Source organism: Sciscionella marina DSM 45152, assembly GCF_000379465.1.
Lineage (GTDB): Bacteria > Actinomycetota > Actinomycetes > Mycobacteriales > Pseudonocardiaceae > Sciscionella > Sciscionella marina.
Map to the genome: position 1 here is coordinate 1 of NZ_KB905397.1, position 56812 is coordinate 56812.

The 56812-nt window shown below is 65.6% G+C and carries 54 protein-coding genes, 3 pseudogenes and 2 riboswitches (1 of these 59 cut by a window edge); of the genes and pseudogenes, 33 read left to right on the forward strand and 24 right to left on the reverse strand.

The genetic code is table 11. The features are described from left to right. Positions 1-149: 149 nt before the first annotated feature. Positions 150-1370 carry an IS110 family RNA-guided transposase gene (locus A37U_RS0122645; RefSeq protein WP_026197291.1) on the forward strand — a complete coding sequence of 407 codons (1221 nt, stop codon included), beginning with the start codon at positions 150-152 and terminating at the stop codon, positions 1368-1370. A 21-nt stretch (positions 1371-1391) separates the two neighbouring features. Here the strand turns inward: A37U_RS0122645 and A37U_RS44720 are convergent. Beyond that, positions 1392-1739: pseudogene (locus A37U_RS44720) on the reverse strand (transposase); the annotation flags it as partial. Positions 1740-1795: 56 nt separating this feature from the next. Continuing rightward, positions 1796-2008 carry a hypothetical protein gene (locus tag A37U_RS51805; RefSeq protein WP_157182980.1) on the reverse strand — a complete coding sequence of 71 codons (213 nt, stop codon included), beginning with the start codon at positions 2006-2008 and terminating at the stop codon, positions 1796-1798. A gap of 384 nt (positions 2009-2392) precedes the next feature. On the opposite strand from A37U_RS51805, the gene A37U_RS0122660 reads away from it, so the two are divergent. The 6 genes from A37U_RS0122660 to A37U_RS53815 all read left to right on the forward strand — a co-directional run bounded on the left by A37U_RS0122660 (position 2393) and on the right by A37U_RS53815 (position 10175). Continuing rightward, positions 2393-3718 carry a hypothetical protein gene (locus A37U_RS0122660; protein WP_157182981.1) on the forward strand — a complete coding sequence of 442 codons (1326 nt, stop codon included), beginning with the start codon at positions 2393-2395 and terminating at the stop codon, positions 3716-3718. Next, positions 3718-4758 (forward strand): ParB N-terminal domain-containing protein, encoded by a 1041-nt coding sequence (locus A37U_RS0122665; RefSeq protein WP_020498965.1) that lies wholly within the window; start codon positions 3718-3720, stop codon positions 4756-4758. Before A37U_RS0122660 ends, A37U_RS0122665 begins: the two co-directional genes overlap by 1 nt. Positions 4759-4808: 50 nt before the next feature. Next, positions 4809-5141, forward strand: a complete 333-nt coding sequence (locus tag A37U_RS0122670; RefSeq protein WP_020498966.1) for a hypothetical protein — start codon at positions 4809-4811, stop codon at positions 5139-5141. Continuing rightward, positions 5138-7030, forward strand: a complete 1893-nt coding sequence (locus tag A37U_RS44725; RefSeq protein WP_083933747.1) for a DEAD/DEAH box helicase — start codon at positions 5138-5140, stop codon at positions 7028-7030. The genes A37U_RS0122670 and A37U_RS44725 overlap by 4 nt, the downstream gene beginning before the upstream one ends. Next, entirely contained in the window at positions 7030-7977 is a 948-nt protein-coding gene (locus tag A37U_RS0122680) for a protein NO VEIN domain-containing protein (RefSeq protein WP_020498968.1), read from the forward strand. Before A37U_RS44725 ends, A37U_RS0122680 begins: the two co-directional genes overlap by 1 nt. 404 nt (positions 7978-8381) lie before the next feature. Then, entirely contained in the window at positions 8382-10175 is a 1794-nt protein-coding gene (locus A37U_RS53815; protein WP_240437644.1) for a hypothetical protein, read from the forward strand. Positions 10176-10235: 60 nt separating this feature from the next. Here the strand turns inward: A37U_RS53815 and A37U_RS53820 are convergent, their stop codons facing one another. From A37U_RS53820 to A37U_RS55305, 8 genes and pseudogenes are all read right to left on the reverse strand, one after another. Further along, entirely contained in the window at positions 10236-10748 is a 513-nt protein-coding gene (locus A37U_RS53820; RefSeq protein WP_240437645.1) for a 5-formyltetrahydrofolate cyclo-ligase, read from the reverse strand. A 186-nt stretch (positions 10749-10934) separates the two neighbouring features. Continuing rightward, positions 10935-11936: an IS481 family transposase gene (locus tag A37U_RS0122695; RefSeq protein WP_051111715.1), complete on the reverse strand. Its 1002-nt coding sequence runs from the start codon at positions 11934-11936 to the stop codon at positions 10935-10937. A gap of 163 nt (positions 11937-12099) precedes the next feature. Further along, entirely contained in the window at positions 12100-12366 is a 267-nt protein-coding gene (locus tag A37U_RS48475) for a hypothetical protein (RefSeq protein WP_020498971.1), read from the reverse strand. A 283-nt stretch (positions 12367-12649) separates the two neighbouring features. Next, the gene (locus tag A37U_RS0122710; protein WP_051111716.1) at positions 12650-13321 is read right to left on the reverse strand and encodes a hypothetical protein; all 672 of its coding nucleotides are present in this window, start codon (positions 13319-13321) and stop codon (positions 12650-12652) included. A gap of 41 nt (positions 13322-13362) precedes the next feature. Next, the gene (locus tag A37U_RS53825; protein ID WP_240437646.1) at positions 13363-13755 is read right to left on the reverse strand and encodes a helix-turn-helix domain-containing protein; all 393 of its coding nucleotides are present in this window, start codon (positions 13753-13755) and stop codon (positions 13363-13365) included. An 817-nt stretch (positions 13756-14572) separates the two neighbouring features. Beyond that, a complete protein-coding gene (locus A37U_RS0122725) occupies positions 14573-15397 on the reverse strand; it encodes a DUF72 domain-containing protein (RefSeq protein ID WP_020498976.1) in 825 nt (274 codons plus the stop codon). Between the two features lie 151 nt (positions 15398-15548). Next, positions 15549-16022 (reverse strand): ribonuclease E activity regulator RraA, encoded by a 474-nt coding sequence (gene rraA, locus A37U_RS0122730; RefSeq protein WP_020498977.1) that lies wholly within the window; start codon positions 16020-16022, stop codon positions 15549-15551. A gap of 217 nt (positions 16023-16239) precedes the next feature. Further along, a pseudogene (locus A37U_RS55305) lies at positions 16240-16413 on the reverse strand (Cro/Cl family transcriptional regulator); the annotation flags it as partial. A 404-nt stretch (positions 16414-16817) separates the two neighbouring features. Further along, positions 16818-17046, forward strand: a riboswitch (cobalamin riboswitch). Between the two features lie 141 nt (positions 17047-17187). Between A37U_RS55305 and A37U_RS0122740 the strand changes: the two are divergent. The 7 genes from A37U_RS0122740 to A37U_RS0122775 all read left to right on the forward strand — a co-directional run bounded on the left by A37U_RS0122740 (position 17188) and on the right by A37U_RS0122775 (position 27724). Then, the gene (locus A37U_RS0122740; RefSeq protein WP_020498979.1) at positions 17188-20055 is read left to right on the forward strand and encodes a ribonucleoside-diphosphate reductase subunit alpha; all 2868 of its coding nucleotides are present in this window, start codon (positions 17188-17190) and stop codon (positions 20053-20055) included. Between the two features lie 64 nt (positions 20056-20119). Further along, a complete protein-coding gene (locus A37U_RS44745) occupies positions 20120-21190 on the forward strand; it encodes a ribonucleotide-diphosphate reductase subunit beta (protein WP_020498980.1) in 1071 nt (356 codons plus the stop codon). A gap of 327 nt (positions 21191-21517) precedes the next feature. After that, positions 21518-21723: riboswitch (cobalamin riboswitch) on the forward strand. Positions 21724-21992: 269 nt separating this feature from the next. Then, entirely contained in the window at positions 21993-23354 is a 1362-nt protein-coding gene (locus A37U_RS0122755) for an ABC transporter substrate-binding protein (protein WP_020498982.1), read from the forward strand. 7 nt (positions 23355-23361) lie between these two features. Next, on the forward strand, positions 23362-24384 hold the full coding sequence (locus A37U_RS0122760; protein ID WP_020498983.1) for an ABC transporter permease: 1023 nt from the start codon (positions 23362-23364) through the stop codon (positions 24382-24384). Continuing rightward, positions 24381-25229 (forward strand): ABC transporter permease subunit, encoded by an 849-nt coding sequence (locus A37U_RS0122765; RefSeq protein WP_020498984.1) that lies wholly within the window; start codon positions 24381-24383, stop codon positions 25227-25229. Before A37U_RS0122760 ends, A37U_RS0122765 begins: the two co-directional genes overlap by 4 nt. Continuing rightward, on the forward strand, positions 25226-26773 hold the full coding sequence (locus tag A37U_RS44750; protein ID WP_020498985.1) for an ABC transporter ATP-binding protein: 1548 nt from the start codon (positions 25226-25228) through the stop codon (positions 26771-26773). Before A37U_RS0122765 ends, A37U_RS44750 begins: the two co-directional genes overlap by 4 nt. 162 nt (positions 26774-26935) lie before the next feature. Further along, positions 26936-27724, forward strand: a complete 789-nt coding sequence (locus A37U_RS0122775; RefSeq protein ID WP_020498986.1) for a class I SAM-dependent methyltransferase — start codon at positions 26936-26938, stop codon at positions 27722-27724. Positions 27725-27795: 71 nt separating this feature from the next. On the opposite strand, the gene A37U_RS44755 is transcribed toward A37U_RS0122775, so the two are convergent. Continuing rightward, positions 27796-28998: an alpha/beta hydrolase family protein gene (locus tag A37U_RS44755; RefSeq protein WP_040588518.1), complete on the reverse strand. Its 1203-nt coding sequence runs from the start codon at positions 28996-28998 to the stop codon at positions 27796-27798. A 176-nt stretch (positions 28999-29174) separates the two neighbouring features. On the opposite strand from A37U_RS44755, the gene A37U_RS0122785 reads away from it, so the two are divergent. Genes A37U_RS0122785 through A37U_RS0122805 form a run of 5 tightly spaced genes read left to right on the forward strand, consistent with a single transcriptional unit; the run spans position 29175 to position 33405 of the window. Continuing rightward, positions 29175-30218 (forward strand): D-isomer specific 2-hydroxyacid dehydrogenase family protein, encoded by a 1044-nt coding sequence (locus A37U_RS0122785; RefSeq protein ID WP_026197512.1) that lies wholly within the window; start codon positions 29175-29177, stop codon positions 30216-30218. Continuing rightward, the gene (gene vanA, locus A37U_RS0122790; protein ID WP_020498989.1) at positions 30215-31243 is read left to right on the forward strand and encodes a D-alanine--(R)-lactate ligase; all 1029 of its coding nucleotides are present in this window, start codon (positions 30215-30217) and stop codon (positions 31241-31243) included. Before A37U_RS0122785 ends, vanA begins: the two co-directional genes overlap by 4 nt. Continuing rightward, the gene (vanX, locus tag A37U_RS0122795) at positions 31240-31848 is read left to right on the forward strand and encodes a D-Ala-D-Ala dipeptidase VanX (RefSeq protein WP_020498990.1); all 609 of its coding nucleotides are present in this window, start codon (positions 31240-31242) and stop codon (positions 31846-31848) included. Before vanA ends, vanX begins: the two co-directional genes overlap by 4 nt. A 21-nt stretch (positions 31849-31869) precedes the next feature. Further along, positions 31870-32304 carry a GNAT family N-acetyltransferase gene (locus tag A37U_RS0122800; RefSeq protein ID WP_020498991.1) on the forward strand — a complete coding sequence of 145 codons (435 nt, stop codon included), beginning with the start codon at positions 31870-31872 and terminating at the stop codon, positions 32302-32304. 3 nt (positions 32305-32307) lie between these two features. Next, positions 32308-33405 (forward strand): UDP-N-acetylglucosamine--N-acetylmuramyl-(pentapeptide) pyrophosphoryl-undecaprenol N-acetylglucosamine transferase, encoded by a 1098-nt coding sequence (locus A37U_RS0122805; RefSeq protein ID WP_020498992.1) that lies wholly within the window; start codon positions 32308-32310, stop codon positions 33403-33405. A 3-nt stretch (positions 33406-33408) separates the two neighbouring features. On the opposite strand, the gene A37U_RS0122810 is transcribed toward A37U_RS0122805, so the two are convergent. Further along, positions 33409-34494, reverse strand: coding sequence for a sensor histidine kinase (locus A37U_RS0122810; RefSeq protein ID WP_020498993.1), 1086 nt, complete (start codon positions 34492-34494; stop codon positions 33409-33411). Next, positions 34487-35161, reverse strand: coding sequence for a response regulator transcription factor (locus tag A37U_RS0122815; protein WP_020498994.1), 675 nt, complete (start codon positions 35159-35161; stop codon positions 34487-34489). The genes A37U_RS0122810 and A37U_RS0122815 overlap by 8 nt, the downstream gene beginning before the upstream one ends. 88 nt (positions 35162-35249) lie before the next feature. Between A37U_RS0122815 and A37U_RS0122820 the strand changes: the two genes are divergently transcribed. After that, positions 35250-35711 carry a M15 family metallopeptidase gene (locus tag A37U_RS0122820; RefSeq protein ID WP_020498995.1) on the forward strand — a complete coding sequence of 154 codons (462 nt, stop codon included), beginning with the start codon at positions 35250-35252 and terminating at the stop codon, positions 35709-35711. A 43-nt stretch (positions 35712-35754) separates the two neighbouring features. Here A37U_RS0122820 and A37U_RS0122825 read toward each other — a convergent pair whose 3' ends face one another. The 4 genes from A37U_RS0122825 to A37U_RS0122840 all read right to left on the reverse strand — a co-directional run bounded on the left by A37U_RS0122825 (position 35755) and on the right by A37U_RS0122840 (position 38578). Next, positions 35755-36369 (reverse strand): PIN domain-containing protein, encoded by a 615-nt coding sequence (locus A37U_RS0122825; RefSeq protein WP_020498996.1) that lies wholly within the window; start codon positions 36367-36369, stop codon positions 35755-35757. Next, positions 36366-37238 (reverse strand): ImmA/IrrE family metallo-endopeptidase, encoded by an 873-nt coding sequence (locus tag A37U_RS0122830; RefSeq protein WP_020498997.1) that lies wholly within the window; start codon positions 37236-37238, stop codon positions 36366-36368. The genes A37U_RS0122825 and A37U_RS0122830 overlap by 4 nt, the downstream gene beginning before the upstream one ends. 9 nt (positions 37239-37247) lie before the next feature. Next, the gene (locus A37U_RS0122835; RefSeq protein WP_026197514.1) at positions 37248-37586 is read right to left on the reverse strand and encodes a helix-turn-helix domain-containing protein; all 339 of its coding nucleotides are present in this window, start codon (positions 37584-37586) and stop codon (positions 37248-37250) included. A gap of 134 nt (positions 37587-37720) precedes the next feature. After that, the gene (locus A37U_RS0122840; RefSeq protein WP_020498999.1) at positions 37721-38578 is read right to left on the reverse strand and encodes an oxidoreductase; all 858 of its coding nucleotides are present in this window, start codon (positions 38576-38578) and stop codon (positions 37721-37723) included. Between the two features lie 75 nt (positions 38579-38653). Between A37U_RS0122840 and A37U_RS0122845 the strand changes: the two genes are divergently transcribed. Together A37U_RS0122845 and A37U_RS0122850 are read left to right on the forward strand one after the other, a co-directional pair. Then, the gene (locus tag A37U_RS0122845; RefSeq protein ID WP_020499000.1) at positions 38654-39268 is read left to right on the forward strand and encodes a TetR/AcrR family transcriptional regulator; all 615 of its coding nucleotides are present in this window, start codon (positions 38654-38656) and stop codon (positions 39266-39268) included. 51 nt (positions 39269-39319) lie between these two features. Then, the gene (locus tag A37U_RS0122850; protein WP_020499001.1) at positions 39320-40558 is read left to right on the forward strand and encodes a cytochrome P450; all 1239 of its coding nucleotides are present in this window, start codon (positions 39320-39322) and stop codon (positions 40556-40558) included. On the opposite strand, the gene A37U_RS0122855 is transcribed toward A37U_RS0122850, so the two are convergent. Further along, complete coding sequence (locus A37U_RS0122855) at positions 40536-43658, reverse strand: ATP-binding protein (protein WP_020499002.1); 3123 nt, start codon at positions 43656-43658, stop codon at positions 40536-40538. The two genes, A37U_RS0122850 and A37U_RS0122855, sit on opposite strands and share 23 nt — an antisense overlap. Positions 43659-43748: 90 nt before the next feature. Here A37U_RS0122855 and A37U_RS0122860 point away from each other — a divergent pair, with 90 nt between their 5' ends. From A37U_RS0122860 to A37U_RS0122885, 6 genes are all read left to right on the forward strand, one after another. Further along, the gene (locus tag A37U_RS0122860) at positions 43749-44357 is read left to right on the forward strand and encodes an acyl-CoA-like ligand-binding transcription factor (RefSeq protein ID WP_020499003.1); all 609 of its coding nucleotides are present in this window, start codon (positions 43749-43751) and stop codon (positions 44355-44357) included. A 30-nt stretch (positions 44358-44387) separates the two neighbouring features. Continuing rightward, positions 44388-45842, forward strand: a complete 1455-nt coding sequence (locus A37U_RS0122865) for an FAD-dependent monooxygenase (RefSeq protein WP_020499004.1) — start codon at positions 44388-44390, stop codon at positions 45840-45842. A 92-nt stretch (positions 45843-45934) separates the two neighbouring features. Further along, a complete protein-coding gene (locus tag A37U_RS0122870) occupies positions 45935-46303 on the forward strand; it encodes a hypothetical protein (RefSeq protein ID WP_020499005.1) in 369 nt (122 codons plus the stop codon). Between the two features lie 4 nt (positions 46304-46307). Then, positions 46308-47243, forward strand: coding sequence for a hypothetical protein (locus A37U_RS0122875; protein WP_020499006.1), 936 nt, complete (start codon positions 46308-46310; stop codon positions 47241-47243). Positions 47244-47251: 8 nt separating this feature from the next. Beyond that, a complete protein-coding gene (locus tag A37U_RS0122880; RefSeq protein WP_020499007.1) occupies positions 47252-47740 on the forward strand; it encodes a hypothetical protein in 489 nt (162 codons plus the stop codon). Next, positions 47737-48588, forward strand: coding sequence for a hypothetical protein (locus A37U_RS0122885; protein ID WP_020499008.1), 852 nt, complete (start codon positions 47737-47739; stop codon positions 48586-48588). Before A37U_RS0122880 ends, A37U_RS0122885 begins: the two co-directional genes overlap by 4 nt. An 838-nt stretch (positions 48589-49426) precedes the next feature. On the opposite strand, the gene A37U_RS0122895 is transcribed toward A37U_RS0122885, so the two are convergent. After that, on the reverse strand, positions 49427-50026 hold the full coding sequence (locus tag A37U_RS0122895; RefSeq protein ID WP_020499010.1) for a TetR/AcrR family transcriptional regulator: 600 nt from the start codon (positions 50024-50026) through the stop codon (positions 49427-49429). 94 nt (positions 50027-50120) lie between these two features. Between A37U_RS0122895 and A37U_RS0122900 the strand changes: the two genes are divergently transcribed. Further along, positions 50121-50873, forward strand: coding sequence for an SDR family NAD(P)-dependent oxidoreductase (locus A37U_RS0122900; protein WP_020499011.1), 753 nt, complete (start codon positions 50121-50123; stop codon positions 50871-50873). Positions 50874-50982: 109 nt separating this feature from the next. Continuing rightward, positions 50983-51732 (forward strand): SDR family oxidoreductase, encoded by a 750-nt coding sequence (locus tag A37U_RS0122905; RefSeq protein WP_020499012.1) that lies wholly within the window; start codon positions 50983-50985, stop codon positions 51730-51732. A 415-nt stretch (positions 51733-52147) separates the two neighbouring features. On the opposite strand, the gene A37U_RS44765 is transcribed toward A37U_RS0122905, so the two are convergent. Continuing rightward, positions 52148-52603: a LysR substrate-binding domain-containing protein gene (locus A37U_RS44765; RefSeq protein WP_020499013.1), complete on the reverse strand. Its 456-nt coding sequence runs from the start codon at positions 52601-52603 to the stop codon at positions 52148-52150. A 27-nt stretch (positions 52604-52630) separates the two neighbouring features. On the opposite strand from A37U_RS44765, the gene A37U_RS53020 reads away from it, so the two are divergent. Genes A37U_RS53020 through A37U_RS54695 form a run of 3 tightly spaced genes read left to right on the forward strand, consistent with a single transcriptional unit; the run spans position 52631 to position 53372 of the window. Continuing rightward, positions 52631-52798, forward strand: a complete 168-nt coding sequence (locus tag A37U_RS53020) for a hypothetical protein (protein WP_020499014.1) — start codon at positions 52631-52633, stop codon at positions 52796-52798. Continuing rightward, positions 52795-53160 (forward strand): SDR family NAD(P)-dependent oxidoreductase, encoded by a 366-nt coding sequence (locus tag A37U_RS54690; protein ID WP_338055038.1) that lies wholly within the window; start codon positions 52795-52797, stop codon positions 53158-53160. Before A37U_RS53020 ends, A37U_RS54690 begins: the two co-directional genes overlap by 4 nt. Then, positions 53103-53372: a Rossmann-fold NAD(P)-binding domain-containing protein gene (locus A37U_RS54695; RefSeq protein WP_338055040.1), complete on the forward strand. Its 270-nt coding sequence runs from the start codon at positions 53103-53105 to the stop codon at positions 53370-53372. Before A37U_RS54690 ends, A37U_RS54695 begins: the two co-directional genes overlap by 58 nt. A 119-nt stretch (positions 53373-53491) precedes the next feature. Here the strand turns inward: A37U_RS54695 and A37U_RS44775 are convergent, their stop codons facing one another. The 4 genes and pseudogenes from A37U_RS44775 to A37U_RS44780 form a co-directional block, all read right to left on the reverse strand. After that, a complete protein-coding gene (locus A37U_RS44775; RefSeq protein WP_040588546.1) occupies positions 53492-53956 on the reverse strand; it encodes a L,D-transpeptidase in 465 nt (154 codons plus the stop codon). Positions 53957-54064: 108 nt separating this feature from the next. Then, positions 54065-55270, reverse strand: a complete 1206-nt coding sequence (locus A37U_RS0122930) for an amidohydrolase (protein ID WP_020499016.1) — start codon at positions 55268-55270, stop codon at positions 54065-54067. Next, positions 55267-56169 (reverse strand): aldose 1-epimerase family protein, encoded by a 903-nt coding sequence (locus A37U_RS0122935; protein ID WP_020499017.1) that lies wholly within the window; start codon positions 56167-56169, stop codon positions 55267-55269. The genes A37U_RS0122930 and A37U_RS0122935 overlap by 4 nt, the downstream gene beginning before the upstream one ends. Then, positions 56162-56812, reverse strand: a pseudogene (locus A37U_RS44780) (APC family permease); it runs 682 nt beyond the window's last position. Before A37U_RS44780 ends, A37U_RS0122935 begins: the two are co-directional and overlap by 8 nt.

The following is a 56812-nucleotide window of genomic DNA, read 5'->3' on the forward strand; positions in this document are numbered from 1 at the left end:
AGACTGTGCCCTTGCCGGTAGTCGGGAGAGTTGATCGCTGATGGGATGTCGTGCCCACCTCTGTTGGGGTGTGAGTACTCGTTCATTAGGTCGTTGATGGTTCTCCTGCGGGCTGCTGATGGTGATCGACTGCGAAGACGGGAGAAGCGTTGCTGTTTGTTGGAGACGATTGGTCGGAGGCCCATCACGATGTTGAGCTGATGGATCCCACGGGTCGCAGGCTGTCCAGGGCTCGGTTGCCGGAAGGGGTCGCGGGGATCGCGCGGTTGCACGCGATGATCGGCGAACACCTTGGCGAGGACGCGGACGAGGCCGAGGCGGTGATCGGGATCGAGACCGACCGGGGTCCGTGGGTGCAGGCGCTGATCGCTGCGGGCTATCGGGTGTTTGCGGTGAATCCGTTGTCAGTGGCCCGTTTCCGGGAGCGGCATAGCGTGTCGGGCGCCAAGAGCGACACGGCCGACGCGCATACGCTGGCTGACATGGTGCGCACTGACTCCCACCAACTACGTCCGGTTGCCGGAGACACCGCGGCGACGGAGGCGGTCAAGGTGGTGAGCCGGGCGCATAAGACGTTGATCTGGGAACGTACCCGGCATATGAACCGGCTGCGGCACGCGTTGCGCGACTACTTTCCCGCAGCGCTGGAAGCGTTCGACGACCTCGCCGCCGCCGACACGTTGGAGTTGCTGGACAAGGCTCCGGACCCAGCCTCGGCGGCCCAACTGACCATCACGCAGATCAGCGCCGCACTCAAGCGTGCCCGTCGTCGCAGCATCTCAGACAGAGCCGCAGCCATCCAGGCCACGTTACGGACCGAGCAGCTGGGCCAACCCGAGGTGGTGACCGCGGCCTACGCCGCGACCACGCGCGCGGCGACTGCTGTCCTGAGCACGATCAATGAGCAGATCAACGCCTTGCAGGGACAGGTGGAGGCACATTTTGGTCAGCACCCGGCCGCTGAGGTCCTCCTGAGCCAGCCCGGCCTAGGGTCGATCGCCGGCGCTCGGGTGCTTGGCGAGTTCGGCGACGACCCCCGCCGTTATACCAGCGCGAAGTGCCGCAAGAACTACGCCGGCACCAGTCCGATCACACGCCAGTCCGGCAAGAAGAAGACCGTGATGACTCGCTACGTCCACAACGACCGGCTCCTCGACGCGCTCGCCGTGCAGGCTTTCTCAGCCCTGCAAGCATCCCCGGGCGCACGGGCCTACTACGACAAGCTCCGGGCACGCGACATCGGTCACCGCGCCGCGCTGCGACAACTCGCTAACAGGCTCGTCGGAATCCTGCACGGCTGCCTCAAAAACCGCGCCCTCTACGACGAAGCAACCGCGTGGTCACATCATCTCGAGCACGCCGCCGCTTGACATCCAAGCTCCTGGGATGTCTTTTTTCGCCCGTACGCTCGCTCCGTCGACGATTGCTCGGGACCAGTCGATCAAGCCACGGCTGCCGAGTTCGTCCAGGACGACGTGGTGCAGTCGGCGCCACAAGCCCGCCTTGGTCCACTGGCTGAATCGGCGGTGCGCGGTCTGGAACGGCACACCGAACGAGGGCGGCAGGTCCCGCCAAGCACAGCCGCTGGTCAGCACATACACGATCGCGGTGAACACCGCACGATCGTCCAGTGGTGCCGTACCACCACCCTGCCTACGCGGCCGAAACTCCGGGACCAACGGCTCAACCAGGGCCCACAGCTCATCGGGCACCAGCCGCAACGACAACGGATCACTCACAGTCCAAGATCATCGCGCAAACATGCCCGGCTGCCACGTAAGACACGCTCTTAGATTCAACCGGGCAGCTTCAGGATCTCATTGGCCTGCTTGAGTTCCCAGTTCTCCTTACGCAACCGATCCAGCTCGGCACGATCGCTCGTGACCGGTTCGCCCTGCACGGGCTGCTGCTCGAGCACCTCAACGATCCACACGCGCAGCATCTCGGGAAGCACATCGACCACCGGGCCCGATGGCGTGCACGTCAGCATAGACAGACTCGTACTCATCGAAATGATCAAAAGCAAGCCGGACAGCCCTCTCGCGAACCCCGCGCGAGTAGCGCTTCGACATGGCGACCACCTTCCTCACACAAGGAACCGACCCCCAACCCATGACGGTTCACAGTCCTCGTTTGCTCTCGTCTGTCATGGCCCTGAAGTCAGGAACAGGCTGACAAATCAGACAGGGCGAGTTCTACGTACTTGCTGGTTCTTGCACAGTTGACCGATTCCAGCAGGTGGTGGCCACTCCCCGGAGATGGCGACCTTCACCAAGAATGGCTAGCAAAAGTTGCACCTTGTCACGTTGTGTAACAGCAAGGGGTCAGCGGTGGCTTCGTCTCCCCACGGGCCTAGGCTCTTGCGTGGATCACGTGCAGTCAACTCACATCCGTGGCCATCATTGCGGGTGGCTGGTGGAGGAAAATGCCGGCCTGGGAGGCACGACAGGTGAACATCGATGATGCGGAACCCTACCTTCGACACGTCACTGGCCGTGGATCTACCCGTGACGCGTTGAAGTGGCTGCACGAGGGGCGGACACTGCCCGCGCCCATGCGTGTCCGTGAACTCCTCGCGGCCTTAGTGGCGGTGGCCGACCATTCTAACGCAGCATTGGCCGATCTGGGGAATCGAGCATTACGAGAGGTCTGCCGCGACCGCCTTCGCTCTGATGTTGACACCGGCACCGGGTTACTCGCGATCGATACGGTTCCCCGGCCGCAGCACTTCCGACAAGCTCTTGACGAGGTGGCCAGCCACACCGCTAGCAGGACGTTGCGGGATATTTCGGTGGCTGCGGTTGCTGCTGCGCAAACTAACGACCCAAGCGTCATGAACGCTCTGTGTGCTGTCGCTGGTCTCACGTACAGCGAACTGAAGCTACGCGCTCATCCGACCAAACTGCCCGGCAAACCGTGTGGACACTGGACAAACGAGCAGTACGGCACCGCATTCGCGGTAATTGATTCCATCATTCAAGGCACTCATACCGAGGAGAATCCGGCGCGGATCGCCCTGCGGCCGGTCGAACTACTCCTACCTCCGAGCGACGCGACGGACGGCTGGGAGCAGGTCGAGCGTATGCGCGCCGGGGGCGTTCCATACGAGATGTTGTTGACACAACGATGGGTCGGTAGCGCCTGGGGTGCCCATCGAAATCGCATTTCGCAGAAGGTGCAGGACGCGGTGGCGACGGTGTTGTGCGGGATGTTGGACAGCCGCCTCATCTCCTATCGACTCCTTGACAAGACCGCGGCCTCCAAGACGCTGCTCGCCAGCCTGAGCGTGCCGGAGCAGGACAGCAGCGGCAGTTCCGACCCGAGCAGCGAGGAGGACCGTAGCAGCGTCTCGGGTCAGGTAAAGGTGATCGTCCGACCCGGCAAGGCCCTGTACGCCGTCGCCGTGTCAGTCGCCAAGGATCATGGGACTGCGAACAAAAGCGGAGGCAAACTCCTACAGTTGCCGGGCAAGCTGCGCGTGCCGGCCGCGGCGGTTCTCGCCGGGCCCGGTTGGGCCGCCCGCGGCGAATCGGTGGACCTCGTCCGCGCGTTTGAAGGTCGGGTCTATACCGAACTGACCATGAGCGAGCTCGTCGAAGACATCGTTTCCGCAGGTCAAGATCGGACGACGAATTCTGTCGGTGGCGAGGTGCAGACTAATCCACGGTCGGCGCAGCATCCAGCGCCGAACGAGCACGACACGCAGGAGTCAGATTAGTGACACAGATCACTCAGCAGGCCCGCAGGCAGCTCATCGCGACGAGGGTCGAGGCAGCCGACACGTCATCACGCGCTCGCCGCACATTCAAGTGGCGTGATCAGGACGTGTCATGGCCCGAGGTGCAGATTCCCGTCACTCACGCCCTGCTCAACCCACGGAGCCACCGGATCAAGCCCCAAGTCGAGTCGGTCGCCGCCCGGCAGCGTGTCATCGTGGACGACCCATTCGGTGCAGAGGCTCAGGAGGTCGTTGCTCAAATCATCCAGGAGACCCCAGGCTATAAAAGGATCGAGGCTGAGCTCCTGCGCGACGGGCAACTCGAGCCCGGCGTCATGACCAGTGAGGGTGTGCTGATCAATGCCAACACTCGACTGGTGGCATTGCGGGAGCTCGGGTTTAGCAACATCAAGGTGCACGTCCTTCCCTCGGACGCGACGGAAGCCGAGTTGACCGATCTGGAGCTCAGCTTCCAGATGCGGCGCGATGTCAAACAAGACTATTCCTTTACAGCCCAGCTCCTGTTCATCCGTGACTTGCTCAACGACGGCTGGTCTCCCGAACGGATCGGCCTGGAGATGGACAGGTCACTAGACCCGAACAAGGAGTCCGACCGCAAGCAGGCGGCACAGAGGGCAGAGACCGACGCCCGCATTCTCAACATCATCGAGAACGTCATCGCGAGCAGCAATGGCAATCTGAGCTACGCGTTTTTCGACGACGAGCAGCAGACTCTGAAAGACATCGATAGCGCATACCAGGCACACAAGGACAAAAACCCCGGGCTGGCGGAGCGCGAACGCAATGCCAAGATCACGGGAATGCTTGCAGGGTTGGACTACCGGCGGGTTCGGCAAATCGATGGGACCTACCTGAACGACTATGCCGTGGCGGCCTTGGATGAACAAGCAGCCCTGCATGGCCACGCATGGCCCCTCGCTGTCGGGTCCAGCTCAACTGCGCCTGACGTGTCTTTGGACGGCTTGGATGTCCTCGACGACGTCCTGACTCTCACGACGCGACCTCCACCAATGAGGTAACGCTCCAACCGATCTTTGATGCGCTGGCTACAACAGCGGAAGACGACGATGTGAAGTTCCCGCCGAACGAGGCCGGGGAGCAGCTGCAGATGCCCCGAAAAGCCTTCGAGGCTGCTGTCTTTCACGCATTGCACATCGCGGCCGACAACAAGGACCGAGACAATAGGGGACAGAGCGCCCTCCTGTCCCCTATGCGTCACCTGGACAACGCCGCCAAGGAATGCGATCGTGCGCGCGCTGCGTTGGGCGACATCGGCAACCATCACGGCTTCGACTTGGAGAAGCTACGACGTGCCGCCGAAGATTATCAGCGCTCTCATGATGAGCTGATAATGGTCGTGGAACAGCTGGGCGTGAGTGGTACGGAGGACGCTGACGCGTGAGCGTTTCTGCGGTGGTTCGGCTCACGTTGAGCCAAACGAGCCCGCCGGTTGTAGTGGCCAAGCGTGATGGCGACGTTCCTGATGTTTTTTGGGGCCAACTGCGTGTGGCATGGGGATACGAGGGTGATCCTGCCCGCGCTGTCCGTGTTTCGCTGTCACGATTCCGGACCAACTTGACCTGGTTGAAGCCTGCATGTCAGCGTCATGGCGTCAGTTTGGATTGGGACCCTCGTGTGCTGGAAGTGATCCGGCAGGCTAGCACCGAACGGCGCGCTCTCGACCAGCTCATCCTCGATGTGTCTGGGCTCACGCCGGCGGAAGTTCAAGAACGATTGACAGACACGCGGTTCCAACGGCAACTCAAGCAGTTCCAGCTTCGCGATGTGGGGCGACTGCTCGCTCTCCCCAATGGCGCGAACTTCTCTGTGCCCGGTGCTGGAAAGACGACCGTAGCCTACGCTGTTTACGAAGCCGAGCGGGCAGCCGGGCGGTTGTCGCGTCTGCTCGTGGTAGCTCCGTTATCAGCGTTCGACGCCTGGCACAACGAAGTTGAGGCGTGTTTTGACCCGCAGGATCGGCCGCGAGTTGAAGTCTTCACCGATCACGCACCCCTCAACGCCGAGATCCTTTTGATCAATTACCACCGGTTGGCCAACAACTACGAGTCGGTTGCGCGGTGGGCGGCCAAGGGTTCCACGCTGGTCCTACTTGATGAAGCCCATCGAATGAAGGCTGGCCGGAGTGGCACGCACGGCAACGCCTGCCTTGACCTCGCTTTCACCGCAAGTCGCCGGGACATCCTGACCGGAACTCCCGCGCCACAGTCGGGCGCGGACTTCGTGGCGTTGGTCGACTTTCTCTGGCCCGGGCAGGCGCGTCGAATCCTGCCGAGCGAAGCTCTTGGAAGCCGTCCACCCGCTCATGCGGTGCACCAGGTCGCCGACGTCATTCGTCCGATGTTCGTCCGGACCCGTAAGGAAGAACTTGGACTCACCCCACCAACGCTGCGGGTCGAACCCGTGCCGTTGGAGGGTTTACATCGCGACATCTACTTCGCGCTGCGCGATCGCTACGCTGGCATGCTCAAGATGACGATAGCTGATCGTGCTGAACTCGGGCGTATGGGCACGATTGTGATGTATCTGCTTGAAGCAGCTACCAATCCACATCTGCTCGCTGCTGGATCAAGTGATGACGATCCGCCGATTTTTCGCCATCCGCCGCTGACCGTTGAGCCAGGCAGCAGACTGTGGGACCTTATTCAGCGGTACAACCAGTACGAGACCCCGCCGAAGTTCTCTCTCGTCGCTCAGATGATCAAGGAGAACGCTGAGCAAGACCCGCCACGCAAGACCCTGGTGTGGTCAAACTTCGTCCGCAATCTGCGCGCGATGGAGCGCATGTTTGCCCGCTATGAGCCAGCCCTCATCTACGGTGAGGTCCCATCAGGGAACAGCAAGCCCACAGCCGAGCGCACCAGGGAGAAGGAACTCCAGCGATTCCGCGAAGATCCGAATTGCATGGTGCTGCTTGCTAATCCTGCAGCGATGAGCGAAGGAGTAAGTCTCCATCAAGTCTGCCACGACGCGATCTACCTCGACCGCACGTTCAATGCTGGGCAATACCTACAGAGCATCGATCGCATCCACCGTCTCGGCCTGGAGCCGGGGGTAGATACTCGGCTTACTTTCCTACTCACTACTGGAACGATTGACGACATCGTCAACGAGCGCATCAGGACCAAGGCTCAAGCACTCGGTGACATGCTCGATGATCCTGACCTCGTCACGATGGCGTTGCCCAGCGAAGACGAAGAGGAGTACGGAGCAATTCTCGATGAGGTCGAGGACATCAAAGCCCTCTTCACGCACCTGCGCGGGGAGCCCTAATGTCGGCCGATCTCGACCGTCCCGGTCGGTCCGCCACCCTGCCGGGAGTCCTCCAGATCCAGGCAGCCTACTGGGTCACGCAAGTGCTCGATGAGACGGGCGCTGCGCAGAACACGCTTAACCGCAGCTACCTCAACTTGCCCACCGGCGGTTGGCATAGCCGGGCATCGCTTCTTGCTGGCCAACAGTTGCTTGCTGACCTTGGCTTGATTGTTGAGCGAGGGTCGTTGTTCATTCCACAACCGACTCTGCTTAATTTGCGAGGACTGCCGCCTGACGCGTTCGTCGAGACCTTGCTTGAACGCATCCTCACGGAGCGCAAAGACATGTGGCTGCCAACCTTTGCGAGCAGTGACTTGGTCTTCTGGGAACGAGTCCCGGAGGATGCCAAGGATCTATTGTGCTCGGTCTTCGAAGATCCACAACGACGCGACACCTTCGTGCTCTCCGCCGCACGCAAGGTGGATGCGACACTGCTGGCCGAAATCGGTGCCGAGGGCGAGGAGGCGGTTGTTCATGCCTGCCGCGAGTATCTCAATGCCCGAGATCGAGGTGACCTTGCCGACCAAGTCGCACGTCTAAGCCTCCAAGATGACACGCTTGGCTATGACGTCTCCAGCCCTGACTGTCGCGGAAGGCGACACCACTTGGAAGTAAAGGCCACCCGAGCTTTGGGAGGCCGCGTCGAGTTCTATATCACCCGCAACGAGGCCCAGACCGGGGCCACTGACCCTATGTGGGCGCTCGTCGTCGCCCGCCAGGAGATCACCAGTACTCACGGCCCACTGCCAATGCACGTCATCGGCTGGCTCACATACCGAGATGTCGCGGCAGCCCTACCCAGCGATGCGCCAGCAGACAAGTATCTCCGAGGTCGATGGGCGTCCGCCCGCCTCACCGTGCCGGACACCAAGATACGTCCCGGACTGCCGCTCGATCGGGACTAGGCAGTGACAAGATCCAGCAACTCACAGCCCGAATCCCAGGACTCTAAGTTACTCGGCAGTATGATCGAGCCGTGCTCGGAAGTGAACCTGACTTGCTCAGGTGACACGGTCGGCGCAAGGATTAACGAGACACGGCGGCGCTGACACGCCACTGCGCTTCCCCTGTACAACAGCCCACATGCGGCACGATGCGAAGGATGGGAATGACGGTCACGACGAGTCACGATGCGAGCACGCCGTCTCGCGCATCACGCCGTGCAGCCAAGAGCACCGTCGTTCCGCTTCAAAGCCCCCTACGGCATCTTGACCCAGTACAGATCAGCGCCGCAGCTCGTGCCGAGAGCCGCAACCGCGAGGTCCACCTGCCGCCCGTTAGCACTTATCGATGGTGGGCAAGGCGCACAGTGGCAGTCAACGGTGCCGTCATCGACGCAGTCAACACTGACATGACCGGCCGCCTTCTAGTCTCCGATATCTTTGCTGGCGGTGGCGTCATCCCCCTCGCAGCGGTGATGCGAGGTCATCAGGTCTACGCCCAAGACCTCAACCCGTGGGCAGCGGACGGGTTGTCAGCCATGTTGGGCCTCCCTGCCCCTAAGCGGTTGCAGGACGCCGCTGCGACACTTGCAAACTGGGTCCATGGCGAGGTTCAGGCTGCCTACGGCACTACTCTGTCTGACGGTACTACCGGGCACGTCTCCCACACCTTCCGCGTTGCCACCTCCGAATGCACCGCCTGCAGGCAACGAGCGCGGATGTTCCCGTACGCACTCGTGTCGCTGCTTGCGCGCCGAGAACGTGGTGAACCGGCAGCGTTCTTAGCGTGCCCCCGTGGCCACCTCTTCAAGGGAGACTCCAACCGCCGGTGCGCTTGTCCGGAGTGCAACATCCGCACCGATCCTGCGGAGGCTTACACGCCAGGTCGCAAAATCGTGTGCTGGAACTGTGGTCACATTGATCGTTTAGAAGCCCGCGCGGAGACATGGGACTGGGAGGTTGTTCTTGTCGAGCGCAGCCGCCGTGGACATCGCGAACTAGCAATCCCCACTAATGCCGAGAGAGAGGCCGCAGACGGCCCTCAATGGTCACCCACCCTTTCCCTCGGAAAGATTCCCGATGGACAAGAGACTCGTGTCCTTCTACGTCATAGCTTCGAATATTGGGAGCAGCTTTATCCAAATCGGCAACGGGTGCTGATGGAGCGCTTGCTCGACGCAGTGCAACACTGTTCCCAGGACCCCGCAGTTGTCCGGGCGATTACTACGTGCGTGATCGGTTCTGCCGAAATGGCTGGGAATCTATCTCGGTGGGATCGTTATTACCTCAAGAGCTATGAATCAATGGCCGGTCATCGATTCAATCTGACAACATTTGCAGTCGAACCAAATGTTTGGGGAACTCAAAATAGCGGTCGCGGCACTGTTCTCCGCCGTTTGGCTCAACTCCTCAAGGCTGCTTCCTGGCTAAATGAAAAGACCGGACGCGCACTCATGGTTGACGGCCCTGTCGCTGCTACAGACACAATAGCAGACCGTACTCTAGATGCTGACGTTCGAGTAGTGGAAGGCTCGTCAGAACGGCTCTTGCTTCCCGATAGTTGTGTACATCTTACTCTCACAGACCCTCCGTACCATGACGATGTCCAGTACTCTGAACTGTCGCTCCCACTACGCGCCTGGGCAAAGCTCGCCGACGGTCAACTTATTGGTGAGGCAGTAGTCAATGCGGCGACGGGTCAACTCGCCGACGACGGTGCCTACGAAGATATCCTCGCGCGCATCTTCACGGAAACACGCCGCACCCTCCGAGGCGACGGGCATCTTATATTCAGCTATGCCAATCGCAGTCCGCAAGCTTGGGTAGCACTCTTCTCCGCACTGCAACGAGCTGGCCTTCGAGCGATTGGTTGCGAAATCGTTCATAGCGAGAACGAAACCGACCATGCCAAACGTGGCGTACGTGCATGCACGCGGGATCTTTTGATGGATCTCGTCCCCGTCGGCAACTGTCCGATCGAACAGCATCGACCACGTGTAGACAAAGAAAGTGATGAAGTTGATTTTCTCAAATCTGTCTCCGAGGATTTCCTCCTAGTTGGCAACCTGAAAGGAGACTGGCAAGAGGAGTTCCACCTTCGGCTATCAGAGACGAGTTTCTTACAGAATTTGCGCAGTCGAGTCCAGGATGAGCCTGAATAGGGTTGCTCCATAGAAGACTGATGGCCGGACGCTGCGGGCGCAAGCAGAGAGGCGGCGAACTCAAGGTTCGTTCTTGACTTGTTTCTGTGCTCGGGCGGCGAGGACGGGATGGCGGCGACCTTGTCCAGGCTCAGGTGCTCCCAGAAAGCCGGTGAGACGCTTCGGCGAGCTGCACGGAATGACCTTGTCGGGAGTGACGATGACATCGACGCGGAAGTCGTGCTCGGTTTCTTGCAACTCATCGTCCACGACTGGCAGAGAGTGAACCGTGGTGACGATCGGGGTCGCCGGGCCGATGAGCCCGGGCTCTTGGAGCAGCGCAACTTCGATGTCGGAGTAGCTGGCGCCCTTGCCGAGTCGGGCGCCGTGGCAGTTGACGGCCACGCTATCGCAGACGATGAGATCGATGGGTTCCACATCGTCGAGGTCGACGTGCCGGGCGACGGTTGCCGCGGTGCGGCAGGAGGCGGCTTCCTCAGGCGAGACAGCGAGGGCGGCAGGATCGAGCAGATAGAACGGATGCTGCTGGGCGAACTTTGGCACCGCCATGTAGACGGTCTTGCCTTCGCGCAACACTCTCACGCGAGCGGGAAATTGAGCCTTGTCCGGTACAGCCTTGATTGCCCGTGCGGCCTTCCGCGTAGGAAATCACTGAGCTGGGCCGCGGCGGCATCCGTGCCGACGAAGTCTGGGATGTGGCCGTGCACGCTACCGCCGACTACCAGACCCACGCGGTCGAGCAGGTCCCAGGTGCGACGGCTAGCTGTATGAGGCCATGACGTTGGTGATGCCGGTGTGGAGTCTGGAAGCAGGTGGCTGATCTCCTGCGGTAGTGTGGGGTCGATGGTAGTTGTAATGGACGTTCCACATGTTCAGGGCGGCTGACCGTTGGTGTTCGCTGGTCCAGGTTCGGGTGTAAAGGAATTCCTCGGCCAGAATCCGGTTGTAGCGCTCGATTTTCCCGTTGTGCCGGGGCGTGTACGGCGTGATGCGCTGGTGGCGAGCGCCGCGTAGAACGGTGGCGAAGTCTTTCGCGCGATAGCAGGCGCCGTTATCGGTGACCAGCCGGTGAATGTGGGTGATGCCGTGGGCGGCGAAGAACGCGCGAGCGCGATGAGTGAACCCGATCGCGGTGCGGGTGGTTTCGTCGGCCAGGGCTTCGGTGTAGGCCAGGCGTGAGAAACCGTCGATCGCGGAGTGTAGATAGGTGTAGTGGGCGCGCCCGCCGCGTTTCTTGCCGCGGTTCACACGTTTGGCTTGTTCACTATCACGGCCGTGGGCCCGCCAGCCGCCACTGTCTGGAATGCTGCCGACCTTTTTCACATCGAGGTGGACCATATGTCCTGGCCAGCGGGCATGGATTCGTCGTGGCGTGCGGTTACTTTTCCCGGTCGGGTCGAGGAACTTGCGGTGATTCAGGCCGAGATGGGCCAGCTGCCGCGACACTGTGCGCACGGAGATCGTGATGCCCTCGGCAGCAAGTTCGAGGCTGATACGGCGGGCGGAGTACTTGCGATCCCGCCGCAACCGTTCGATCCGGACCACAACCTCTGCCAGGGTCGCGGTGGGCTGACGGTGCGGGACACTGGCCCGATCGGCCAGACCGGCCTCACCGAAGCGTCGATAACGACCGACCCACTTGCTGGCGCATTGCCGCGAAATCCCTATCTCCGCGGCCACATCAGTGATCGGACGTGTCTGACAACGCCGCACCAGACGGCGACGGCCTTCCAACGACAACGGGGCATTACGGTGATACACGGGCGGGTCTTTCTACTCGGCTGATGGCTGACTTGGCAGTTTCCATCCTGCCGCCGAAAGACCCGCCCCCCACCAAGCCCTACCCGCCGACACCAACGTCACGACCCGCAACAGCTAGCGGTATTCTTGAGCTCGTCCACTTCGTGGTTCGGCACGACGCTCCTTATGTTGTGCTCATCAGGGAGAGCACCCGATCGTAGACATCGTGCGCGACCGGTTCGGTACGCCAGCGGCATAGCTCCCGTCCAGCGTCGGAGACGATGTTCAACCAACCGCCGTCGCGAGTCGCTTCGACCACGTCGATGGCTTCGTGGAACGCGGCAGAGGCCAGGTCGAGTTGGCCTCGGCGGCGGTGGGGCAGGCTCAGGCTTCCGAGCACGATCGCCCCGGACTTGGTCTGCTGGAACAGTGCCCGCGCGGCCTCTTCCAACCTCTGCTGCGCGCTACGATCCTCGCCGGGAAACAGGTAGCAGGACCCGTCAGCCGATCAACTGGTTCGGGGAAAACAGGTGGCCAGCGGTATCGGCCGGATCGATCTTTCCGAGCTCAGTGTCCGCGCGCCCCAGGGCTGACTCGCATGCCCGTGAGTCACCCAGCATCGCGTGTACTTCAGCCGCATTCAGCAGTGCCAATCCGGCCAGAAAGTAGCTGGTTTTCCGAGTCGTCTCGGTACGAGAGGACAAAAGAGCAGGCCTGTAACCGATTCACTCGACTCACTCACCAATTTCAGCCCTGACCGCGGCAACAAGCGTCCTCGAGCGGCTGGCTCCCACCGCCAGCCTCTTCCAAAGTTTTTCAACCGAAATCGGTCGCTGGCGAAGGCGCCGGTGTTCAGAATCTTCACGACGTGTGCACTCTAGAAGCTCGTCCTCATCGCAGTGCACGGCGCCCGCCGGCTTCGACCCCGGCAGCACTGTCGATGGCTCCATGCTAGATCGGCTGTCGTGTTCGGTCACAAATGTGGCCGACTGCTGGTCGTGTCCCTCAAAGGGGCTCTGTAGTGCGCGCAGCAGACCTGGGCCAACCTCTGGCCAGTCGATCAGCAACAAGGGGCCGACCGCATCGAACGCCGCTTTACCCCACGTGCCGTGAACTACCGGTTCGGCAACGTTCAACGCCAGCGTCACCACGCTCGAGGCCAACAACAACCGGCGTGCAGGCTTCAAACCTCCCTCACCCATCCCACACACGGTCAAGTGCCGTGTCCCCACGAGCAGACTGCGCACCGTCAAATCAACCGCGGGCGCCACCAGCGGCGCCACGTACATCGGCACGCCGATGCTCAACGCCAGATGCAGCACATTCCCGAAGCCGAACAAGAACGTGAGACCGATGACCAGGCTCATCATCACCGAGGCGAATCGAGTTACCGTTGCCGAAGACATCGCGACCACCTACTGCTCGGTTCCAGTAGCGGGAAGCGAACCTAGACCACGAGCTTGCCGTCCAAGCCCTGTTGGTCAGTCCCGTGTACGTAATTGCTTTGGATTGTGGGCGCTGTCGGAACATCTACGATCGTGTGGCTTGCAGGAGACCTCACCTCAAAGCCTTCGCCGGAGGAGCGCGTAATTCGACCGTTCGCACGAGGATTCCCCTGTGGGTCACGCATCACGACGCCGCGCTCGCGGAGTCGCTGCCGCACGGTTTCGGGATCTACACCGTGTCGTTCCCCGATACGCACCAGCGACCACCCCTGCTCATACAGATACACGGCGTCATCAACCTGCTCGACGGCCAAACCCTGACGCCGCATGAGCACCTCGTGACGGTGCAAGATCGCGCTCACCGTTGCCCGACTGACCCCGAATTTCTCGGCCAACTGATACACGGTCGCCCCAGCCCGATACCCCTCGATTAACTCCCGCTGACGCCCCACATCAAGCTGCCGCGCACGCCCCGGACGAGACCGCGACACCTCAACAGACCGTGGTTCCGAAACCTCTGGCAGCTTCCTAAGAAGGCTCTCTAACGCACTGACCTGGTCCTTCGTGTTGTAATAAGCTCCCCCAAGGTCCACGCAAATAGGAGGCTCGTGCTCGCGGAGAACGCGAGCCTTTTTGCGTTCCGCCTGCCGATCCAGTGTGGTCGCGTCACTGTCCGACAGCCGAGGTGCCGCTGAGCCGCCCAGCGCCTCGGCGAGCGTCCGGGCGCGGCTGTGCGCGTCCAGCACATACGCCTGGCCTGCCCTCTGTGGTCGGCCACATGTGTGCGGCACCGCCTGGTCACCTCGACGATCGCGTCGCGTTCGGCATAACCGGCTGGGAACAGGAACAGTCCGGAATCGAGGTGATCGGCGATCCCGCCTACCAGGGAACTTCGTATTCACTCCACGAAAGAGGGCGCTATCACGAATCCGATCCGCTACCGAACGCTGTATCACGCACCTGAAAACCAGAAATACTCGCCACCGGATATCGCGATCGGTTCGCCGAACTCGCCAAAGTAATCGAAATCGTCACATCACTCGAATTCTGCGGCCTCGGATGGCGGCCGTGAATAAAGCTCAGTGATCTACTCGCAGGCATCGGAATCAGCTGTACTTCGATGCCTTCTTCGAACAGCACACCGATTTCTTCGACCGGCGATCACCAGACGGCGCTCCGGTCCTCGCCGCTCTCGGGGTGAGCTGACCTCGCTCAGAAAAGAGTCGCGGGCTCGACCGGTTCCGGCTCGGGCAGTGCGTCGAGGCCGGGCACCAGTGCTCGCACCTCGTCGTGGAACCGGCGGGCGAGCGCCAGCGCGTCGTCGTTGTCCGGGGTGTGCACGAAAACCGTCGGCGACCGGCCCTCGCGCAGCCAGTCGGCGACCACCTCGGTCCACGGCCGCCACCCCTCGACCGTCTCCTCGACCGAGTCCCGGCCGAGGTAGCGGACGATCGGCTGGTCGGTCAGCGCCCGCGTCCGGCGTGGCAGCCGCGGTTTCTTCGCCCAGGCCTCCTGTTCGGCCGCACTCGTCGGCGGGCTCCGGAACAAGACCGTGGTGTCGAACGGCACCCACTCGGCGTCCGCACCGGCGAGCGCCCCCTCCAGCGACGAGGCCGCGCCGGAATCGGTGAAGAACCCGGGGTGGCGCACCTCCACGGCACGCCTGCGGTCTGCGGGGAGCCTGCGCAGGAATCGGCCGAGCACATCGATGTCCGACGGGCCGAACGAGCCGGGCAACTGGGTCCACAGGACCGCCCGTTCACCGAGCGGTTCGATCGCGTCCAGGAACGTCCGCATCTCGGCCTCGACCCCGGCGAACCGGCGCTCGTGCGTGACGAGTTTGGGTAGCTTGACCACGAACCGGAAGCCGGGGCCGGTCTGCCGCGCCCACGCCGCGACGGTGTTCCGGGCCGGAGTCGCGTAGAAGGTGGTGTTGCCCTCGACCGCGTTGCACCAGCCGGAGTAGGCCCGCAGGCGCTCGCCGGCGGGCAGCGACTGCGGCAAGAACCGCCCGGGCCACGCCTTGTGGGTCCACATCGCGCAACCGACATGAAGACGTGCCACCGGCGTCAGCTCCCATCGATCGTGAGTGGAAATTACTACCCGGGCAGTTGTTTCCACGCACGGCATCGGGATCCGCCAGCCGTGCGGCGAGTAGCGCGGCGTCAGCGAACATCGAGTGCGTTCCTTAGGCCATGGCCAGGACGAGCACTCCGTCCTCGTCGACGTACACGGTCTCACCGGGCCGGAACACGATACCGCCGAAACCGACAGGCACATCGACTGTGCCGGTGCCGTTCTTGGTGCTCCTGCGTGGATTGGTCCCCAGCGCGGTGATCCCGATATCGAGCCCGGCGAGGGCCACGCTGTCGCGCACCGCGCCATGTATCACGAGACCGGCCCACCCGTTGTCGGCGGCCGCTGCTGCGATCCGGTCGCCGACAAGTGCACTGTGCACGAAACCGAGGCCATCGACGACGAGAACACTGCCGTCGCCGGGCGTGTTGAGCAGCTCGCGGAGCAGCCCGTTGTCGAGCAGGCAGGAGACTGTGCGTACGGGACCGTGGAAGCGCGTGCGGGCACCGTAGTGCCGCAGCGGCGTGTCACACACGAGCGCGCGTTCGCCGTACTCGTCGACGAGGTCAGCGGTGCTGAAGGTCATGTCAGGTTTCCTTTCCGGGTACGGGCACGGCGGGGTAGGACACGAAGGTGCTGCTGTTCTCGTCGATGGTGAGCATGCCGATGGGCACGGCCGCCGCCGGGGCGTCGAAGTCGAGACCTGTGGAATGGACGGGTGTGCCGCGGCTCGCAGCCGGGGCCGATACTGAACGTCTTGAGAAGCGGAACCCGCTAGCCGACTGCCTTTCGGACATGGTGCCCGCGAGGTCCCTGAGCTCTGCCGTGCTCACTTCGAGACCGACCGCCCCATCGAGCAGTGCCTCTCGCACGCCGGCGGCCAGCCGGATCTCCAGCACTCGGGCGAGCTCGGCCTGAGACATGGTGTCGCTCTCCCGTAGGTGCCGCAACCTGGCGCCCGCGAAAATCTTCTCCACGCACCATCACCTCGTCGCGTCGGTGCCGCCGTCCGGGACGGTAACAGCCCTGGCCTTCGCAAACTTCGCAGAAATGTGCGAAAAGTTCGCCAGAGGCGACACCTTTGGGGTGTGCTCCCAATCTTCACCCGAGGTCATCGCCGCAGTGGTCATCAAGAGAACATGGCAACATTCGCAGGGCGGAGCCAGTGTTCCGCGAACTCCGAGGCGATCGCTTGCCGAGTCCGCGGGACGGGAGGATCCGGCTGGCGACCGGTCCGCCGCCGGAACCGCGGACGTCCTGGGTTCGGTCCCGGGGACCGCCGCGGTGCGGACCGGAGTCGGCGAGGTCATCCGGGGGCGCGTTGTCCACCCTCCCACGACACGCCCATTTTGGGTGGCTCAACACTGTCCGGCACAAGATGTAGTATCGAGTCGCTGATGGTCCACTGGCCCGTTCCGGGTCGGTGGGGCAAGAGGGAACCCGGTGCGAATCCGGGACTGCCCCGCAGCGGTAAGTGGGAACGACCGCCGTCAGTCTCCGCGGAGACAAGCACTGAGCCACCCGGTTTGGGAAGCGACGGCCAGTAGGACCGGCCTGATCAAGGCCGGATGCCCGCGAGTCCGAAGACCTGCCATCGGTGCGAGCGCGTGGAGTGCGCGCTGTCCGGAGCCTCGCGGGAGGGCCGATGCGGACGAGAGTGATGGTGGCTGCCGAACGTGCTGCCGTCGCGGCTCCTCACGCGCCTCTGGCGGCCTCCGGGCTCGGCAGAGCATCGCGAGAGAGGGAGTCCTGTGGCTGAATCATCCAGCAGCCTGATCACCAACCACCCCGATGCGGTGGTGACGCACGTGCGGGTCTTACGGCGCGACGGTTCGATCTCCGAATTCGACGCCAGTAAGATCTCGGTCGCGCTCACCAAGGCGTTCCTGGCCGTCGAGGGGGACGGCGCCGCAGCGTCCACGAGGTTGCATCGCCTGGTCACCGAGCTGACAGAACAGGTGCGGCAGTCGCTGCTGCGCTACGCGGGACCGGGGACTCTGCTGCACATCGAGCAAATCCAGGATCAGGTCGAGCTCGCGCTCATGCGCGGCGGGTATCACCAGGTTGCCCGCGATTATGTGCTGTATCGGGAGCAGCACGCCGAAGCCCGGCGGGCCGAGGCCGGGCTCGTTGCGGAGCCCGCCGGTTCTTCCGCACCGGACCTGAACGTCACGGACCACGACGGCTCGCTCCGCCCGTTGGACTGGAATCGGGTGTGCATGATCGTCGACCAGGCATGTTCCGGGCTGGACGAGATCGATCCGGCGGCCGTTCTGGAGGAGACGCGGCGCAACCTCTACGACGGGATGAGCGTGGGAGAGCTGGACGAGGCGCTCACGCTCGCCGCTCGCACGCTGGTCGAGCGCGACCCCGGGTATTCGCGGGTGAGTGCGCGGTTGTTGCTGGACCAGCTGCGCCGGGAGGCCCTGTCGTACCTGGCCGGATCGCCGCGGGAAGCGGACCAGGAGCAGATCCGCGACCGCTACCCGGAGTATTTCGCCGAATACGTGCACCACGGGATCGAGCTGGGGATGCTGGCTCCGGAACTGGCCGAGTTCGATCTCGGCCGCCTGGGCCGGGCGCTGCGGGCCGACGGGGACCTGCAGTTCGACTACCTCGGGCTGCAGACGCTCTACGACCGGTACTTCCTGCACCACAGCGGTACCCGGTTCGAATTGCCGCAGGCGTTCTTCATGCGCGTGGCGATGGGGCTGGCACTGAATGAACCGGACCGCGAGGCTTGCGCCGTCGAGTTCTATGAGCTGTTGTCCTCCTTCGACTTCATGTGCTCGACGCCCACACTCTTCAATGCGGGTACGACTCGGCCGCAGCTGTCGTCCTGCTTTTTGACCACGGTTGCCGACGATCTGGATTCGATCTTCGCGGCGTACCGGAACAACGCGCTGCTGGCGAAGTACTCCGGTGGGCTGGGCAATGACTGGACGCCGGTGCGCGGCATGGGCGCGCACATCAAAGGCACCAACGGAACCTCACAGGGCCTCGTGCCGTTCCTGAAGATCGCCAACGACACGACGGTCGCGGTGAACCAGGGCGGAAAGCGCAAGGGTGCGGCCTGCGCCTACCTGGAGACCTGGCACATCGACATCGAGGAATTCCTCGACCTGCGCCGAAACACCGGCGACGACCGCCGCCGCACCCATGACATGAACACCGCGAACTGGGTGCCGGACGAGTTCATGCGCCGGGTAGAGGCCGATGCGAGCTGGACGCTGTTCTCCCCGGACGAGGTGCCGGACCTGCACGATCTGTACGGCACCGAGTTCGCCGAACGCTACCGGCATTACGAGGCCGCCGCCGAACGCGGCGAGCTGAAGGTGTTCCGGCAGGTGCGCGCGGTGGACCTGTGGCGGCGGATGCTGACCATGCTGTTCGAGACCGGACATCCGTGGATCACGTTCAAGGACCCGTGCAATCTGCGTTCCCCGCAGCAGCACGCCGGGGTGGTGCACTCCTCGAACCTGTGCACCGAGATCACGCTCAACACCAGCATGGAAGAGGTCGCGGTGTGCAACCTCGGGTCGATCAACCTGGCCCGGCACGTCACCGCCGACGGTATCGACCATGAGCAGCTGCGGCGCACCACCCGCACTGCGGTGCGAATGCTGGACAACGTGATCGACATCAACTTCTACACGATCCCGGAGGCGCGGAACTCGAACCTGCACCACCGCCCGGTGGGACTGGGCCTGATGGGCTTCGCCGACGCACTGGTCGTGCAGGGACTGGCGGCGGCATCGGAGGAGGCAGTCGAGTTCGCCGACCGCAGCATGGAGGAGATCAGCTACCACGCGATCGCGGCTTCCAGTGACTTGGCGACCGAGCGCGGCAGCTACGCGTCGTTCGACGGCTCGCTGTGGAGCCAGGGGGTCCTGCCGATCGACTCGCTGCGGATGCTTGCGGATTCCCGTGCGAACACGGACTTCGACTACTCGTCCAGCATGGATTGGGACGGCCTGCGCGAGCACGTGCGCGCCAATGGCATGCGCAACTCCAACGTCATGGCGATCGCGCCGACCGCCACCATCGCCAACATCTGCGGTGTGAATCAGTCGATCGAGCCGCCGTACCGCAACCTCTACGTCAAATCGAACATGTCCGGCGACTTCACCGTCATCAACGAGCGCCTGGTGGCCGACCTGAAGCAGGCCGGACTGTGGGACGAGGCGATGGTGTCGGACCTGAAGTACTTCGACGGGATTCTCGGGCCCATCGACCGGATCTCGGCCGAGCTCAAGCGCCGGTACGCCACCGCTTTCGAGGTGGAGGCGCACTGGCTGGTGGCCGCCGCGGCGCGCCGGCAGAAGTGGATCGACCAGGCACAGTCGCTGAATCTGTACCTTGCCGAGCCCAGCGGCCGCAAGCTCGACGAGCTCTACCGGCTGGCCTGGCGCAGCGGGTTGAAGACCACCTATTACCTGCGCTCCAGCAGCGCGACCTCGGTGGAGAAGAGCACCCTGCGCGGTACCGACGGCAAGCTCAACGCCGTGCCCACCGCACCGGCCGCGGCCCCGTCCCCCACGGCGACGCCCGCGCCTACCGCCACGGCGACGGCGGTGGCCTGCTCGATCGAGGACCCGGACTGCGAGGCCTGCCAGTAGGCCGCTGCCGCCCCCACAGTGCGGGCACCACATACCTATCCGAGTGAAAGAATCGAGAGTGAACATGACCTCCGTAGACCCCGACACCTCTGGTCTGGGCGAGATCGCCCGCGGCGCCGCGCGCATCGACGTCGATGACAAGGCGATGATCAACGCTCGCGCGGACGTGAACCAGCTGCTGCCGCTGAAATACAGCTGGGCGTGGGAAAAGTACCTTGCCGGCTGCGCCAACCACTGGATGCCCAGCGAGGTGTCCATGCACGCCGACATCGCGCTGTGGAAGTCCCGGGACGGGCTCACCGACGATGAGCGGCTGATGCTCAAGCGCAACCTCGGGTTCTTCGCCACCGCGGAATCCTTGGTGGCCAACAACATCGTGCTGGCGGTCTACCGGCACATCACCAACCCGGAGTGCCGCCAGTACCTGCTGCGGCAGGCCTTCGAGGAGGCCGTGCACACCCACACCTTCCAGTACATCTGCGAAAGCCTCGGCCTCGACGCGGGCGAACTGTTCAACATGTACCGCGAAGTCCCGTCCATTTCGGACAAGGACGCCTGGGCACTGCGTTACACCCAGCACCTGGAGGACCCGGAGTTCACCACCGGCGGCCCGGACCGGGACCAGGCGTTCCTGCGCGACCTCATCGCCTTCTACGTGATCTTCGAGGGCATGTGGTTCTACACCGGATTCGCGCAGATCCTCGCGCTGGGGCGGCGGAACAAGATGGTCGGTATCGCCGAGCAATACCAGTACATCCTGCGCGATGAGTCCATTCACCTGAACTTCGGCATCGACTGCATCAACCAGATCAAGCTGGAGAATCCGCACCTGTGGAGCCCGGAGTTCCAGGAAGAGGTGCGCGGGATGCTCACCGAGGCGTGCCGCCTGGAAGTGGCGTACGGCCAGAACACCATGCCGCACGGGATCCTCGGGCTCAATGCCCAGCTGTGCGAGCAGTACATGCACTTCATCACCAACCGCCGCTGCGCCCAGCTCGGTTTGGGGCCGGTCTTCGCCGAGGTGGACAACCCGTTCCCGTGGATGTCGGAAGCGATGGATCTGAAGAAGGAGAAGAACTTCTTCGAGACCCGAGTCAACGAGTACCAGTCCGGCGCCACGCTGGACTGGGACTGAGGCACTGCGCGATCGGGGGCGTGTGGGTTCTCCGGCCCCATGCCCCCGGTGGTCACCACGCCGAGCACGCGGAGAGTCTCCGGACCCTCCCGGCCGGACCGGCCCCGCCCGCGCTCTCGCGGCACGATGACCTGCGGGTATCGAGCGCGGCGGCGGACACCGCGGCCGCCGCGCTCGACCTGGCCGCCGTGATCGCCACCCGTCGGCCGGAGCACGGGTTCACCGGATGCCGCGCGGCCAGGCGAGAGGAATACGGTGGCAGAGGTCTAGTTCTGTGGTATCCGCCACCGGGGCGGTGTCCGGTCTGTTCATCGCGGTTCGGTCGGCCTATGCTTCGGGCGCCGTGGTGTTCGGGAAGCCGGTGTGATGCCGGTGCGGCCCTCGCCACTGTGATCGGGAGTCCCGGCTGTCCGCGCTGCGGAGCCACTGGGCGCGTGTGCGCCTGGGAAGGCGGCCGGAACGGTTCGTCGCCATGAGGTTTCGGCGAGGAATACCCCGTCAGCCAGGAGACCGGCCACGGCACCCGTGAAGTAGCTGTCCACGAGGTGTTGGAGGCGCTGTGCTGCCTGTTGCGTTGTACGCTCGTGCTCGGTCGGTCGCCGGCCTTTGCGTGCGAAGCGGTCCCGCCCTGTTCCGTGGTCTGCACCGTTAGATGGCTGCGCTGACGCGGAGGACGGTTCTGGCCGGTGGGCTCGCAGCGGCGGCCGCGCCATTGCTTGCCGGGTGCGGCTCGGGTTCGTCCGGGGATCGTCTGCGAGTCGCTTTCGCCGCGGGCGGGTCACGGGAGAGCCTGGATCCCCACGTGGCACCGGAATTCGTCGACCAGGCGCGGGCCCGGGCCTGCTTCGACACGCTGGCCGGTTGGTCACAGCAGATGACCGCCGAACCGCGGCTGGCCGAGTCCTGGGAGGTCGACAAGACCGGGACGCGGTGGCTGATCCGGCTGCGGGACACCAAGTTCCACGACGGACGACCGTTGAGCCCGGCCGATGTGCTCTACAGTCTGCGCAGGATCACCGACCCCGGCACGGCCGGTTCGGCTGCTGCCGAGTTCTCCGGCGTCGACCACTCCGCGAGCCGTGCGGTCGCGCAGCGCGAGGTGGAGATCGTGCTGTCCGGGCCGAACTTCCTGTTCCCACTGGCTTTGGCGGCTCCCGGCGCCGAGATCGTGCCCGCGGGAACCACGGACTTCACCCGCCCGGTCGGCTGTGGCCCGTTCCGATACGTGTCCTTCCACCCTGGCGGGCCCGCGCTGTATTCGGCCTACGAGGGTTATTGGGACGGTCGACCGCCGAGTCACGAGCTCGAGTTCGTGCCGATCAACGACGAGAACGCACGGGTCGGCGCGCTGTTGTCGGGGCAGGTCGCCTATGCGGACAACCTGCGGGCCAGCAGCGCCGCGCAGCTCGAGGGCGATTCACGGGCCCGAGTGCTTTCCGCGCCCGCCTCCTCCTATCAGAACATGCCGCTGAAGGTCGACCGTCCGCCGTTCGATGACGCGCGATTGGTGGAAGCGGTGCGCTCCGGCCTCGACCGCGAGGCGCTGGTGCGGGTGGTGCTGTTGGGACGGGGCGAGGTCGGCAACGACCTCTACGGGCATGGCCTGCAGTACTACGCGAACCTGCCCCGAGTCACGCGGGATGTCGATCGTGCGCGATCACTTGTTGCGGAGGCAGGTGCGAAGGGGCGCGGCATCGAGCTGCAGACCAGCGGCAGCGACCCCAACTACGAGCCTGCCGCCACACTGATCGCCGAACAGCTCGGCGAGATCGGGCTGAAGGTCACTCCGCGGATCCTGCCGCCCGACGGCTACTACGCGGCCATCCAGCGCCAGGGCGTCGCCTCGGTGAGCAGCACCGGGGCACTGCCGCTCCCGGACTATGTCGGACGCCGCCTGGTCAGCACGGCGAGCAACTACAACTTCACCGGGTACCGCAATCCCGAGATCGACCAGCTCTACGCCAAAGCGATCTCCAGCCCCGACGAGGGCACCCGGGCGGCGCTGTTCTCGCGCGTGCAGGAACTGGTGCGAACCGAGTCCGGGATGCTGGTGTGGGCCTCGGCGGACTGGAGTACCGGGGTGGCCGCCGGTCTGCGGGGTATGCAGGCGGCCAAGCCGAACACCGACCGGTGGGCCCGCTTCGACAAGGCCCGGCTCGGGTGACGCCTCGGTGACCAGCGACGAGAGTGTCGGGGTCGCCACCGAGGCCGGTGGGGCGCGGCGACAGTCCTGGCGCCGTGCCCTCCGACGGTCGAAGCGGACGCGCACGGCGCTCGCCCGGATCGCGGTCGCGCTTGCTCAGCTGGCGGCGGCTTCGGTGATCGTGTTCGCGCTGAGCACCCTGCTGCCGGGCGACACCGCCGAGATCGTCCTCGGCCAACAGGCCACACCTGCGCAGATCGCGACGCTGCACAGTCGGCTTGGCCTCGATCGTCCGGTGCTCGACCGTTTCGGCGACTGGGCTCTCGGTGTGCTGACCGGCGATCTCGGACGGTCTTTGGTCACCGGTGTCCCGGTCGCCGAGGAGCTCGCCGAGCGGGTGGCCAGCACGGCGACGCTCGGTTTTGCGGCGCTCATGGTGATCGTGCCGTTGGCCATGGTCGCCGGAGTAGTGGCCGGTCGCCGGCCCGGCTCGGTGGTGGACCGGGTCATCACGGCGACGTGCGTGGCCGGGCAGGCGGTCCCGGAATTCGCACTGGGACTGATCTTCGTCGGGGTATTCGCCATCGGACTGGGCTGGCTGCCCGCGACGGGAGCCGGTGGGAGCCTCGGCGGGCCCTCGGTATTGGTGCTGCCGGTCGCCGTGCTGGTGCTCAACCAACTCGGGCGGCTGGCCCGCCAAATCCGGATCGGGGTGGCCGAAACCGACAGCGCCGAGTACATCGAGCACTTGCGCCGGCTCGGGCTCGGTGGGCCGGTGGTGCTGTGGCGCCACGTACTGCCCGCGGCGGTGGTGCCGTCGATACAGCAACTTGCCCGGGTCATCGATGGCCTGCTCGCCGGTGTGGTCGTAGTGGAGGCATTGTTCGCTCTGCCGGGAGTCGGAGCAGGCTTCGTTGCGGCGGTCGGCGCCCACGATCTGCCGCTGGTCCAGGGTTACACCTTGCTGTTCGCCACGACCACCGTGGTGGTCAATCTCCTGGCCGATCTGGCTTCCGTGCGCCTGCTGCCCGACCGTGAGTCGCTCTCATGACCGATCAGCTGCTCACGGCCCGATTCGTGGCCGCACGGAGGGCTCGGGTCACCGTGACGACGGTCCTCGGGGCGATCCTGGCCGGTGTCCCGTTGCTGGCCGCGCTGTTCGGTCCTCTTCTCGCCCCCACCACGCCGCCGGGGACCGCGCCACTGCTACCTCCCGGCGGTGCCGGAACCCTACTGGGGACCGATGTCCTCGGCCGCGACGTGCTCGGCCTGGCGCTGCGCGGGGGCACCACGGTGATCGCGCTGACCGTCGGGGCGCTGATTCTGGCGTACGTGGTCGGCGCACCGCTGGGTCTGCTGATGGCAGCCACCAGGCGGCGACGGCTCGCGACCGCGACACTGCGGGTGCTCGATGTCTTCCTGGTTTTGCCACCATTGCTGGTGCTGCTCGTGTTGGCGGGCACCGGCCGCCGGGGCGTGCTGTGGTTGCTGATCGCGACGGCGCTCGGGCAGCTGCCTGCGCTGGTCCGCCTGGTCCGCAGCGCGGCCTCGGCACCTCGCAGGCGCGCCACGATGGAGGCGATGATCCAGTCCGGCGAATCGTGGTGGCGAGTGCGCCTTTTCGAACCGTGGCGAGCGGCGCTCGGGGCGATGCTGGTGGATACCGGTACCCGGGTCGTGCTGGTGGTCACCATGCTGACCAATGCGAACTTCCTCGGCGTGGGCCTCGATCCGGCCACGATCGACTGGGCAGTCGTGATCCAGCAGAATGCCTCCTCGCTCTACCTGGCACCGGCCGCCCTGCTCGTGCCGGCCGCGCTGTTGGTGGCCCTGTGCACCGGCGCGAACCTGCTGGCCGACCGGATGCTCGAGCGAAGGGGAGGTCGACAGCCGTGAGTGAGCCGAGTCGGCATCCCGGCCCGGTCCAAGGCACCGATCCCGTCCTGTCGGTCCGCGGGCTCACTGCCCGCGCCGGGAACGATGTGCTGCTGACCGACGTTGCCCTCGACCTTCCTGCCGGCCGAGTGCTGGCGGTGGTCGGCCCCTCGGGCGCGGGCAAGAGCACGCTCGGGCTCGCGCTGCTTGGCGAGCCCGGCCCCGGCGTCGAGCTCGGCGGCAGCGTCCGCGTCGAAGGAACCGAGCTGCTGGGCATCGGAGCCGGCGAGCGCCGGGCGCGGCTGGCCGCCCGGGTCGGGCATCTGCCGCAGCATCCGGGCTCCGCGCTGGACCCGCTGCGGCGGGTCGGACGGGTCATCGAGGAACTGGCCGCGACCAGGCACGGCCGCGACCGTGACCGCCGACAGGAGGCGGTGCGGCAGGCGTTGCTGCGGGCGGGTGTCCCGGCCGGGGAACGCCTGGAGCGCCGCTATCCGCACCAGCTCTCCGGCGGTCAACAGCAGCGCTTGGCCCTCGCGCAGACCCTGGTCACCGAGCCACGGGTGGTCGTCCTCGACGAACCCACCACCGGACTGGACCCGGCTGCCACCGACGCGCTGGTCACCAACCTCGGCGCGCTCGCGGCCGACGGGGTCGCGCTGGTCTTGCTCACCCATGACCATGACCTCGCCCGCGCCATGGCCCACGAGGTCGCGGTCATCCGCGATGGACGGTTCGACCGGCGCGGGCCGGTCCACGAGGTGCTCGGCGAAGCGCCGGTGCCGGTCGATGCACCCCTCGCGGGCACCGAGCAGGAGCGTCCGCGCTTACGGGCCGACGGTCTGCGGGTCGTGGCCGGGGCGGATCGTGTCCTACTGGAGGTGGATTCGTTCACTGCCGTCGCGGGAACGTGCGCGGCGCTCGTCGGTCGCTCCGGCGCGGGCAAAACCACCCTGGCACGTTGCCTGGCCGGGCTGACCGTTCCGCGCGCCGGCCGGGTCGAGGTGGATGGCATCGTCCTCGCCCCGGACGCGCTCGACCGTCCTCGTGAAGATCGCCGTCGGCTGCAATACGTCCACCAAGACCCCAGGGCCACGTTCCTGCTCCGTCTCCCGGTTCTCGACCAGATCGCCCGGCCGGGGATTCTGCTGCGTGGTCTCAGCGCCGAGCGCGCGCAAGCGCAAGCGCGCGAACTCCTCGAACGCCTCGGGATGCACCCCGACACCGCGGCCAGGCGCCCGCACCGGCTCTCCGGGGGCGAGCTGCAACGAGCCGCGCTCGCCCGTGCGATCATCGCCGACCCCGCCGTGCTGGTAGCCGACGAGGTGACCTCGGCGCTCGACGCCGCGAACCGCGCCGGTCTGCTGGACGTGCTCGACCAGCTGCGCCGCGAGCGCGGGACGACCCTGGTCCTGGTCAGTCACGACGTGAACCTGGTGGCCACGGTCGCGACCACGACCACGCTCCTCGACACCGGCAGCGTCCTCGACCACGGCCCGACCGGCCAGGTGCTCAGCCGCGTGGTCCACCGCAAACCGGTCGGCGTCACCACGGCCGAGCGCTGATCGAGAACAGGTTCGGTCAATCATGGTTCTGTGTACCCGACCGCCAGGGCCACCGATTGCCGATCCGGGCAGGCTGATCCCTGCCGAGCTCACTTTCACCGGTCCATTCACCCACACCGAGCGCGCTACCGTGCTCGCCGAGCCCACGGAGGAGCAATCACCATGGCCGAGCCCACCGACACGCCGGACTGGCAACAGCTGCTGCACACCTGGGACCGTCAGCAGCAAGGGTACGTCGCGCACCGCGAACAACTCATCGGCACGATGCTCGACGCCACCGAGGCCGTCGTCGGCGACGCGCCACTGGCGCTCGACCTTGCCTGCGGCCCCGGCACGATCAGCGCCCGCCTGCTCGAACGCTTCCCGAAGGCACGCTGCGTAGCAGTCGACATCGACCCTCTGCTGCTGGCCATCGGACAAGGCGCCCTGTCCACCATGGACGGGCGCCTGCACTGGGTGGACGCCGATATCACCACCGACAGCTGGCTGCAGGCCATCGGTGATGAACAGTTCGACGTGGTCCTCTCGGCCACCGCGCTGCACTGGCTCACTCCCGCCCAGCTGATCACGACCTACCGCGATATCTCCGCCGCCCTGCGCCCCGGCGGTCTACTGCTCAACGCCGACCGGCTGGAATTCGACGAACGTAGCCCCACTTGCCGGGAGCTCACCGCCACGGTGACCAAGACACGCTGGCAGACCGCATTCTGCGCCGAGGACATCGACGACTGGGAAACCTGGTGGGCCTCCCTCGCCGGTCACCCTGTGCTCGAAGCGCTGCTCGAAACCCGCCGTGAACGATTCGCCGGAAACGACGGCACCACGACACAACGCCGCGGCGCCATCACCAGTTACGCGCTGCACGTGGCCGCCCTCGCCGAAGCCGGATTCCACGAGATCGACACCATCTGGCAGGACCTCAACCGCCGACTCCTGCTCGCCATCAACTGACAGTTCGCCCGCCTCGGGCCGGTCGGCAGTGTGGTCACCGACACCGAGAGGGAAGGGTCACCGCACCAGGATCATCGGCGCGCATACCAGTCGAGTACCCGGGGCAGGCCCTGGTAGAGGGTGTCGAAATGCTCGAGCGGACCGAGATCGGTCAGCGGTGCGTCGGCCCCGGACCGGCGCAGGCTGCGCTGGCAGTGCCGGGAGTTGGTGATGGTGACCTGTGTGTCGCCGTGCGCCGCGAACAGGTGCACCGGTGCCCGGGGGCGCCACGAAGTACAGGTGTCGTCATTGTCGCGCAAGGCTTTACGGACCCCACCGGTCGGGTGCAGCAGCCGGTTCAGGTAGGCGGTGGTGAACAGGTCCTGCGGAGTGGGCGGCAGTGCGGGGAATATCTCGTCCTCGCTGTGCGACCCGTCGAACAGCGCCTCCACGGTGCGATCGAACGGCGGCCGGAACACCTCGGACGGTTCGCTGTAGAAGTGGTGGATCCTGTTCATGGCGACCGTCCAGTACGCGAGGTAGAAGGCGGCGGCCGCCGGTGCCACTTCACCGCTGCCCAGTGCACCGGGAATCTCGGCGTGTTCGGCGTCGAGCGGTCCGCTGATCGGTGCCAGCGCACCGAGTCGCCATGGCCCCTGCCTCGACTGCAATGCCCTGCCGAGCGCCATGGCCGCGTGACCGCCCTGCGAGAACCCGGTGACGAACACCGAGCGCCGCAGTATCCGGTGCCGCCCTGCGGCGACCGCGCGGGCGGCATCCAGCATGTCCAGCGAGGCGCTGGCCTCGGAAGCGGCATCCATGTACGGGTGCAGACCCGCACCAAGGCCGAGCCCGAGGTAGTCGGGGGCGACCGCGGCGTACCCCCTCGAGGCGATCAGCAGCGCCGCCCCGCGATCCATGTTCGACGGCTCGAGCGAGGCCACATCGGCACGTCCGGTCCTGGTGCCATGCGTGTAGGACACCGTCCGGAGTACCCGATGTCCATTGCGGGGCAACACAACAAGCCCGCTGGCCACGGTCGGCGCGCCGGATACCCCGAGCGTCCGGTACCGCACCCGATAGGCGTCCGCACCGAATCGGGCACCGGTGGCGTCGAATCCGGTCTCGCCGAGCCGATTCCGCAACGCGGCGGCATCGAGCGCCTGTACTCGCACGACATCGAGCACCTCACCACGGCTCGGGCTCGCCTCGGCGATCGTTCCCGAGGTCACCGCCAGAACACCGGCACAGACCGCTGCCAGCGAAACACGCACCATCCTCATCCAGGAAGCCATGGCAACGAAACTAGGCCGCGGAACAACCATCCCCCAGCCGGTGCGCCCCAGCTCCGCCGGTAGGGCTTTCCCCCGGAAACGAGTCCAGCCGCGCGTCATTACCACTCGGTAACATATCGTCGGCGTATCGAAAATCGGATACGTGCCGGCAACACGATGCCGTCTTGACTGGGGGCATGCCCTTTAGCGAACCAGCACGAGCGGCGGCGCGCTGCACCCGATCGCCCGCGATCTCGTCCGCTCCGCCCAGCCCGGCGTTGGGGATCACGGTCTACGGCTGTGGGCGGGATGAGGCGGTGCTGTTCCGGGAGTCGGCGCCGCGCTTCGGCGTTATTCCGACCATTATCGAATCCCCTGTTTCCGAGGACAATATCGACCTGTCGTTCGGGAATCGGTGTATCAGTGTCGGCCACAAGACGCGTATCACGGATTCCACGCTGCGCGCGCTGAGCAAGGCAGGCGTCGTGTACATCTCGACGCGCAGTGTGGGATGCAATCACATCGATGTGGAATACGCGGACAGTGTCGGCATCTCGGTGGAGACCATCGCCTATTCGCCGGACAGTGTCGCCGATTACACGCTCATGCTGATATTGATGGCGCTGCGCAATGCGAAATCCTCGGTGCTCCGGGTGGCCGAGCACGATTACCGGCTGGGTGAGGTGCGCGGGCGGGAACTGCGGGACCTGACCATCGGGGTGATCGGCACGGGACGCATCGGCGCCGCGGTCGTGGACCGGTTGCCTGGCTTCGGCTGCCAGGTGCTCGCCTACGACAGTCATCCCCGAACCTCGGCCGATTATCTTCCGCTCGACGAATTGCTGCAGCTGAGCGACATCATCACGCTGCACACCCCGCTCGACGCGAGCACGCACCATCTGCTGAACCGACGGCGCATCGCGGCACTGCGGCTCGGCGCGGTCGTCATCAATACCGGGCGCGGTCCGCTGATCGACACCGAGGCCCTCGTTTCGGCACTGGAAAGCGGTCGGCTGGGTGGCGCGGCACTGGACGTACTCGAAGGGGAAGAGGGGATTTTCTACACCGACTGCAGTGCAAAACCCGTCGAGAACGAACAGCTACGAAGGCTGCAGCGGCTGCCGAATGTGCTGATCAGCCCGCACACCGCTTATTACACGGAACACGCGCTGAGCGACACCGTGGAGAACTCCATCATCAATTGCCTGAAATTCGCCGGAAGAAAGCAGCACTGGATATGAAGATCGGAATCATTTTCGGGGGACCTTCCGAGGAGCACGCCGTCTCCGTCAAATCCGCGCAGGAGGTCGCGAAGCACCTCGACCCCGAGAAGTACGAGCCGTTCTGGATCGGGATCACGCACAGCGGAACCTGGAAACTCTGCGAGGGCCCGGGCACGGACTGGGAGAACACCGGTCGCCCGGCGATACTGTCTCCGGACCGGAGCGTCCACGGACTGCTCGCGTTGGAACAAGGACAGTACCGGCCGGTCGCCCTGGATCTGGTGTTTCCCGTGCTGCACGGCAAATTCGGTGAGGACGGCGCGATCGAAGGTTTGCTGGAGCTCTCCGGAATCCCCTACGTCGGCTGCGATATCCAGAGTTCCGCGCTATGCATGGACAAGTCGCTCGCCTATCTCGTGGCCGGCGACGCGGGGATCGGCACCCCGAACTTCCGGACCGTGACCTCGAAGGAGGATCTCGATCCGGATCGGCTCAGCTATCCCCTCTTCGTCAAACCTGCCCGTTCGGGATCCTCGTTCGGCGTCAGCAAGGTCTCGGACAAGGAGGAATTGCCGGGCGCGGTGGAGATCGCGCGGCAATACGATTCGAAAGTACTGATCGAAGAGGCGGTCGTGGCCACCGAGGTGGGCTGCGCGGTACTGGGAACCGGCCCGGATCCGGCCGTCGGCGAGCTGGACCAGATCCGGCTTTCCCACGGTTTCTTCAAAATCCATCAGGAGGACAATCCGGAAAGCGGTTCCGAGAACTCGACGATCAAGGTTCCCGCCGAGGTTTCGGCAAAAACACGGAAGCACGTGCAGCAGACGGCGAGAACCATCTATCGTGCCCTGGGCTGCAGTGGGCTCGCGCGGGTGGACATGTTCCTGAAAGAGGACGGCACGGTGCTGCTCAACGAGGTCAATACCCTCCCCGGGCTGACCTCGTACAGCCGGTACCCGCGGATGATGGCCGCCGCCGGATTGTCGTTCTCCGAGATGATCGACCGCATCGTGTCCTCGGCCGCGGCGGGCGGCCTTCGATGAACGGGGATTTCGCCTTCGTCGACGACCTCGTCCCCGGAATTCGCTGGGATACCAAGTACGCAACCTGGGACAATTTCACCGGAAAACCCGTCGACGGATACGTCGCCAATCGGATCATCGGAACGAAAGCATTGTGCGCGGCCCTGGAGCGGGCTCAGGACAAGGCCGCTCCCCTCGGGTTCGGCTTGCTCCTCTGGGACGGTTACCGCCCGCAACGCGCCGTGGACTGCTTCGTGCGGTGGTCGAAGCGACCGGAGGATGGCCGGACGAAATGGCGGCACTATCCGAACATCGACCGGGCGGGAATGTTCGAGGCAGGATACGTGGCCACCAAATCGGGACACAGCAGGGGAAGCACCGTCGATCTGACGCTCTATCACCTGGCCACCGGTGAGCTCGCCCCGATGGGTGGTGGCCACGATCTGATGGATCCGGTCTCCCATCACGGGGCACATGGAATCACGGCGATCGAGGCGCGGAACCGCGCGCAGCTGTGTTCCATCATGGAGGACTGCGGTTTCGCGCGGTACGACTGCGAGTGGTGGCACTATACGTTGACGGACGAACCATATCCGGACACATATTTCGATTTCCCCATCACCTAATGAAGCACGAGGATTCCTTCCATGACCGTCATCCGCGCGGTACGTACCGACGATGCTCCGCGGCTCACCGAACTACTGACCCAGCTCGGGTATCCGAACGAACCCGGCGCGGTCACCAATCGGCTGGCTGAGCTGCTGGAATCCGATACCCAACGACTGTTCACCGCGGGCCCGGACGACGACTCCCGCATCGACGGCTATCTCAGTATCGAACGGCGGTTACTCCTCGCGGAGGACGAATACGCCGAAATCACCGGCCTCGTGGTCGATTCGACGGCCCGCCGTTCCGGTATCGGCCGAATTCTGGTCGACGCCGCCGAACAATGGGCAGTACGGCAGGGCCTCCACACGGTCATGGTCCGATCGAACGTGGCACGGTCCGAATCCCACCGGTTCTATGCGGGAATCGGGTACCAGCGAAAGAAGACCTCGCATGTCTACCGTAAGGAGATCTGAACCGTGAGCGCACCGCGGATCGTGATCGCGGGCGGCCATTCGGCCGGGCACATCGAGCCCGCGATGAACTTCGCCGATGCGCTGCGCCGACTGGATTCCACCGCGGAGATCACCGCACTCGGCACCACGCGCGGACTGGACACCCGGCTCATCCCGGCCCGTGGTTGTCCACTCGAGCTGATCCCACCGGCTCCGCTGCCGCGCACGCTGAACCGGGAACTGCTGCGCACACCGGGCAGGCTGCGCGAATCGGTGCGGGCGGCCGGGTCGGCGCTCGACCGGATGCGAGCCGAGGCGGTGGTGGGTTTCGGCGGCTATGTGGCGGCCGCGGGCTATCTCGCCGCCCGCAGGCGAGGGTTGCCGATCGTCGTGCACGAGGCGAATGCGCGGCCCGGGGTGGCCAATCGCTTGGCGGCCCGGATGACCACGCGGGTGTTCACCGCGGCGCCGAATGTCCGGCTGGCGCACGCCACCGCGATCGGGATTCCGCTGCGTCCGGCGATCACCGGGCTCGACCGCTCCGCGCTGCGTGATGAGGCCCGGCGGCGGTTCGGTCTGCGCCCGGAAGGACCGGTGCTGCTGGTGACCGGTGGTTCGCAGGGTGCGGGATCGATCAACGACGCGGTATCCGGGGCGGCCACCGCACTGCGGGCGGCAGGCGTGCAGGTACTGCACATCACCGGTCCGCAGCACGTGGTCACGGTGCCGGATGGCGAACCGCCCTATGTGGTCCTCCCCTTCATCGAGGAAATGCGGTACGCCTACGCCGCAGCCGATTTCGTCATCTGCCGCTCGGGGGCGATGACCTGCGCCGAGCTGGCCGCGATCGGACTGCCCGCCGCGTATGTCCCGCTTCCGCTGCGCGGCGGCGAACAGGGGCGTAATGCCGAAGCGGTGGTCGCGGCCGGTGGGGCGCTGCTCGTCGAGGACGGCGAGCTCGACCGGGCCTGGATCGAACACACCCTGATCCCGGTGCTCACCGATCCCGGGCGGATCGCGGCGATGTCGGCGCACGCCTCGGCGGCCGGGGCGACCGATGCGGACCTCGTGCTGGCCCGGCAGGTGCTGGGCGTGGTCGCCGAACGGCGTGGCTCCCGCTGATCCTCAGCCGCCACTGCGCAGGGCCGCCACCGGAAGCTGCACCCGGACCCGGAGCCCGCCCGCGGGACGCGCGGCAAGATCGAGGACCCCGCCGTGGGCTCGGGTGATGCTGTTGACGATGGCCAGGCCGAGCCCGACGCCCGCATGATCGGTGCGGATTCGCCTCGACCCGCGCTGGAACGGCTCGAGAAGCGTGGAAACCACGTATGGCTCGAGTTTCTCCCCGGTGTTCTCGACGGTGAGCAGCACCGCCTTGGGGTGCACGCTGGTCCGGACCGAAACGGTGCCCTCCGCGGGCAGATTGTGCACGATCGCGTTGTGCACCAGGTTCGTGGTCAGTTGCAGCAGCAGCGCATACGAACCGAAGGCCGGGGCGATGTCACCGGAGGTCTCGAGGGTGACCCCGCTCTTCTCCGCGAGCGGGAGCAGTGTCTCGGTGGCTTCTTCGGCCACCAAGGACAGGTCGACGGCTTCCCTGCTGAACGACCGTCGATCGGCGCGGTGCAGCAACAGCAATGCCTCGGTGAGGTCGATCGCCTGTGCGTTGACGAATCGGAGGCGTTCGATGAGTTCACCGGTGTCCCGGTTCGGATCGTTGCGCGCGACGTCCAGCAGGGTCTGGGTGACCGCCAGTGGGGTGCGCAGTTCGTGGGAGGCGTTGGCGGCGAACCGCTGTTGTTCTGCCACGTGCGCCTCCAGCTGGGCGAGCATGGTGTCGAAGGCATCGGCGAGTTCACGGAACTCGTCGTTGCGGCCCTCCAACTGGATTCGGTGCGCCAACGAACCGGTCGCGGCCTTGCGGGTGGCCTTCGTGATGCGGGTCAGCGGGGCAAGCATGCGCCCGGCGAGAAACCAGCCACCCACGAGACCGAACACCAGCAGGAAGACCATCGCCAAGGCGGCCTTGGGGCCGAAGGCATCCACCAGATCGGCGCGGTTGGGGCCCACGCTGTGCCCCGAGCGGTAGGGCACGTAGCGCAGCAGGAACACCCACACCACCGCCAGCAGCAGACCACCTGCCAGCATCAGGAATCCGGCGTAGCTGAGGGTGAGCTTGAGCCGAGCGCTCAGGCCCGATTCCCTATCCATCCGTTTCCCCGGTTTCGATGCGGTAACCCACGCCGGGCACCGTGGCGATGAGCCAGGGTTCGCCGAGCCGTTTGCGCAGCGCCGAAACCGTGATGCGCACGGCATTGGTGAACGGGTCGGCGTTCTCGTCCCAGGCCCGCTCCAGCAGCTCCTCCGCGCTGATCACCCCGCCCTCGGCGGCTACGAGCACCTCGAGCACCGCGAACTGTTTCCTGGTCAGCCCCACATAGCGGCCGTCCCGGTAGACCTCGCGGCGGAATGGGTCCAGCCGCAGACCGGCGATCTCCCGCACCGGCGGCCGGTTGTGCGCCCGCCTGCGGTCGAGCGCCCGGAGCCGGAGCACGAGTTCACGCAGTTCGAACGGCTTCGTGAGATAGTCGTCCGCACCGAGCTCGAACCCGGTCTCCTTGTCGTCCAGCCGATCGGCCGCGGTGAGCATGAGGATCGGCATACCGCTGCCCGAGGCGATGATCCGCTTCGCGATCTCGTCCCCGGAGGGCCCGGGAATGTCCCGGTCCAGCACGGCGATGTCGTAGGCGTTGATGCTCAGCAGTTCCAGGGCGGTGTCACCGTCAGCGGCGATGTCCGCGGCGACCGCTTCCAGGCGCAAGCCATCCCGGATCGCCTCTGCCATATAGGGCTCGTCCTCGACGATCAGCACACGCACGCCCTTGATGCTACGAGCTGACGCATATCGATGGCATATCGAAAATCGAATACGTGCCGGCAACGCGGAACCGCCTTGACTGAACGGTATGACCTACCGCGAACAAGTACGCACCAGAACTCCGGGCAGCACCGTCTTCGATGACGGCACTCCCACCGTGGCGAACCTCGATCCGGCACTGCTCGCCGCCCTGCGCGAGGCCGCGAGAGCCGCCGAGGAAGAGGGCATCGAACTCCGGGTCAACAGCGGCTGGCGGACACCCGAGTACCAGAACCGGCTCCGCCGCAAAGCCGTCTTCGAGTACGGCTCGGCGAAAGAAGCAGCCCGATGGGTCGCCACGGCGGAGACCTCGGCCCACGTATCCGGGAACGCGGTCGATATCGGGCCACCGCACGCCGCGGCGTGGCTTTCCGAGCACGGCGCCGAATACGGGTTGTGCCGGATCTACCGCAACGAACCCTGGCACTTCGAGCTGCGCCCGGAAGCCATCGAGCACGGTTGCCCGCCGCTGTACGCCGACCCCTCACAGGACCCGCGGATGCACCGATAACCCGGTTCAGCCGGGTAGTTGGGCACCATCGGGCATGACCATCTCAGGACCAGTATGCAGTGCCCAGGAGGTTGGTTTCCTCGATCGGCGGTAGGCCGTCATCGAGACTACGTAGCCGAGCGTAGATGGTGCGCATCGTAGACTTATCGGGAATGTGCTGCCCACCTGCCGCGAGCTCCAGGACAGTCAGGGTGCTCACCAACCTGATCGACCCGACAGTGCGGCCGCTGACATGGAGTCGACGAAGTCGACGGATTTCCGCAGTGGCAGTTCGTGCCCCAAGTCCGTCATCGATGAGGATGGTCACGGCCTCACCTGCCTCGGCGGCGACCACCGCATGTGCAATGACCATGGCCTCGCCGAGATCTTTCGGGCGCTTTAGCCGTTGTTCCATGGGCTGCCGAGTGATCCGGTGGATCACAGCTGCCAGTTCGGGCGTTTGGTCATCGGAAAGTACTTGCATCCATGTGGGTGTCAGCTTTCGCCAGACCACAGCAGCAGCACGGAAACGCTCCTCTTGCCGAGACTTGCGAAACACCTCCTTTTGCACCGTTTCCGGGGCACTGAGGTGACCGAGTACCCCGATGAGGAGACGTTCCTTGTTGATGGAGAAGAAATTCAGGCCGGGACCAGCATCGATGATCGGCGGGTGACTCATCCCGCGTCGTTCCCCTCCGCCGTGCGCTGGCCGACATCATCTGGCAGGTTGATGGCCTCGTCCAATGCTGCCAGGTCGACGTGCGCATCAGGTAACTCGGCGGGATCAGCCCACGCGATCGCATGCTGGATAGGCATGATGCCTGCCTCGCGCAAGTGAGCCTCGGCAGCCTCCAGCGTGATGCCGCGCAACGTGGCGATTGCCTGCGCAGAAAGCACGCCTTCCTCGTAGCCCTTGATCGCGCGGGCAAGCAACCGTTGTGGCGCTCTCCGCCGATCGGAATCGGCCTGCAAAGCGCGATACTGGTCGCTCCAACCGAACCGGGTAGCCAGCTGTGGTGCGGTCAGCACCTTCCACTCCTGTTTGGTGTCCTCATCGATGTACATGGCCTGAGTCAGGGCAATGGCCGCCATCTGCGGTGACACGAGAAAGCGCTGCACGACCTCCGAGAGGGTGGATCGAGTCGCCAGTTCTCGGTTCCCGAGAAAATCACGAAGTCCTTCGACCGGTACGAGTAGATGCCGAGCGAAAGCATCGGCCCGAATCTCCGTAGGAGTCCGGCCATTCCCATCACGCGCATCGCTATCGGTCCAGTCCTGGAACAGCACGTGGCCGAGTTCGTGAGCAAGCGTGCTGCGCTGTCGCATCGGATTCCGGGTTCGCGCGACACCGATGAACACGGCGTCGCGCACCGGGTCCCGCATCGTCAAGCCGTGCTCATCCGGGCCAACTTCGAGAATGGCCACGTCGATCCCGGTCGCCTGTTCGATGACGGCAACAAGATCACCCAACGGTTGCACACCCAAGTGGTGCTCGTGACGGAACCGCGCAGCAGCCGTACGTCCCTCGTGCTCGGCGTTCAAGATCATCTACCTGTCTCAGATCGCAGCGGGGATAGCCTGATCGTCCAGGTAATCGTTCAGCTCCACGAAGTGGAGCAGCGCCTCACGCATGCGATCCATCCCGGAACCGTTGGTTGCTCGCGCCGCGTACTGCATGCGATCGGCTGCTGTTCCGGCATCGGTGAGCTGAGCGACCGTATGCCCGGTTGCCCACGCGATAGCCACCACTTCCGGCATCTTCGCTGGCCTTTCACCAGAGATGATCCGCGACAATGTGGGTTGCGAGATGCCAGTCGCATCCGCCAGAGCGCGCTGGCTGATCCCCGCAGCGTCACGGGCACGCTCTATCAGTGCACCAACACCGACTGTCATCATCAACACCCCTCCCACAACTGAATCACAAACATTTTTCATGATTCAGTATAACTCAGCGCTGAGCTACCGGCCAGCACTACGTGCACACCGCGCTTGTCGTGCACAGGCCCCGCGGATGCACCGATAACCCGGTTTCAGCCGGGTAGTTGGGCACCATCGGCGAAATCGGTGGACCGCGTCAGCTCGCTCCATTCCTGGAATTCCCGGTCGACGGCGGCGCGGCCATTGGTGACCAGACGCAGCGCATCGGAACCGAGCAGCAGATGGGCGGGCGGATCCGGCACCTCGATGATCTTCAGGATCGCAACGGCGGCCTGCTCCGGGTCGCCGAGCTGATTCCCGCTCGCGGCGATCCTTCGTTCCCGGATCGGGTTCATGACCTCGTCGTAGTCCGGAATGGACCGCTCGGTGCGGGTCATCGAACGGCCCGCCCAGTCGGTGCGGAAGGACCCCGGTTCGACCGCCGTGACATGGATGCCGAGGTGCGCGACCTCCTTGCCGAGCGTTTCCAGCAGTCCTTCGAGGGCGAACTTGCTTCCCTGATAGAAGGATGTGCCGGGCACCGTGATCAGGCCGCCCATCGAGGTCACGCCGAGAATGTGGCCGCGCCCGCGCCCGCGCATGTACGGCAGTACCGCCTTCACGGTGGCCACCGCGCCGAACACGTTCGCCGCGAACTGGGCGCGCAGTTCGGCCATCGTGGATTCCTCGAAAACGCCTTCGTGCCCGTATCCGGCATTGGCGATCACGATCTCGATGGGTCCGACGGTCGCCTCGATCTCGTCGACCGTGCGGAACACCGCGTCGTCGTCGGTGATGTCGAGGGTACGGGCGAGTGAACGCCCTGGCGCCAGGGCCGCGAACGCCTCGGCGTCGGCCGGTGTGCGCACGGTGCCGACCACGGTGTGCCCGGCCTCGAGAGCTTTCACGGCGAACGCCTGGCCCAAACCGGAGCTCACACCGGTGATCAGGAAGGTCTTTGTACTGGTCATGCACTGAGTCTACGCTATGTCGAAAATAATCTTCGCGATGTTTTTTATTCTCGACATGATGTACAATCTCCGTCGATGGGTGAGACGAAAGACGGGCGCAGGCGGCGCAAGGCGGCCCCGAGCAAGGGAGACCTGCGCGAACAGGCCATTCTCGACGCGGCCGAACGGCAGCTTGGCGAGGACGGACTGGAGGGCATGACCGTCGAGACCATCGCGAAGGCGGCCGGGATCACTCGCGGCGCCTTCTACTTCTACTTCGGTTCCAAGAACGACGTGCTCGCCGCGCTCGTGGAGCGCACCGTGTCCACCTTGCACGCCGACGTGACCGATGCCGCGGACGGCAGCACACCCGGCGAGGCCCTCCGGGAAGGGGTCCGGCACACCGCGCAGATGTGGCGCGAGCACGGCACGGTGATGCGTGCCGCCATCGAACTGTCCCCGGTGGTCGCGGCGATCGACGAGGCATGGCGCCCGGCCGTGGCCGCGGTCGCCGTCGCCACCCGCACTATCGCCGAGCAGGCCGGGGTCCCCGCCGGAACCGGTCCACAGGAAGCTGCCGCGCTCACCGCCGCGCTGGTGTGGATGACCGAGCGCGCCTTCTATCAGGCCACGGTGACCGGCGGTTCGCTCGAGGATACGGCCACCACCCTGACGCACCTCTGGCTCACGGCGCTCGGTATCGACGCGTAGGTGTCAGGCACATGGCGGTCCCGTGACAGTGCGGGCGCCGATGGTGGCCGCATGCAACCCGACTCGATCACGCAACCGGTCGCTGTTCCGCGCGGCCTGCCCACCGAACGCGATGCGGGCCCCTTCGACCCGCCGAGCCAGATCACCCGGCTGCGCACGACGCGCCCGGTCAGCCCCATCGTCATGCCGGACGGCCACCAGGGCTGGATCATCACCGGCTACGAGGCGGCCCGGCAGGCCCTCGCGGACACCCGGTTCAGTTCCCGCCTGGACCTCGGAATCATCCATATGCCCTACGAAACCCCGGGCATGCCCGAGCAGACCGAACCGAACCCGCCGATGCCCGGCCTGTTCGTCGCCATGGACCCGCCTGACCACACCAGGATGCGGCGTAAGCTGACCGGCGCGTTCACGGTGAAACGGATGAAGAAACTCGAGGAACAGATCATCGAGATCACCGAGCGGCAACTGGATGAGCTGGCCGGCCTGACTCCACCCGTGGACCTGGTCAGGGAATTCGCGCTGCCGGTGCCCTCACTGGTGATCTGCGAACTGCTCGGTGTCCCCTATGCGGACCGGGAAACCTTCCAGGCCAATGCCGCCCGGTTCATGGTCCGGGACGTGAGCCTCGAGGACAAGATGGCCGCGACCGGGGCGATGACCACGTATCTGGCCGAACTGGTCACCCGCAAACGCGCCGAACCGGGCGAGGACATCCTCTCCGCTCTCGCCCGCCATGCAGATCTGACCATCGAGGAACTGACCAACGCCGCTTTCCTGCTGCTGCTCGCCGGGCACGAAACCACCGCCAATATGCTCGGCCTCGGCACCTTCGCGCTCCTGGAGAACCCGGATCAGCTGGCCGAACTGCGCGCGGATCCGGAACTGCTCCCCGGAGCCGTCGAGGAGCTCATGCGCTATCTGTCCATTGCGGACATCTTCTACCGGTACGCCACCGAGGACATCGAGCTCGGCGGGGAGACCATCCACAACGGCTCGACCGTGGTCATTTCCCTGCTGGCCGCCAATCGTGATCCACACCGGTTCGAGAACCCCGACACCCTGGACATCCACCGCACGGCGCGCGGTCACCTTTCCTTCGGGCACGGCGTCCACCAATGCCTCGGACAGCAACTGGCCCGGGTCGAGATGCGTGCCGGTTTCTCCGGACTGTTGAGCCGTTTTCCGGACATCGAGCTCGCCATTCCCGCAGCCGAGGTGAAACTTCGGACCGATATGAACGTCTACGGCGTCCACGAATTGCCGGTCAGCTGGACAGCCCGAGCGTGATCCTGGCCAGCTGAGCCCAGTCGGTTCGGCCGCCGGCACGTGTCGCCTCGGCGAACTCGTTCGCGCCGAGGCGATCCCGCACGGCCTGTTCGATCCGGACCGCATCCGGGCGGGAGCGATCCGATACTCCGCACACCCCGACGCTCGCCGCGAGCAACCGGGCGGCCTGCTCGTAGTTTTCCTCGCGCAGCGCCAGGTCCGCGATCCCGACGAGTACCTGCGCGATCTGCGGTGCATGGCCGGAATCGGATACCGCACGGAAGGCCGCGGTCCGGTGCGCACGTGCCGCATCCGGCTCCTCGGCGAGATACCCGAGCAGGTCCTGGGTCACCACGTGGATGTTCTGTTCCGCCTCCGCGCCGAGGGTGGCTCGCGCGATGCCGAGTTGTTCCCGCGCCTGTTCGGTATCACCGCACCAGCGCGCGAGTTCCGCCTTCGCCAGGGCCAGCTCGGCGAGCGCGTTCGGCCAGGCCACCCGTTCCGCATGCCGCTGCGCCTCGGTCATGGCGGCCGTGCTCGCTTCCTGGTCCCCGGCAAGCCAGTACAGCTGAGCTTGCCGGGACCGCATCGCCACGACGTCCTCGACCGAACCGACCTCGGTGACCACCGCGATCGCCTGCTCGTAATGTTCGCACGCATCGGCGAACTCCCCGCGCATCGCGAGCCGATCGGCCAGTTCGGCCAGCGCGAACGAAGTCCCCCACCGATCGCCGAGCGCACGGAACTCGGTGCGCGCCTGCTCCAGGTACATGTCCACATCGGACTCGTCCCGGCCGAGCACGATCCGCATCTTGCCGAGCTGTAGCCGGGAAAGGGCGCGCACCCACGGGTCCTCGTGCTCGAGCAAGGGTTCGAAAGCGGACAGGAACGCGTCCGGACCGTGCAACAGGCGTTCCAGGGCGACCACGAGCACCACCGCCGGATGCGGGTTCCGGACTCGCCCGCCGATCTCGAAAACCTGGCGGATCCAGTCCTGCGCCTGCTGTGCGTCGGCGCGCCCGGAGGTCAGGAATCCCGCGACGAACGCGTAGACCGTGGCCCGGACCTCGTCGGGCACTTCGCCGGGCAGCTCGGTCGCCGCGATGAGCAGTTCGCCACCCTCGAGCTTGTGCCCGGCGAGCCACCAATACCAGCCGGAGGCCGCGGCGAGGCGCATCGCCGCGGGTGCTTCGCCCGCCCCGAGCACGCCACGCATCGCCGAGACGATGTTGTCGTGCTCGATCTCGAGCGTGGCAAGCCATTCCAGTTGCCCGGCACGGCGAAGATGCGGTTCCGCGGTTTCGGCGAGCTCGGTGAAATACGCAAGATGCCTGCAGCGCAACAGATCCGACTCCCCCGCCGCCGCGAGGCGCTGCCCGGCGTACTCCTCGACCGTGCCGAGCATCCGGTACCGCGGCACCCGTTCCCCGACGGCCTGCACCAGGGACTTCTCGGTCAGCGCGGCCAACGATTCGAGTGCATCCCCACCGCAGACCTGTTCGGCCGCCTCCAGGCTCGCACCGCCGGAGAACACCGAGAGCCTGCGCAGCACCAGCTGTTCGGCCTCGGTGAGCAGTTCCCAGCTCCAGTCGATCACCGCGCGCAGTGTCCGATGCCGTGCCAATGCGGTGCGACTGCCACCGGTCAGCAGGCGAAACCGGTCATCGAGGCGATCGGCGAGCTGTTCCAGGGACATGGTGCGCAACCTGGCCGCGGCCAGTTCGATCGCCAGCGGCATCCCGTCCACCGCACGGCAGACGCGCGCAAGGGCGGAAAGGGTCGGCGGGTCGGCGGTCAGATCCCTGCGCACCGCACCCGCCCGGTCCCACAACAGGCGGACCGCGGGCGAGCGCTCCAGTTCGCCGGTGTTCGCATCCTGCTCCGGCAAGTCAAGTGGCTCGACCGGCCACAATCCCTCACCGGTGATACCGAGCAGTTCCCTGCTCGTCGCCAGGATTCGCAGCCCTCGGCACTCGCCGAGCACCCGATGGGCGAACGCCGCCGCCGACTCGATCACATGCTCACAGTTGTCCAGAATCAGCACCATCGCCCGATCCCGGACCGCGGCGATGAACCGATCCACCGGCTCCGCCCCCTTGGCCTCGCCGAGCAGCGAATCCCGTAGCCCGAGCGCACCGAGCGCCGACTGCGCCACGTCATCCGCCGCACCGACCCCGGCGAGCTCCACCAGCCAGGCTCCGTCCGGCAGATCACCGAGCAGGGTGCGCGCGGTTTCGGTGGCCAGCCTGGTCTTTCCCGAACCACCCGGCCCGATCAGCGTGGTCAGCCGATGCTCCGCGATGAACTCGCGAACTGCGGCGAGTTCGGTGTCCTCGCCGATGAAACTGGTCAGCTCCGCACGCAGATTCGTCTTCCGGCTGTCTTCCTGTGCCCCGAGCTCACCCCGGAGCAACGCGGTGTGCAGTGCGGACAGCTCCGGGGACGGATCCGCGCCGAGCGCATCGGCCAGGACTTCCCGCGTGCGCTGATACACCAGCAGCGCCTCGGTTCCCCGGCCCGCCGCGGCGAGTGCGCGCAACAACGCACCGGCCAGTCGCTCCCGCAGCGGATGTGCGGCCAGCAGGTCGGTCAGTTCCCCGGCCAGTTCCGCTCCGTGACCCAGACCGATCTCCGCGTCGAACCGGTCCTCCAGCGCGGCCAGCCGCAGCCCCTCAAGCCGCGCGGCAGCCGCGTCCAGCGCCGCGCTGTCCGGCACACCGACGTCCTGTATGGCCGCGCCACGCCACAGCGCAAGAGCCTCGCGCAACAGCCGTACCCGCCGCGGATCATCGCCAGCACGGGCCCGGGCGAGCAGCCGTTCGAACCGCGCCGCGTCCACGGCATCGGGTTCCACCTGGAGCCGATAACCGTCCGCCTGCCCACCGACCGCACCGTCCGGCAACACCTTCCGCAGCCGGGAAACCAGTCGCTGCAGAGCGTTCGCCACATCGGCAGGCGGACGCTCACCCCAGATCCAGTCCACGAGCCTCCCCTTCGGGACCACGTGACCCGGTTCGAGCGCGAGGGCGACCAGCAAGGCGCGCAAACGGGCGCCCGGCACCTCGGCCAGGGCCCCGTCGTCCGCCCGGACCTCGAACGGTCCCAGGATCCCGATCTGCACCCGGTCAATTTTGGCACGGGTAACCACCGGCACATACTTGCGTGATACGCATATTTGCGTATCACGCAATTTCTGACGTAGGCTGAGGGCATGGGTTTGCGGGAGCGGAAGAAGGCGGCGACGCGGGCGGCACTGAGCTGGGCGGCGATCAGGCTTGCCGTGGAGCACGGCCTGGACGCGGTGCGGGTGGAGCAGATCGCGGAGGCCGCGGACGTCGCACCGCGCACGTTCAACAACTATTTCTCGAGTAAGGCGGAGGCGATCGCGTCCCGCCATCTGGATCGCTGTCTGGGTATCGCGGAGGCACTGCGGGAGCGCCCGTCCGCGGAACCGCTCTGGGAGGCGATCACGGCCTCGGCCGTGGCGCAGTTGGAACCGGGCGCGGAGGTGACGGAGCACCCGGTTCCGGACGCGGAGCGTTGGTCGGCAGGGCTGCGCATGATGGTGCGGGAGCCCGCGCTGCACGCGGAGGTGTTGCGCGCGGGGGCCACGGCGGAGTCCGCGATCACCGCGGCCGTCGCGGCGCGCACGGGCACGGATCCGGATCGGGAGCTGTATCCGCATCTGGTCGCGGCGGCGGTGATCGCGGCGATGCACACGGCGATCGCGCACCACGTCCGCACCGATCCGCCGGTCGCTGTACCGGATCTGCTCACCGAAGCCCTGTCCCGTATCGCGGCGGGATTACCGATCCCCTGACTGTCCATTGTGAACAAAAGGAGTGCATGGATGTTCGATGTGGTGATCGCGGGCGCGGGCCCGAACGGTCTGATGCTCGCCTGTGAGCTCGCCCTTTCCGGTGTCCGTCCGGTGGTTCTCGAGCGGCTGGCCGAGCCCGACGACAAGCAGCGGGCGAACGGCCTCGTCGGCCAGGTGATCCGGATGCTGGACCGCCGCGGGCTCTACGAGCGGTTGACCGAGCCGGGGGCCACTCCGGAACCGACGGCACGCTACATGTTCGGCGCTTTTCCGCTCGAATTGGCGGATCTGCCGGAGAATTCACTCTCCACGTTGCTGGTCCCGCAGCGCACGGTGGAACGGATGCTCGCCGGACGCGCTGCCGAGCTCGGCGTGCCGGTGCTCCGGGACCACGAGGTGACCGGGCTGAAACAGGGCACCGATTCGGTCCTGGTGGAACTGCGGGACCGGGAACCGATCGAGGCCGCCTATCTGGTCGGGGCCGATGGCGGGCACAGCGCGGTGCGCAAGCTGACCGGGATCGAATTCCCCGGGGTCACCGCGGACGATTCGGTGTCGTACAGCGGTCATGTGCACGTGGCCGCCGAGTACATCGGCGCGAACAACGAGCTGGTGGTGCCCGGATTCGGTACGGTGCCGCCGTTTCAACACCTGCGCACCGAGCACGGGATGATCACCTGGGCCCCGTCCCTCGATGGCAAATCGATGCTCACCACGATGGAATGGGGCAGGCCCGCCGAGGGCGAGGCGAACCTGGCCGAGTTGCGCGCGAGTGTGTCCCGGGTGCTCGGCGCATCGCTGCCACTGGAACCGCCGACCGGCCCGGAACCGCATCTGCTGCGGCGGTTGTTCGGCGGCAACACCAGGATCGCCGAGCGGTACCGCGCGGGGCGGGTGTTCCTGCTCGGCGACGCGGCACATGTGCACTCCGCGATCGGCGGTCCCGGCCTGAACCTCGGCCTGCAGGACGCGCTGAACCTCGGCTGGAAACTGGCCGCGCAGCTGCACGGCACCGCACCGGCCGGGCTGCTGGACACCTACGAGAGCGAGCGTGCCCCGGCCGCGCGGCGCGTCGCGATGCACACCCAGGCGCAGGCGCTGCTGATCCGGCCGGGCGCCGACGTGACCGCGCTGCGCGAGCTGTTCGGGGAACTGCTCGCCGAACCGGTGAACCGCGGCCACCTCGCCGACCTGCTCTCCGGTGCGGACATCGGCTACGACATGGGCCGGGCGAGCGGGCCACTCGTCGGACGGTTGGCGCCGGACCTGCCCGGGCTGCGCGAGCTGACCCGCACCGGGCGGCCACTGCTACTGGATCCGAGCGGGAAACTCGACGCGGGACCCTGGTCCGCGCTGGTCGACACGGTGGCCGTGGCCGGACTGGACACCGCGCTGCTGCTGCGCCCGGACGGGTACGTGGCCTGGCAGGGCGACACCGCCGAGGGCCTGCGCGAAGCCCTGGGTACCTGGTTCGTCACGGGCTGAGTTTCTTCACGAATCGCCACTACCTCGACAGGCGCCCGCTTACGATGCAAGCGACACTATGGTCAAAGCGGACACAGAGCGAGGGAGGGCACGTGGTTCACCAAGGCAAGGAGTTCGGCGTCGACCTGTATGAGCTCGAGACGGTGGCCAAGAGCCATTTCCCCACCGTCTCCAGCGTCTACGGGGATGCGATGAGCAACTGCGATCGCGCGCACACCGGGACGGACTCAGCGATGCGGCGGCCGGAGGAGTTCGGTGGTGGCAGCCTCGGTCCGGTACACAAGGCCTACGCCGATCTGCACGAGTTCGTAGCCGGTCTGCTCAAGGACACCAAGACGAACCTGGACGACACCGCGTCCGAACTGGACAAAGCGACCCAGCTCTACGCCGAGCAGGATCAGGGCGCCGCCAACGAGCTGCACAGGCTCGAAGACACCCGCGGCAAGCCGAAACCGGAGTGAACCGATGAGCTACGACGAGCTGATGCAGCACGCGAAGGACATTCAGAAGAAGGCCGTCGAGAAGGAGGGCATGGACCAGGCCAAGGTCAACGCGCAGGCGACCGGCGGCCAGGGAGTGCCGGCGCCGGTCGACTACGACAAGATCGAGCAGAAGTACGCATACATCCCCGGGCTGTTCGAGCCGTTCTCCCGATTGCCGGACCCGGCCGGCTTCGAGCCGCTGATCGATGACCTGCAGAAGGCCATGGGCGACCTGGCCACCGGGGCGACCAGCAATCCGCTCGCCAAGGACGTGAACTTCGCGAACCCGAAGCTGGACAAGATGACCACGGCCGGTGGCTATCTGCAGGGCTGGACCGGCGACGCGGCGATGGCGTTCAAAGAGAACTTCATCGACCCCTTCAAGACCATCGCCAACAACCAATTCACCATGGTCTCCACCATGAAGGGCGCGCTCGAGGCCCACCAGGCGCTGTGGAAAAAGGCCCGCGAGGACATCGACAAGATCGCGCACACCACCAAGGACGCGCTGGACAACGCGGGCGGCTGCGGGAAGAACGAGTGGAGCTTCGGCTTCTCTGTGTTGTCCGCGGTCGGCGCGGTCGGCGGGGTGCTGCTCACCGTGGCGACCGGCGGAACCGGTGCCGCGGTGGCGATTCCGGCGATCGGCGCGCTCGCCTCGGTGGGAAGCGCGGGGGTCGCCGGGATCACGGCCAGCGGCGACTCGGCCGAGGAGATCACCAAGTCCATGAAGGAAGCGGTCGACAAACTCACCCAGCACATCAAGGACGTCGAGTCCAAGGAAATCGCGGAGAAGGTGCAGGGAATCCTCTCGGCGGCGAACGGCGCCAAGGACCAGCTCGTCGCCAAGCGCCCGAAGCTCGCCGGGATGGACGACGGCCAGCTCACCGGCGACGGCGGCATGGGTCGCTCGGACTAGGAGGAATCATGGTGGATCTGGCCGAGCGGCTGGACGATATCCGGGTGCACGCGCGGGCGCCCGGTACCGAGATCGAGGCGGAACTGCGGGACCGTGGCGCGGTCAAGCTGACCTTCGGGGAAAGCATCTACGACTTCATCAGCGAGTCGGCACTGGAGAGCGCGCTCGTCGGAATCGCGCGCATGCTGTGGACCGGATGGCAGCGCCAGTACCAGCTGGCGATCGATGAGACGGACCTCAACATCGACGCGAACGACCGGCACGATCTCAATTTCTTCGCCGAGCGCGACGAAATCGAGAGCACCGGAACCTCCGGCGATGAGCGGATCAGCATCTCCGCGGTCGGCATGCAGAACTTCTCGGTTCGGGTCAAACCCGGTACAGTGCGCGAGATCTCCGAGGACGAGTTCAGCGCCGGCGCAGCCGAGGCTGCCACCAGACTGGTCCAGGATTACCAGGACAAGGTGGACGAGCTGAAGAAACGGTACTTTGGATGAGCAATCGCAAGCCGCTGCTCGTGGGCGCGGTCGTCGTAGTCGTGGTCGCCGTGGCCGCCGTGGTCACAGTCGTGCTGGTGAACCAGAACAGCACCCCGGCCGCGCAACCCTGTGACATCCCGCAATCGGTCCGCGAGCAACCCGCCTCGGCGAAGTCCGCACCGGGTGGCGGCGGGATCCAGGTCGAGGACACGGGATTCTCCCAAGTGCCGCAATTGACCGCGGGCGCCGTGCTGCGTAACACCAGCGATCACATCGCCTACCGCACCAAGGTGGCGTTCTTGCCGGTCGTCTCGATCGATGGTCATCCGCCGAAACCGCTACAGAATTCGCTGATGACCACGGAGATTCCAGTACTGCAGCCTGGCGAGCAGATCGGTATCGGTCGGGTGCTCGGCATCGGCTCCACTTGGCGGCTGACCAAGATCGATATCGATCTGCAGACAACGACCTGGCTGGCCAAAGGCGCGCTCGGCCGGTTCGCCCAGACCAAGGACACCGTCACCGACTTCACCAAAGCCGGGGCCAGTCCACCCACCGATGTTGTGCACTACACCGAGAAATCGGCCAGCTGCCGCCCGCTCGTGAACCGGCACAGCTCCGTGGTGTACCGCGATGCGAGCGGGAAGATCATCGGTGGCGACTTCGCCGCGCCCGATGGCAAGGGCAATCCCGGCGCGGGAAACCTGCAACCCGTGTCCAGCCCCTCCTGCACACCGGGAGAACGGAAGACCTGGATCGTCCCGTTCACCGAGATCCCGAAGGCGGCCGATAAACAGCGCACCGAGGTCTATTCTTACTGCGATCTGAATGCGCCGGAGAACGACATCAACGCGCAGTTCGGTTAAGAGCGTCCTGCCTTCTGTCTTGGGTGTAAAATCACTGATGATCGTTGACACTGGAACCTACTGGTCGCGATGACCTGCCGGTACTTTGGCATTACTCGGCAATGCTTGACCAGTGGCAACGTCGACACCGGGGTGAAGGCCCCGAGGGGCTGCGGCACCGTTCCCACAAACCGCACACCGGTCCTCAAGTGACACCGGGCGGGACTGTCGAGAAGATCATCCACCTACGGGCGAACTATCACTTCGGCCGGATCAAGAGTGCGATGTACTTTAAGCGCCATCCCGACTTCAGGGTCAGCGATTCCGGTTTATGGCGTGTCCTCAAGTGGCAGGGCATGGCCAGGCTCCCCGCCTCACAACGCTACGAACGGCGTGACCTGCAGTGGGAACGCTACGAGAAAGAGATCGTCGGCCCGCAGGGGCTCCGCGGGCTGACGACGACGCGCCGCCCGCCCGGCCCGCAGGCACCGAGGACGCGGCGATGTCGGCGATTTTGATATCGAGAGGGAGCGTGGCCGTCCTCGAGTCACTGTGTCACTGTGTCCTCGAGTCACTGCGCGCTGTGCGTGACCAGGACGTACGCCATCGAGCATGAAAACGGGTTTCCCACAGCTATGATCTGCGGAAACCCGATCCCAGTCGGGCTGGCAGGATTTGAACCCACGCCTGCTTGGACCCCCTACAAGCCGACCCGACTCGGGCGGCGGGAAGCTCACGAGCGAGCCTGAGTCGGCACCTCCGGTCGACTACGGTCAGTGATCACCCAGGCTGTCCAACCGGTAACCTCATACAAGTCGGGAAGCTCACGCCCTGCGATTTTCGGCTGGTCCGCGACCGATCACGCCCGCAGGCCGTCGATCGCGGCGTCGATCGCGGCCAGGGCCGCCTTCTTGTCGAGACCTGCTCTCGAGACAAGCGAGAGACCCTGGACGACGTACAGCAGTAGCTGGGCCTGATCCTCGGGGCGGGCGCTGTCGGTGACCTCCCCAGCGGCCTGTGCACGATGCAGTGCGTCCGCGACGATGTCGGTGAACCCGCGATAGGAGCGGGCGACGATTTCCGTGGCTTCGCTGTCGTGCGGTACGAGTTCGGCGGTCGTGTTACCGACGAGGCAGCCGTTCGGCGTCCCCATCTCGGAGATCAGTTCGTCCGTGCGCGCCGGGTGGGTCAGGATCTCGCGAAGCACCGGGAGAAGTGGAGCGGTGTCGAGCGCGGCGGTCAGGCGCCGTTCGTACACCTGCCAATAGAGCCTGACCGCCTCGAGGTAGAAACGGCGTTTGTCGCCGAACGTTCCGTAGAGGCTGCCCCGCTCGACGGCCAATGCGTCGACCAGGTCCTGGATCGACGTAGCCCCGTATCCCCGGGACCAGAACAGTTCAAGCGCGCGTTCCAGGGTCTTGCCCTTGTCGAACTCGCGGGGGCGTCCGGTTCGTGTCACGTGTCGAACTCTACGACTTCTTGACAGCTCGTTCAAGAAGTCGTAGTTTCCCTCATGCTACTTCTTGAACGGACACACAGAATTTGGTGAAGTCATGAAATTGGTGGGTAAGACAGCACTCATCACCGGATCCGGCGCGGTAGGCGGACTCGGGCACACGACAGCTCGGATCCTGGCCGAACAGGGAGCCGACGTGATCGTCACCGGCACCGATCCAGAGCGCGGAGCCCAGGTCGTAGAAGACCTCAACACGGTCGGTGGTGAGTCCACCGTCGGGACCGCGCGCTTCCTCGCAGCCGATCTGGCCGACACCACGGCCGTGCGTAAGCTGGCCGAAGACACCGGAACAGTGGACATCCTGATCAACAATGCGGGCATCGTGACATTCAGCCCGACCACCGAGCAGGACCTCACGAACTACGACTCCGCCTTCACGGTCAATGTGCGTGCGGTGTTCCTGCTTACCGCGCTGCTCGCGCCGAAGATGGCCGCCAATGGCGGCGGCAGCATCGTCAACATCAGCTCCACCGCCGCCGCCCTCGGTATGCCGGGCATGGCCGTTTACGGCGCCACCAAGGCGGCGCTCGAATCACTGACCCGCGCCTGGGCGGCAGAGTTCGCCCCGGTGAACGTTCGCGTCAACGCCGTCGCTCCGGGCCCGATGCGCACCTCGAAGGTGGTCGCCTCGATGGGCCCGGACATGGGCGGCATGGGCCTGACAACCGCGCTCAAACGCACCTCCGACCCGACCGAAGTGGCGCACGTGATCGCCTTTCTCGCCAGCGAACAATCCAGTTACGTGACTGGGGCGACCGTGGCGGCCGACGGTGGCCGAACCGCGATCTGAGTCGAACCCGGCTGCCCGCCGGAGGAGTGCGCCGTACCGACCGGAACAGCCCGTCAGCGCTTTCGAACCGCGTGCCTCGTCGGCGCCAGATCAGAAGATAAGGAATCCCATGAACCGTCTTGAGGGAAAACACGCACTCATCACCGGAGGAACGAGCGGAATCGGCCTCGAAACGGCCCGTGAGTTCCTCGCCGAGGGGGCCTCTGTGGCGATCACCGGCCGCTCGCGGGAAAAACTGGATGAGGCCGCCCGGCAATTGGAGGGTCCGCTGCTGACCATCACCAGCGACGCCGGCGACGTACCCGGCCAAGCCGCGCTCGCAGCGAGTCTGCACGCGGAATGGCCCAAGCTCGACATCCTGATGAGCAACGCCGCCGACGTCACCCATATCCCGATTGAAGAATGGACCGAGGACGCCTTCGACAGACTCGTCGCCACCAACCTCAAAGCACCATTCTTCTTGATCAGAGATCTGCTGCCGCTCTTCTCACCACAGTCCTCGATCATCCTCGTCGGTTCGGTCTCCGCCTTCATCGGACACGAGAACGCGGCGGTCTACGGCGCGGCCAAGGCGGGCCTGCTGTCCTACAGCCGTGGGCTGACCTATGAGTTGAAGGACCGGGGAATCCGTGTCAACGGATTGAGCCCGGGGCCGACCGTGACCAACGCGCTCGCACCGCTTGGCCCCGAACGCCAAGCCGCCATCTACGAGGAACTCCGCCGGACCGGCCCCCTCCACCGCCTGGGAACCGCCACCGAACTGGCAAAGGCAGCCGTCTACCTCGCCTCGGACGAATCCGCCTACACCGCAGGAACCGTGCTGCGCGTCGATGGTGGCATCGGAGAACTCGCCTACTAGTCTCCCGAGGGAGACTGTGCGCAGCTTCTCTGGGACTGTCCGGGTAACGGTTCTGGCGCACTTTTCATGATGCGGCGGGTCGTCCGGCTCCGGATCATCGTTACCCCACGAGTCTTCGCAACAACCCCTGTCGAGTTCGGCCGTGCACACAGTCCGAACTTCACGAAAAGGGGTGCCAGAGCCGCTGGCATGACCCGCCCGTTGGAGGTATTTGCGGATGTCTGTACGCGACTTCGTCGGCGCGTCGTGAGGTCGTGGCCGTTGAGCCGCCGATTACGACGATCCGCGAGCCCTGGCGGGCGAATAGTTTCGGTAGTCTCCTGTTGCTGATGGCGACACCGTTGGCAAGGCCGAGATACTACAATACGTTTGAATGGCCAGCTTTCAAGTGAACACAGCGGCTGAGAGAGAACGATCAAGCGGCTTCGCTTTCCCGCAGTGTCGCAGTGGCGATGTCGAGGAAATCGCGCAGCAGCTTGTCTCGCCGTTCCACGTGGACGGCGAGACAGGTTTCCACGGCCGGGGCATCGGTGACGGGCAGGCTGACCAGATCCGTGCGGGAATAGGATTCCGCGAGACTGCGCGGAATCAGCGCCATGCCCTGGCCGGCGGCGATCCGCTCGAACTTCTCCTCGAGCGTCGCCGTCCGCCGCCGGGGCGCGTCGAGCTGCGGTTCACCGTCGAGATCCGTGGTGACCAAGGCTCGGCGGTGCGCCAGCGGATGGGTCACCGGCATGCACGCCACACGCTGTTCGTGCCCGATCGGCATGGTGCACAGATCCGAATCGTCGAAGGGCCGCCGTAGATAGCCGACCTGGGCCCGGCAATCGCGCAAGGGTTTGTCCTGTTCCCACCAGAGCGTGGGAATCACATCGGTTTCCAGGAATTCCGCGCGGGCATGACCGATCGGAACCTGAGCGAGGCGGCAATAAATGGCTATGTCGACATGATGCGGGCGAAGAACGAGGGACTGGACGACGGCGTGCCGCGCACCACCGATACGGCGAGCCCGACGAGCTTCCGCACCTGGCTCGAACGGGTGCTCGAGCCTGTGGTGCGGGCATGAACAGCGCGCGCATCATCGGCGCGTCCCGCACCCTCGGGCTGGGCCTGGCCACCGAGTTCGGCCGCCGCGGCTGGGCCGTGACCGGAACCGTGCACGGGAAACAGCGAACCGGGCTGCACGAACTCGCCGAGACATCCCACGGCCGGGTCAGCGTCGAAACGCTGGACATGACCGAACCGGAACAGATCTCCGCATTGCGTGCGCGGCTGACCGGGCGCACCTTCGATCTGCTGTTCGTCAACGCCGCGATCACCCGGGGCGATTCCCGATCGGCGAGGTCCCGGCCGAGATGTTCACCGAGGTCATGCTCACCAACGCGCTCAGCCCCATGCGAGTCGTGGAATCGCTGCGCTCCCTGGTGACACCGCAAGGGACCATCGGCATCATGTCCGCGCGCCAGGGCAGCATCGGCTTCAACACCCGCGGCGGGCAGGACGTCTACCGGGCGAGCAAATCCGCGCTGAACCAGCTGATGCGCTGCTACGCCGCCCGGTACGCGGACAGTGCGCACAGCCTGCTGCTCGACCTGCCCAGGCCATATGCGCACCGAACTCGGCGGACCGGGCGCCACTGAGCATCGAGCAGTCCGTTCCCGGTGTGGTGGACATGATCGAACGCCACCGCGGCGAACCGGGGCTGCGATTTCTCGGCTACCAGGACGAACCGGTGCCCTGGTAGCCGCGGGAAAGTGCGTCAGCGCGCGTGGCCGCGGATCTCCACCCGGTCACCGACATGCAGATAGTCGAAGAACACCTCGGCGCTGTGCCGGGTCAGGTGCACGCAACCGTTCGATTTCTTCCACACATTGCCCTCGTGGAATGCCCGGCCGCGGTGATCGAAGAATACCGAGAAGTTCATCGGCGCACCGTGGAACTGGCTGGAACGATGATCGATGTCTTTCCAGGTGACCCGGTAATTCCCCGGCAGCGTGCTGTTGTTCTTCCCGCTCGCGGCCAGCGCTCTGCCGTACCAGGCCCGGCCGTCCTTGATCAGCCACGCCTTCTGCGTGGTCAGATCCAGGCACGCCTTCGCCGCCGCGGTACACGGTGTCCCCGGCACCGTGGCCGGTGCGGCGCCGGCCATCGCGGGCACCGCGACCAGCACTCCGGACAGCGCCAAGACCCCGGAAACCATCCCAATTAGGCGTTTAGCGGACATTTCGACCACTCCTAGCCGTTGGTTGTCCCCTCCACCATCGGTGTTCGGGGCATGTCGCGCCACCCACCAGAAGGGTTAAGTTCGTGCGGCACGTCCCAACGGCACCGGCTAATCCGGGTGGAAGGGGCTGACCGTCACACCCTTTCCGGTGTGCTCGTCGAAGGAGTACACCCGCTTTCCGCGGACGAAAACGGTGTGCGCGCGGCTCATGACATCGAGCGGATCCCCGGACCACAGCACGATATCGGCGTCCAGCCCGGGTTTGAGCGCGCCGACCCGGTCGTCGAGGCCGAGTATGCGCGCGGGTTCGAGGGTGATGGCGCGCAGGGCGGTCTCCCGGTCGAGCCCTTCCTTGACGGCGAAAGTGGCCTGGTGCACCAGGAAATCGATGGGGACAACGGGGTGATCGGTGGTGATGGCGATCCGCACCCCGGCCTTGGCGAGCAGCCCGGGGTTGCGCAGTCCCCGCCTGCGAACCTCCACTTTGGACCGGTTCACGATGAGCGGCCCGATGATGACGGGAATGTCCTTGTCCGCAAGCAGATCCACGATGCGGTGCCCCTCGGTGCCGTGGTTGACCACGAGCCGGTAGCCGAATTCCTCGGCGAGCCGGATGGCAGTGGCGATGTCGTCGGCCCGGTGGGTGTGCTGGCACCACGGGATTTCCCGGTTGAGCACGGAAAGCAGCGCTTCGTTGCCGAGGTCGTGCTGGAACGGTTCGCTTTCACGGGCGGCCGCTGCTTTGCGTTCCCCGTAGTCGCGCGCGGCCAGCAGTGCCTTGCGGATCACCGCGGCCACCCCGAGCCGGGTGGAGGGAAGCTTTTTCTGTTCCCCGTAAATGCGTTTGGGGTTCTCGCCGAGCGCGCTCTTGATGCTGACCGGCTGGCGGACGAGCATCTCGTCCACGGTCGCGCCCCAGCATTTGAGCGCGGCGGTCTGGCCGCCGATGGGATTCCCGGAACCGGGTTTGATGACGGCGGTGGTGACCCCACCGGCGAGCGCATCCCGGAATCCCTCGTCGTCGGGGTTCACCGCGTCCAAAGCCCGCAGCGCGGCGCCGTTGGGGTCGGTCATCTCGTTGACATCGTCACCCGCCCAACCGTCGCCCTCCTCCCACACGCCGATGTGCCCGTGCGCCTCGACGAATCCGGGAAGCACCCAGAATCCTTGTGCGTCGACGATTTCCGCATCCTCCGGCACGGTCAGATCGGCGCCGAGCGCGGTGATCACCCCGCCCTCGACGAGCACGGTCGCGCCCTCGATCGGCTCCCCGTCGACGGGAACCACGTATCCCCCGGTGATCGCGATTCTCATAGCGGCCGAATCCCCCATTCTCCGCGCCATTCCGCGCCGGGTGCGAGCCAGATCAGATCGTCCCCGGAATTGAGCGCATCGGGTGGACAGGTCATGGGTTCGATCGCGACCGCGCCCGGCCTGCCGTCGAACTCCGGCGGAGTGAACGCCTGCACCCACGGGAATTCCGGACCTGCCCACAGTTCCACGCCATCACCGTCCGGATGCACGAGCCGGTAGTGCGCGCGCCCGTCGGTACCGAACTCGATCCCGGTGAACGAGGCGTCCAGCGGCCGGTTCGCGCGGATCTCGCCCGCGGTGGCGCCCCCGATCGCGGGCACGTTCTCCGGTATCCCGGAGGGGATCATCGTTTCCCGGTTGAGCGGAAGCCAGCGGGACACCGGCATTTCCAGCACGCATTCATCGTTGTCCCGGTTTCCCGCGCGCACATAGGGATGCGTGCCGAGACCGAACGGCACGCGCGCGTTCCCGGCGTTGCGCACCAGATGGCTCACCCCGAGCCCGTCCCCGGTGAGCCGGTAGCTGACCTCGGTGCGCAGTGCGACCGGCCAGCCCTCGCCCTCGGGAATGTCCACGCCGAGCGTGATCGCGCCCGTCTCCCGGTCGAGCACCTGCCAGACGCGCTTGCGCGCGAGGCCGTGGATGGCGTTGCCGCGCTCCTGCTCGGTCACCGCGAGCTGCTTCGGTGTTCCCTCGTAGGTCCAGCTCGCCTTCGCGGTCCGGTTCGGCCACGGCACCAGGATGTTCCCGCAGGCCAGTGGTGGCTCGGCGTCCTCGGCGAAGGTCTCGGTGTACGGCGCGCCACCCGATTCGTAATACCGCAGCGTCGCGCCGCGTTCGGTGATGATGGCCCGCGCGCCCGCCGCGCTGATCTCGTACTGCTCACCCGTCTTACCCATGTGGTGACGCTACCCTGCCCACGAACAACCGGTTCACGAACCAGAGCAGTACGCCGATCGCGAGCAGAATGCCGCCGATCACGTAGTCCTGGCTGTCCCGACCGGAAAACGGGCTCGCCAGGAAGGCACAGGTGATCGCGCCGAGCACCGGGATGACGGTCGGCACCCGGAAATGTTCGTGCTCGGCCTTCTCCCTGCGCAGCACCAGAACCGCGATGTTGACCACGGTGAACACGAGCAACAGAAGCAGCGAGGTGGTGCTGCCCAGCGCCTCGAGATCCGTGGTGGACACGAGCACCACGGCGATCAGGCTGGTGAAGATGATCGCGACCCACGGGGTGCGCCGCGCCGGGTGCACCGTGCCGAACAGGTTCGCCGATGATCCGCTCGTTCGACATCCCGTACAGCAACCGGCTCGCCATCAGCATGTTGATCAGTGCCGAGTTCGACACCGCGAACAGCGCGATCACACTGAACAGCCACGGCGGGAACCCCGGAACGCCCGCGCGCACCACATCCAGCAGCGGGGCACTCGAGGATTCCAGCTGTTCGGTCGGCACCACATAGGCCGAGACCAGGGCGACCAGGAAGTAGATCACCCCGACGATGCCGAGCCCGAGCAGCAGCGCACGCGGGAAGATCC

Coding starts and splice junctions, on each gene's coding strand:
- A37U_RS51805 (WP_157182980.1), bottom strand. CDS start 2,008: ATGAGTACGAGTCTGTCTATGCTGACGTGCACGCCATCGGGCCCGGTG.
- A37U_RS0122680 (WP_020498968.1), top strand. CDS start 7,030: ATGTCGGCCGATCTCGACCGTCCCGGTCGGTCCGCCACCCTGCCGGGA.
- A37U_RS0122710 (WP_051111716.1), bottom strand. CDS start 13,321: ATGTCTTCGGCAACGGTAACTCGATTCGCCTCGGTGATGATGAGCCTG.
- A37U_RS0122725 (WP_020498976.1), bottom strand. CDS start 15,397: ATGTGGACCCACAAGGCGTGGCCCGGGCGGTTCTTGCCGCAGTCGCTG.
- rraA (WP_020498977.1), bottom strand. CDS start 16,022: ATGACCTTCAGCACCGCTGACCTCGTCGACGAGTACGGCGAACGCGCG.
- A37U_RS44745 (WP_020498980.1), top strand. CDS start 20,120: ATGACCTCCGTAGACCCCGACACCTCTGGTCTGGGCGAGATCGCCCGC.
- A37U_RS0122765 (WP_020498984.1), top strand. CDS start 24,381: ATGACCGATCAGCTGCTCACGGCCCGATTCGTGGCCGCACGGAGGGCT.
- A37U_RS0122775 (WP_020498986.1), top strand. CDS start 26,936: ATGGCCGAGCCCACCGACACGCCGGACTGGCAACAGCTGCTGCACACC.
- A37U_RS44755 (WP_040588518.1), bottom strand. CDS start 28,998: ATGGCTTCCTGGATGAGGATGGTGCGTGTTTCGCTGGCAGCGGTCTGT.
- A37U_RS0122785 (WP_026197512.1), top strand. CDS start 29,175: ATGCCCTTTAGCGAACCAGCACGAGCGGCGGCGCGCTGCACCCGATCG.
- vanA (WP_020498989.1), top strand. CDS start 30,215: ATGAAGATCGGAATCATTTTCGGGGGACCTTCCGAGGAGCACGCCGTC.
- vanX (WP_020498990.1), top strand. CDS start 31,240: ATGAACGGGGATTTCGCCTTCGTCGACGACCTCGTCCCCGGAATTCGC.
- A37U_RS0122800 (WP_020498991.1), top strand. CDS start 31,870: ATGACCGTCATCCGCGCGGTACGTACCGACGATGCTCCGCGGCTCACC.
- A37U_RS0122810 (WP_020498993.1), bottom strand. CDS start 34,494: ATGGATAGGGAATCGGGCCTGAGCGCTCGGCTCAAGCTCACCCTCAGC.
- A37U_RS0122820 (WP_020498995.1), top strand. CDS start 35,250: ATGACCTACCGCGAACAAGTACGCACCAGAACTCCGGGCAGCACCGTC.
- A37U_RS0122825 (WP_020498996.1), bottom strand. CDS start 36,369: ATGAGTCACCCGCCGATCATCGATGCTGGTCCCGGCCTGAATTTCTTC.
- A37U_RS0122830 (WP_020498997.1), bottom strand. CDS start 37,238: ATGATCTTGAACGCCGAGCACGAGGGACGTACGGCTGCTGCGCGGTTC.
- A37U_RS0122835 (WP_026197514.1), bottom strand. CDS start 37,586: ATGATGACAGTCGGTGTTGGTGCACTGATAGAGCGTGCCCGTGACGCT.
- A37U_RS0122840 (WP_020498999.1), bottom strand. CDS start 38,578: ATGACCAGTACAAAGACCTTCCTGATCACCGGTGTGAGCTCCGGTTTG.
- A37U_RS0122845 (WP_020499000.1), top strand. CDS start 38,654: ATGGGTGAGACGAAAGACGGGCGCAGGCGGCGCAAGGCGGCCCCGAGC.
- A37U_RS0122850 (WP_020499001.1), top strand. CDS start 39,320: ATGCAACCCGACTCGATCACGCAACCGGTCGCTGTTCCGCGCGGCCTG.
- A37U_RS0122860 (WP_020499003.1), top strand. CDS start 43,749: ATGGGTTTGCGGGAGCGGAAGAAGGCGGCGACGCGGGCGGCACTGAGC.
- A37U_RS0122865 (WP_020499004.1), top strand. CDS start 44,388: ATGTTCGATGTGGTGATCGCGGGCGCGGGCCCGAACGGTCTGATGCTC.
- A37U_RS0122875 (WP_020499006.1), top strand. CDS start 46,308: ATGAGCTACGACGAGCTGATGCAGCACGCGAAGGACATTCAGAAGAAG.
- A37U_RS0122880 (WP_020499007.1), top strand. CDS start 47,252: ATGGTGGATCTGGCCGAGCGGCTGGACGATATCCGGGTGCACGCGCGG.
- A37U_RS0122885 (WP_020499008.1), top strand. CDS start 47,737: ATGAGCAATCGCAAGCCGCTGCTCGTGGGCGCGGTCGTCGTAGTCGTG.
- A37U_RS0122900 (WP_020499011.1), top strand. CDS start 50,121: ATGAAATTGGTGGGTAAGACAGCACTCATCACCGGATCCGGCGCGGTA.
- A37U_RS0122905 (WP_020499012.1), top strand. CDS start 50,983: ATGAACCGTCTTGAGGGAAAACACGCACTCATCACCGGAGGAACGAGC.
- A37U_RS53020 (WP_020499014.1), top strand. CDS start 52,631: ATGACCGATCGGAACCTGAGCGAGGCGGCAATAAATGGCTATGTCGAC.
- A37U_RS54690 (WP_338055038.1), top strand. CDS start 52,795: ATGAACAGCGCGCGCATCATCGGCGCGTCCCGCACCCTCGGGCTGGGC.
- A37U_RS54695 (WP_338055040.1), top strand. CDS start 53,103: ATGCTCACCAACGCGCTCAGCCCCATGCGAGTCGTGGAATCGCTGCGC.
- A37U_RS44775 (WP_040588546.1), bottom strand. CDS start 53,956: ATGTCCGCTAAACGCCTAATTGGGATGGTTTCCGGGGTCTTGGCGCTG.
- A37U_RS0122930 (WP_020499016.1), bottom strand. CDS start 55,270: ATGAGAATCGCGATCACCGGGGGATACGTGGTTCCCGTCGACGGGGAG.
- A37U_RS0122935 (WP_020499017.1), bottom strand. CDS start 56,169: ATGGGTAAGACGGGTGAGCAGTACGAGATCAGCGCGGCGGGCGCGCGG.